Raw genomic sequence first — 50,235 nt, 5'->3', positions numbered from 1 at the left:
GATCTACACAAGGAGTATCGTCGGCAGCGTCAGATGTGTATAAGAGACAGCTACAGCGTGTTCACGCCCTGGCACGCCGCCGTCCTGTCCGGCATGCTCGCGGCCATCCTGCTCCTCTCCATCCCCGCCTGGATGCTGTCACGCGCGATCTCCCGTCCCCTCGGCCAGCTTGCCGCCGCCGCCGACCACGCCCGCGCCGGCGCCGATCTGCCCCCCCTGCCCGACAGCCGCTCGCGCGAGGTCCGCCGCCTGTCCGCCGCAGTGCGCGCGATGCACGCGCGGCTGGCCGGCCATGCCGAACAGCGCACCGTGATGCTGGCCGCGATCGCGCACGACCTCGGCACGCCGCTGTCCCGCCTCGCCTTCTGGATCGAGCAACTGCCGGAGACCGCGCACGCCCGCGCCAGCGCTGATATCGACGAGATGCGCGCGATGATCGGCGCCGCGCTGCGCTTCGCCCGTGACGAGACGGTCGCGCCGGTGCGCACCCGCATCGATCTCGGTGCGCTGCTCGATTCCTTGGTTGAGGACATGGCACAGGCCGGCGAGCCGGTGACGCTGGTCGCCAGCCCCCGCGCCATCGTTCGCGGCGATTCGGTGGCGCTGCGCCGGCTGTTCACCAATCTGGTTGCCAACGCGGTGCGCTACGGCGGATCCGCGATCGTCGGTTGGTCCGTTGACGATGACACGGTGACCGTCACCGTCGATGACGAAGGCCCCGGTGTCGATCCGGCCCAGGTGCCACGCCTGTTCGAACCTTTCGTCCGCGGCGATCCGTCGCGCAACCGCGCCACCGGCGGCACCGGGCTCGGCCTGGCCATCGTCCGCGCGATCACCGAACGCCATGGCGGCGAGGCGACGCTCGCCAACCGCCCTGGCGGCATTGGTGCGCGTGCCAGCGTGACGCTGCCCCTGTCGCGCTGACATTCCTCTTCCGTCACAATATTTCAGTGCGCTGAAACACGCCGGCGACATCCGGCCGCCACCCTGCCGAACGACGAAACGACACGCGGCGGCGAGCCAGGAGGATGCACATGCGACACGATCACGAACCGGAAGACCATGATCTGGGTCTCGCCCATGATCTGAAGGTAATGGGCGCGATGATGGCCCGCCGCCGCGCGCTGAAATGGTTCGCCGGCGTCGGCACCGCCGCCGTCGTCGCCGGTTGCGGCGGCAACGAGGACGACGCGGTCGCCCTAACCAGCGGCACCACCGCCACGCCCACACCCACCGCGACCGCCACCACGACACCCACCACGACGACGTCGGCCGCCTGCGTCGCCGACCCGACGGAGACGAACGGCCCCTATCCCGCCGACGGCACCAACACTTCCAGCGGCGCCACCTCCAACGCGCTCACCACCAGCGGCATCGTCCGCTCCGACATCCGCGCCAGCTTCATCAGCAGTTCCACCGTCGCCACCGGCGTGCAACTCACCCTCACCCTCAAGGTCGTCAACGTCAACGCCACCTGCGCCGCCCTGTCGGGCTACGCCGTCTACATCTGGATGTGCGACCGCAGCGGCAAATACTCGCTCTACACCGCCGCCACCGAAAGCTATCTGCGCGGCGTGCAGGTAACCGACGCGAATGGCGAAGTGACGTTCACGATGATCGTCCCCGGCTGCTACGATGGCCGCTGGCCCCATATCCATTTCGAGGTCTTCTCCAGCCTGACCGCGGCGACCAGCGGCCGTTATGCCGTGCTCGTCTCGCAACTGGCCCTGCCCAGCGCGGTCTGCACCGCCGTCTATGCCGACACCACCACCTATCCCGGCAGCGCGACCAACTTCGCGCGCGTCAGCCTGTCGTCCGACAACGTCTTCGGCGACAACACCGCCGCCCAGATCGCGCAACAGACCCCGACGCTGACCGGCAGCACCACGGCCGGTTACACCGGCTCGGCGGTCATCGGCATCGCGCGCTGAGGATTTCGAGATCGGCAGGAACTTCCGGTCCTGCCGTACCAGGGCACGGCGCCTCCCCTGTCGCCGTGCCACCCCGGCCGATCCCTCCCGGTCGGCCGGGGCCTCTTTCGGGCCGGCGCCCACCCGGCTAAGGCAGCGCCATGACGACGCCGCTCACCCTCTATAACAGCCTGACGCGCAATCCCGAGCCGTTCCAGCCGCTCGATCCCGCCAAGATCCGCGTCTACTCGTGCGGTCCCACCGTCTACAACTATGCGCATATCGGCAATTTGCGCGCCTATGTCTTTACCGACACGCTCTCGCGCACGCTGACCTGGAAGGCGCCGGCGATGGGCTGGGGCACGCTCACCCATATCATCAACATCACCGATGTCGGCCACCTGACCTCGGACGCCGATGCCGGCGACGACAAGATGGAGGCTGCCGCCAGGAAGAGCGGGCAGGACATCTGGGCGATCGCCGCGCACTACACCGCCGCGTTCAAGCAGAACCTCGCCGATCTCGGCATCCGCGAGCCCACCCGCTTCCCGCTCGCCACCGATCACGTCCAGGCGATGATCGATTTCGCCGTCGCGATCGAGGCGAAGCATTGCTACCGCCTGCCCGACGGCCTGTATTTCGATACCGCCACCGTGCCCGATTATGGCCGCCTAGCCCGGCACAAGGATGACGAGGGCGAAAGCCGGATCGATCCGGTCGAGGGCAAGCGCCACCCGGCCGACTTCGCGATCTGGCGCACCTCCACACCGGGCGAGAACCGGCAGATGGAATGGGACAGCCCCTGGGGTCGCGGCGCGCCGGGCTGGCATCTGGAATGCTCGGTGATGAGCCAGATGTATCTGGGCGAACGCTTCGACATTCATACCGGCGGGATCGACCACCGCGAAATTCACCATCCCAACGAGATCGCGCAAAATCAGGCACATAGCTGCTCAGCCGACACCGGCGCGACGATCTGGATGCACAACAACTTCCTGGTCGAACGCTCGGGCAAGATGTCCAAGTCGTCGGGCGAGTTCCTGACGCTGCAGTCGCTGGTCGATCGCGGCTTCCACCCGCTCGCCTACCGGCTGATGTGCCTCCAAGCGCAATACCGCTCGGAGATGGAGTTCAGCTGGGACAATCTGGCCGCCGCCCAGACCCGGTTGAAGCGCCTCGTACAGTCGGTCGAGGCGCTACGCGCGCGGAGCGACGCGCCCGACAAGGGCGATGCCGCGGAGTATCGGCGTCGGCTGGATGCAGCCCTGTCCGACGATCTCGCCACGCCGCGCGCTCTGCCGGTGCTGGACGAGCTTCTTGCCGACAAGCGCATCGCACCCGCCCGCCGCCTTGCGGCGCTGGAGGATTTCGATGCGGTGCTGGGCCTGCAACTCACCACGCTCAGCCGCGCCGCGTTGCGGGTCCGTCCGGCCGTGGCAACACTCACCGACGAGGAGATCGAGAACCGTCTCACCGCCCGCCGCGAAGCCCGCGCGGCCAAGGATTTCCCCCGGTCGGATGCGATTCGCGCCGAACTGACCGCGGCCGGCGTGGAGGTGATGGACGGAGATCCGCTCGGCTGGGACTGGCGCCCGACGCTCTGACGCGCGTCAGCGCTTTCTGCGGAAGCGGTGAAGTGGTGCCCACAGAGGCAAAGATGGGCAGTCAGTTCCTTGGCGAATTTGGCTCTTACGGCGCTGATTGAAGCAAGGAGCGTCCTGTCGGCCTTTACGGCAAGGTTGCACGCCTTTCCCAAAAACAATGCAGGTACAGCCGAAAGCGGAACCCCATCGCGTGAAGCGTCCGGCGAACCACGATCTCTCGTTTGGTGTTCTGGCAGAAATTTTAGCCATCATGAGCCAGGATATAGCTGGCGCATGGATGGCGACGGGAATGTGGTCGCCTGCGAGAACTACTGGTTCGTAGCTCTAATCTGAATGGCCGGTCTGGGTGGCGGCCCAACGGCTTTCGGGTTCAAGCCGGCGATCGCTGTCGTCCCGAAAACGATCGCAGATTGTGCGGAAACGCCGCGGTTGATTCCGCAGGAACGGACCTTGGTGTCCGAGAACATGGCGAATGCCCCCGCGCCGACCGGAGTTGACCGGCATAATGTCGCGGCCATGGAATTCGGTGCGTTGATCGCCGCGCCGGTCCGCCGCGGCCTTGGCCATCCGATCTGGCGTATCGTCGCGGTCATGACGCGCCCACGGCGCTGGACCGCCAGCGAGGTCGCGCTGGAAGAAACTGCCGACGAGCACGTTGTCGCGCCAGCAGCCCTTCCCGTCGATACTGATGGCGATCGTCTCGCGCAGGAGGACGGCGGTGAACGCGGTGCTGGTGAACTGCGAGTCCCGATGGCTGTTGACGATCGCGGGCTGGGCCCTCGGCTTGGGGCGGCTTCGCGGTCAGCCAGTCTGCCACTCTTGCCCGATTGCACATGCCTCACCTGCAAAAGGATAACGGCAGCTATTACCGGTGCGACGGCAGTTAGGCTGCGTGCGGCCGTTCGGCCCGTTTCGGGAATGCAGCGGATGGATGGACGCTTGTCAGAGTAGCGTGGGATTTCTAACTCGACGTGATGGTAAATACTGGTACTGACCTGCGCGGCCTTTTGGAGCATGCCTTGAAGTTGGCTGATGCGACTGACCCTCTGGTGGCCGCATATATTGCACAAGCATTGGCCTGCCTTGACCGAGATACGGATCAATCCAGCTCGCGTTGACGCCGATATAGCTCTGTTATCGCGCGCGTCATAATTCTGTGACCGTTTTCCGTCAGGGCCAGCACGCCTGAGCGTTGTTCAAGCATATTCATGTCGATCAAGGCTGCCACCCAGCGTCGCGTGACGCCTTCGCTCCTGGAGCTTGCGGGCTCCAGATCGGTGATGCTCGGATACAGCGCACCATCTTCAGCAACATAGACAGCCAACAGGATGTCCACTGCGGGCGTTCCCGCCAAGCCTTCGGGTAGATAGTCCGCAATGACCTGAAGGCTTGATAACATCCGCAGGGCGATCTTCGCGGTCGTGGCGGGCTTTAGAATGCGCTGAGCGTCGGCCCCGTCTAGCAACTTCGACATAGGTCAGATTCAGTCCCCCTGACCCCGTTGATATACATAGGTTAATTTGAATCCCTTAATCTTGATCAATGCCCGGTTGCACCATGCCTGCCTGTGCGCCCCTGCGCGTGACAGATGTGCTTTTACGATGAACGATCCGCGGATCGTTGGTATGGCCGGGCGACGCGTTTCCACATGCCTCCGAACTCCACGGATCGCTCGCAACCTCGTTGATGACGCACGTCATTGCGGCTGTCGTAGGTTGCGAAGTTCCTGGCAAGCCATGCCCGCGAACTTATCGAGCAACGGGATCAGAATGGACAGGTCGTCGGCAGATAGCCGGCCTTCTTTATTGATCACCTCACCGACATTCCAGATCGCCCTGAATGCTTTGAGGTGGTGAAGGGCTGTGATGACCCGATCGACTGCTTGCGTCTCATCTATCAGCAGGAGGATAGGGCCTGCCAGCCGGCAGCGCTACAAGCTGGCTCAGTCTTCATCCCTATACGTTAACCGCGGAATACCTCGCCACCGGCGGTATAATGCACCTGCCAAGCCGCCGCGCTTCCGGTAGTCTGACTGCCATGCGCGTTGCTGTCGTTGACGCATCGCGTCGATGACCACGATCCCCACACAGGCCAGCACCCCCACGATCGCTGAAACCGCGATAAGCATCATCATCGTCATCAGCAGCACCCAAGATGCGTCGAAGCAGGCCAAACGGGGTCGCATTCTCGATGGGACAAAGGATCGGCCTCGCTGTTGTCGGGCTCCGCATTTCGGCGCCCTGACAGCAAGTTAACCATAAGATGAGGCATGTGGAAGTCGGGTTGCGCAGCGGTCGGATCGACGGGTTGCCGCCGCGGCAAGGCCCGGCATGTGCCAATTCGCGGTCTTGCGAGCGTTCCGGAACGGCATACGTTCCCATCCATGGCCAACTTCGATGACACCTTCGATCCCGAACTCGGGGCAGCTTGCAACCGCTTGGCGGCGTTTGTCGAACCCCTGCCAGAGGGTGCGGTGATCGATGCTACCTCGCGTCTTACCGAACGCGACCTCGCGCTGATCCTGCGCCGCCTGTACGACACGCGTCATACCGAGCAGGTCGGTGGCGCACCTGATGAGGGGGCAACTCGTCGCGTTGGTCGTGCGTCGATCCCGATCACGGCAGGCCGACCGGCCACGTAACCGGCACCGACGCGGCGGCCTGGTCACTTATCGCTCATAGCCTATCAGGCGAACGGATTGGCTACGGTGTCTGCCTGAGCGTCAGGCAATCGCTCGACCTTATCCGGCAGATCGCCGCCCTCAACTTCATGGCGGAGCGCATCGGCCAATGCTGGTGGGAACTGGCACCGGAACGAGCGCTCGATCATCGCTCCTTCGCGCTACGTGCCAAACTCCTGTAACCGCCATCGTTCGCGCTTGAACGCCAGTGACAAGCACGTGTTGAGGGAACGGAAAGTGGCACAACGCCAACCAGCCCAATCAAAAACGGTAGAACTTCAACGCTTTGACTGGCTTGTGATGGTGCACCCAATCGGACGAAACTGGGCACTCAGATTGCTGGGAAATTAAGGTTCCACGGCACTGATCCGCCATGCGATGTTTGCCTGGGTTGGTGAACGACGCCTTTTGAGCCGTCCCGATTGCGGCATCCGGACGAAAATTTCGCGGCTTCTTGAAACTTGCCACATAGGACCGCGTAGGAAGCGATCAGAGCCATTTGAAGCGACTGGCGTTGGGACTAAGCCGTCGTTCATGAGCACTGCCGTGAAGGTCGGGTATCCGCTGAACCTGACGTTTGCGGCCGCGGGAATATAATTGGGGGCCGACCGCGGCTGGGCCGGAAGCGGACTGTCCGTTCGCGATTTCTAAGTTCGCATAGCGTACGAACCAGTGTCTGCTCTGCCGAGACCAGCTTTTCAGGAACGTTTCGGACGAGGAACGCGCGTTAAGCACATAACACCTGCATATGGCGAGACGACTGCAGCGAGCCTAAAGTCGCCGATGGACATCACCACCCGGTAATCGACGTAAGATAAAAAGCGATAGCTCTCTGAGTCAGGCCCAGACTGCCGCATTGCCCTCCTGATTGACGCGGACAACCGATGACCGAAAACCCCGAACCCGAGCCGACCGACGTCGCCGCACGCTACCGAGCGCTGACCAATGGGACACGGCAATGGTTGAGCTACCACTTCGCCGAGGGACGGATCACCACGTTCGGACGGCAGCTCCAGCGAGCGCTCGCCGCCTGTGACGCGAAACTGCCCGGCACGGGCGAGCGCTTCGTGCGCGAATTCGCTGCTATCCGTTATGTCCCCACGCGCGACGATCCCGATAAGTGGCGGAAGGGCTACGAGCAACTCGTGCAGAAGCTGGCCGAGATCCTCGTGACCCGCGTGCTCCTCGACGCCGACTGGCCGGCCGGGACGACCTTCCAGATCGAGCCGGCCAATCCCGTGACCGGGGGCAGGCCCGACCTCGTAGTCGACACGCCGAACCGGCAGTGGCTGTTCGAGGTCAAGTGTCCGTCGTCCATCGAACATCAGGAGCGACGAGCCGAACGTGGCCACCAGATCCCCGTCCGCGGGCCGATCGGCGCCGTGCCCGGCATCCGCGCCGATGCCACGCTGCCGCGCGACAACACGCTGAAGGACTTTCTTGCGAGCGCCGACACTAAGTTCTGCGACTTCTCGGCACAGACGCGCACCGGCATTCTGGTCGTGCTTTGGGATGGTTACATCTTCGAGGCGACGTCGGCACTCAGCCATGAAGACGCGGGCCTGCTTACGCCCAATTCCTGGCTGCACGACGCTAACGGCCGCGTGGCGTTCGACGCGGTCGACGGCGTCGTCGTTCTTAATCACCTCGAGATCCTGAAGCTGGCCCCACAGGAGCAGCCCATCCGTCGCGACGATCCCTTCACGATCGGTGGCGAGGGGCAGCCCCCGAACGTCTGGTGTCCTAACCTCGGCCGGGGCAACCTCGACCCGCTCGTTGCGGTGATCTTCGACGCGGCTCCCATCGGCGACTTGGTTGCCGCGGACTACACGCCGAAGGATTACGTGATGTGGCTGAATCTGGACCGCGACCGCGACCGCGGGTGAGCGAAGTCAGAGCGGTCCGTTGACGGGTTAGCCCTTGGCTTCGCAAGCGGCCTTCGCCCTGTGGGCCTTCGAATTTTCCAGCTTCTGATCGTCGGGACGCGTCTCGTCCCACTCCTTCATGAGCTCGACGCGGTGCTTCTTCACCGCCTTCAACACGTCGCGGATCCCGACGGCTTTCATGTTGCCCGCGATCACCTTCGGCTTCTCAGAGATCGTCACGTTAACCTTCTCATCGCCGATGATGACGGTGACGTGCGGGTTGCCCGGATGCTTTGATTCGTTAGGGAACACGAACATCGGGTAGCCGGTCTTCACGCCGATGATGCGCTTCTCCACCAGCAACCCGTCAGGCGGAAGACGGGGCCCTCCGACCGCACGGTAGGTCTCGCCTAATGCCACCTGGAGTTCGTCTGAGAGCAGGCGCTCGTCGTGCCGGTAGGGTGCACCCACATTTGAACGCTCGAGCGCGTCCTGCAGCAGCTGTTCAACTACGGCTGCGTGTGCGCCTTCCTCAACCATCGTTGCGGCCGCCATCCGCGCCGCTGCGCGCTCGGCATCGCGAAGATCCATTCCAGTGTTCACCAAGGGCGCGGCGGCCTTGCCGATCCGCGAGGCGAAGTCGAGTTGCTCCGGGGTGTAGGTGGGCAGTTCTTCCATGGCCGCTATCTACATGGCGCCCGAAGCGACGACCAGTCGCGGGGCCGCTGTTGGGCCGTTTGTGTAAGCTGAGCGGCGACGGCCCTAAGCCACACGACCGATGTCCGCTTGCGGGCCGAAAAGAAAAGGCGCCAAACGACCAGGATGGGGGCGCCTTCCTGACGGTCCGGGTCGGGCGTTCTATCGGCAGCTTCTGTCATGAGCAGACGCTCGCATTGGTTGATCTGAACGACTGGCTCTGGACGCCTGCAGCCGGGCGGTCGTGGGACTTTGCTGCCTTTCGCCTGCGGCGTGTCGAACGGCGCCTCTTGTCAGAAGCCGACGTTCGACGCTCGCCCGACCGGCGTCTGGGAACGTCAGAAGCTGGGCCGATTGCGGACTGGCGGTTTGCAGCGTCAGCTCGGCCAAAAGCTGGCATGACCTAGCTGGCGCCTAGCCAGCATGCCCTCAGCGTCGGCAACCGCAGCTACGTGGCCCAACTTCTATCGCGTCGGCCGCGAGATATGGTGAAGCACGGCATAGGACCGGATGCTAGGTACAGATGAGCGGCATAGCGGTGAGGACTATTCCGACGATTGCGAGAGTGATCCCGATCACCGCGATCCAGGCGGGGATGGATACGGCGGGATCGGGCGAGCGCACATACCAGCGAAGCAAGCCCCAGAGCCCGACCTTGCGCAGCAAGAAATCGAGTTCACCGCCCTTGGCGACGCCGAGGCGCTCGCGGATGTCGTAGGGCATGAAAATCGCGTCGTCGCGGTCATGGCCGAGAACAGGACATCCAGCCCCTGTCCATTGGCATTGTTGGTGAGCCGGGCGACGCCATAGCGTTCGACCCCGGCGCGATGGCGGATGTTGGGGCGAACCAGCCAGTGGCTGGCATCGCTCGCCTGCGGTCCCTCGACACGAAGTTTGGGCATTCTCATTCGCCCAATCCATAACTCTCAGCGATGATAGGATTCCAGGAGCTTACACTCGTCGATCATCGTCGTGTCCGTGACCCAGTCGGGCGGAATACCCTCATAGAAGATCAGTCCGGAATCCACATGCTGCGTTCCCGGATCGAGAGCGGGATCGTGCAGCCAATTGGCCCAGAACTGCAGGACGTGACGGACAAGGCCCGGCATTTCGCCGTCGCGGAGCCGTCGCTCGGCGACATCGAGCGCCCGGTGTCCAGGCACTTCGGTGGTGAACAGCACAGGCGAGCGCCCCTTCTGCAACAGCGATCTCGCACCCTTCCCGAGCAGTTCGACCGCGATGACCTGGTCGAATTCCGATCCCTCGACGAGATAGTGATTGAAGGCGGTGAGCAATGCGCCGCGGGAGAGCGTCAAATGGGCCTGCCCTTCCCGCCGCCCGAACCGGCCGTCGCCAAAGTCGCGGATCGCGGCATCGAGCCCGGCGCTGGCTTGCGCCCAATCCGGATGGCGCGAGAGTAGCTCCGCGAGCCTGCCTTTGCGCGTCGCCGGATCGAGCGCCTTCAGACCAGAGGTCCGGACGGAGACGATCTCATCCGGCGAGAGCCGCGAACCATGATAAGCGACGATCGTCTGACCGCGCAGCCATTCGCGCGTTGCGTCGATGAGATCGCTGCGCTCGACTTCGTCAAGAATGATGTCGAACGCATCCTCGAGCCATTCGATCGGTCCTGCTGCGACGCGCTCGCGCAGCCGGACCGGCACCAGCGCATTGAGGGCGGCGGACAGCCGCGGTGCCCATTCGCCGATCGTGTCGAAATCGAACTTCATCCGCTTCATCATCCCGGTGGAGCAGCGCGATATCGGCACACCGCATCGCCATCGATATATCGGAGGAACGATCCAAAGATGAAGACACGGTCCGTTCCTAATTGCAGGCTCGTCGGTATTGGTGCCACATTTACCCATGGACTCAAGGCTCGACACCAGTGGCTATGATCGGGTCATCGCGCTCGACACGCAGATGATCTTCGAAGCGCGTCCACTGACCCAACTCGACTGGTCGACGATCTCCAAGGGGCCGATCCTGCTCCTGGTGCTTCCCCAAGTAAGCGCCGAGGCAGATGGGCGCAAACGCGATGGTCGGCTCGGGCAGCGCGCGCGCGATCTCAATCGACTTCTCGAGCCTTCGATTGAAAGCGGTGACGCGGCAATGCTGGCGGGAGAGCCGGTCCGGATCGACATCGCCTATGTCCCGGCGGGACGCATCGACTGGGATCGTCTCGAGGACCTGGAGCGCGACAATGGCGACGACCGGATCGTGGCGCAGGCGATGCACGCGCTGGTGGACGATCCGGCCCGGGTTGAGGTGATGAGCTTCGACAGCCGGCCGAGAGCAGCGGCGCGCCGGCACGGCATCAAGGCGATCAAGCCCGACGAGAGCTGGCTGCTCGCCCCCGAGCCATCGCCGACCGATCGGCGGGTCGCCGAGCTCGAACAGCGCGTGCGGCTGCTGCAGGCGAGCGAGCCCCAGCTGCGCGTCGCGATCCGCATGCTGCATGAGCCGCCACTTGTCCGCTTTCGCCTCCCGCCGGTTCCCGCCGAGTCCATCGATCTTGTGACGCGGATGATCCTCGCCAATCACCCGCGCGAATATACCGGCGGGTTCATGGCGCATGGGCTGCACACCAACAGCCACTATGACGAGGACTATGACGACTATGCCGCAGCGATCGGCGCGGTCGACGTGCCCAACATCCATCTCGGAGTCGCTCGTCAGTTCTCGCAATATGGGTTCGAGGTCACCATCGAGAATGTCGGCGTGCTGGCCGCCGAGCATGTCACCGTCGAGCTGCGCTCGGGGAATGCCGTGCTGCATGATGGGCCATACGTCGTCGATGTCTTCGGTCCGCCGCCGCCGTCCACGAAGAGCGACTTTCTGACCAATATCCCGCGCCTGTCGCACAATTTGGCGCGGACCGACCGCACGAGCTTCGGCGTCGAAGAATCCGAGGATCCCGATGTTCAGGTGGAATATCGTTGCCAGGATTTCCGGCATGGGCGGGTGCAGACGCTGACCGCGGTGATCGAGCCGGTCGAGCGCACCGGCGAGGCCGCGCACATCGAGGTCCGGGTAACCGCGAGCAATATGCGCGGCGACGTCGTCGAGCGGCTTATCGTTGCGGTGATCGGTCGCGAGCGGCCGCTCGGCGAGCTGATCGATCTCGACAATCTGCAATTCCGCGAAGCGCCGCCAATCCGGGAATTGCTGCTGCCGCTGCTGCAGGGCGACGACAGCGACCAGATCAGGCGGTTCCGCAACGATGGAAGCCGGCGAGAATAGCGCGCGACCGATCTGCATCGGCGCCGGGAAGGAGAAAGACCGCCGGTTGAAGCGACCACGTGGCCGAATCGTTACTGCCCGTAGGTGAGGCGCCGTAGAAAGGCACGCGCGCTGACGAGCACCAGGTGGAGCCGGAAGGTCGAATGATCCTCGTCGGACAGCCCCGGGTGCGAGCCGTCGGTGTGCAGCATCTTGAACAGGCCGTTGATAAAGTTCTTGCCGTCCTGGGTCCATTCATTGCGGTCGGTCGCGAGAAACCTCTTGCCGGCGAGCATCGCGCGCCGACTCTCGGATGTCGCGCAGCCGGACGCCGTGGCATGATCGACCGCGAACGCGATTGCGTCGAATAGGCTTTCAAAGAAGGTCCGCAACTGCGCATTGGCGGCGGCCCAGTCCCCGCGGGTGTGCGCCTCAATCGCCTGGTCGAGATGCCCCGCCGATATCTGGAAACCGAGCTGGCGAAGCAGGCCGCGCACCTCGTCGTCCGTCTCGGGCAGCGCGATCTTCTCGGGAAGTGCTGCCCGCAGCCGGATCGCATGCGTGTCCTCGTCTTCTTCAAGGACGTAGCCGTCGCGGGCGAGGCCGCGCAGCAAGGCGGTCTGCTGCGGCCAGGTGAAGTGCGGGCGGACAAGCGCGACGGCTTCGCGGACGAGCGCCTCGGCGAGCGTCGCGCTGCCGTCGAGCGTATGCACGACATGATCGGGCCGGGCGAGCACGGCGCGGGCAACCATACCGAGCTTCTTGGGGACGCTGAGGCCCGTCCCATCGGGGATTTCGCCCTCGAGCGCCAGACGCAGGATCATCGTGTCGAAGCTCGCCTGCGTGTGGCGCTCGAGCATTTCGGCGGCGGCAATGATGGTCGGTCTCGTAAATGCTGCGGTTCGCATCGTTCCCCCTTGAAGCCTGAGGCTACCGTTTGCGCTTGTCGAGTTCGCGGGTCAGCCACGGCGACAGGCGATCAGCGTCGGTGCTCGAAAAGCCCGCACCGGTGGGCATAAATCCGGTGAACACGGTCCCGGTGTCGATCATGCGCACGGTATGGACATCGACCCAGGCTAGCATCCGGCGCGCCACCATGTCGGCGATCAGGGCGTCCGGATCGATCCCCTCTTTCGCAACGAAGCTGCGAAATTCTTCGTCGCGCACGTCGATCGATCCGAGGCGGGCCAGCTGGAGCTGAATGACCATCTCGCAGGTATTTACGGCCTCGGGATCCCAGAGTGGTGCGGGAGCGGCGGCCATCTCCTTCTTGCTGAGCGGATAATAGTTATAGGCCCAGCCGAGCGTATCGCCGTCGCGAGCCAACCGCGCATCGAGAAAGGGCGCGAGCCGCTCCAGCTCGAGATCGTCGTCGCCGGGGAAGATGTCGCCGAACCGGTCCCCTAGCTTGGCCCAGAGCAGTTCGATCAACAGCCGCAGCGGGTTTTCGGGATTGGAGACCAAGAGGTGCCACCAGCCGTCGTGCAAGGGCGCGGCATAGGGATGGCCGTCCATCTTGAGGATCGAATTAGAGCCCGCGACGATCAGATTGGGCATCGACGACGCCCCGAACCCGGCGGCGAGGCCGCCCTGGTCCTGCAGATAGCCGAGCAGGCCCTTTCGCAGGCCATGCTCGTCGACATAGCCATGATAGCCGAGGATCACCCGGACCGGAGCGAGCTGCTCGGCCAGCATCGTGTGGAAGATGTAATTCAGCTCATCGGGCAGCGCGTCGACGGCCTCGATCGATCGGGGATAGTGGCCGGTCGTCTTGGCGAAGGCGCGAAAGCTCGGGCCGGCGACGACCTTCACGCCGTTCTGGACATTGGCTTCCGACATGCGCTTGACGGTACGGAGCTTCGCGAAAGCGTCGGCCAGATCGTTGGCGTAGAGCGTCTTCTTCACCTCGAACACGGCAATGACGTCGGCGATCGGCCAGACGAAGTTGCCGGTGTAGGGTATCTGGCGCCCCTCGCCGGTGACGAGCATGGCATCGATCTGCGGACCTAGTATACCGTCCACGCCTTCGATGAACCCGTCGACGACGCGGACCTCAAGCTCGGCCGGGATGGCGCGATCGAGAATGTCGCGGGCGAGCCCCTCATACATCGCACCGATGGTCGGGCCGTGCTTGACAGGTTCCTCATCTAGCTTGGCGGCTTCCTTCACCATGAGCTCGCGCAATAGGTCGGCGATGGTCTTGATCATGCAAAATCTGACCTTTTGTTCCATTCAACGGGATCACGTCCGAACTGCGGTTTGGCCACCGCCAAGGCGGTCGCTGTCAAGAGATTGGCTTGCGAAACATCATGTTGGATAGCCGCCGAAACGCCGTCAAGCTGGCCGCGCAGGATGATAGTTCCATCCTCCCACCCCGATAGGCAGAAGGTATCGCGGCCAACTACTAGCTCCCGTTGAGAACATGTGGCGCAGGGCAAGTGCTTGAAAGTAGCCGTTCCACCTTCCGCCGACCGCATCGATCGAGGCCTTCGAACGAACGGCCGCTTTCAAGATCATCTTATAGCCAGACGAATGGCCGACATTAGGGCGCTTCGTTGCCTGGCCGCTTCCGACCCAATAGTCACCAATCCTCGAATTTTTGCGTGCGCATAAATTGGACGCGGAATCGACTCCACGGCTGATCATGACGTAGCATGGATCCCTGGGGGAGCTAGGTGACGTATGGCGAAGGTCGTTCTGTCAGATCGTGAGGTCGGCCTCATTAAGGGACTGATAGAGCATAAGGCTTTAAACGACCAACAGGTGTTGGCGATCTTCAGCTTCCTCGACCGCAACTTCAACCACCGCGAGATTGGGGCAATTCGGAAGGGAACGAAACCACGCTACGTGGCGATCGCGGCCGCCGCTGTCGAGGAGGTTGACGCGCTTCTCTACCAATACGCCAAGCTGGCCGCGTTGGCGGAGCATCTCGGGTTCTATGCGACCACGCGCGTTAGCGCTCAAGTCCGCAAGGCCGTCGAGATTTTCAAGACCGCTGTTCTCGTCTACAACAACAACACGCTGTCCACCCGGTCCGAAACCTTCATCGTTCTGTCGATCATCGCCTGGACGTATCTCCTGCATGCGCGACTGACCGAACAGGGCGTCACGCCGGTGTTCAAAAACGCCGACGGCTCACCAGTCATGATCGACGGTCAGGAGAAGCTCTGGGAGCTGAGCTATTGCATTGAGCGGCCGCAATCGGGCCTGTCGGCGGGCGAGAAGGCCAACCTCAGATACCTGATCGCGATTAGGAACGCGATCGAGCACCGGTCCGCCGAAGATGTTAATGATGCGCTGCAAGCGAAGATTCAGGCGAACGCGTTGAACTTTCTGCGGTTCGCCAAGGACAACTTCGGGAGCAAGTATGACTTCTCTCATGACCTCGCGTTCGCGATCCAGCTCCAAGCGCTGACCCTGCAGTCCGCGAACGCGCTGAAGGGCGCGGTGCCGGTTGCCAAAGCCGTCGCCGCCGTCAACGCGCTCATCGAGGGGCCGATGTCGCAGGCAGAGTTCGACGACCCGGCCTACTCCTTTCGCGTCTACGTGGTGCCGAAGGTGACGAACAACGCCAAGAAGGCGGATCAGGCCGTGATCTATAGTCCGGTCGGTTCCAACGTGGAGGTCGCGATTAAGCACGTCGAGCGTCCAAAGTATCGGATGACGGAAGCCATCAAGAAGCTGCTCGACGATGACGGCGTGGTCGTTACCACCTATCAGTTCACGCAGGCTTGGAAGCAGAACGGTCTGAAAGATCCAGCGAAGGGCCTCGCAGTGCTGCTGGGTGGCCAGTGGTTCTGGTATCAGGAGGGCATCGACAAGATTAAAGTCATCGTGACGACCTGAGGTCGTCGCCGCCGGATCGACGATGTGCTGCATCTGCCAACAGCTATGCGAGGCAGCTTGCCAAGCCCACCCGGCTGATTTTGTTGCCAAGGTCGTCTGACCTAATCCACGCAGGATGAGCGGCGGCTTTCGGGATAGGTCGAGCGGTCTCCAGAAGACCGGGTTTGGGGCGCCAAACCGACCCGCCGGTTTGCGCGACCCGAACGGCGGGTTTCATAAAAAGCCGACGCTCACATCAACGGCGTTGAATGTCTTAAGCTGGTCGGTAGCCGCTCGGCTGCCTTCTCGATAGGGGACTAATTGCAAAAATACGACCGCAAAACCGAACGATGTGCTGCCATATGGCAGATCATTTCTGAAAATCTGTTCCCGATCGCTTATGCCCGAAACTCCCCGAGACGGAAAAGCAGGAATAGATTTGATCGGCCGCCTCATCCGCAGATAAGCCGATGCTCCGGCAGCACATCGAGCAGGTAGAGGGTTCGCCGTTCATCGTGCGGACCGCCATGATCGTCGCCGATCCGACGGTCGCCCGCAAGGCTGAGGAAAGCGGCCGCCGCGTCCATCGGCTGTTTGCCGACATTTTTGGCACGCCCCTCATCGGGGGTGGATCGGGAATGCAGATCCTTGTCACCCTGCACCGCGCCGCGCCAGGCATGCAGCAGATCGCGCGATCGTGCTTTCCAGCCCCATGGCATCATCGCGGCATCGAAGGCGGGAAGTGCAACGCTCGAGCGCGCGGCAGGTCGAAGGCTTGCAATCGGCAGATGCTCGTCGATGAGGGAAGCGATAACGGCTTCGGCCTGGAGGTAGCGCAGGACGGCGACACCGGATGCGGCGAGCGGCGACAGTCCGGAGAACCACGCAGCGGAAAAGCTCTTCGGCCCCTGATAGGCCGCGCGCGGTGCTGCCAGCGTCTGCAGGAACGGATCGTTCGTGCCGTCGAGGCGCCGTGCGATGCTGCCCATCAGAAGATCGACGTGCCTGACTGCCCGGTCCAGATCTATCCCGCCGCGCTTCGCTTCCCGCTCGACCAATGAGCGCAGCCGGCTAACGACGGGGTTACCTGCGGCCGCCATGCTGTCGGGTTCTGCGGCTTCGTTTCCGAGACCAGTTGCGCGATAGGCATCGATGATCGAAACCATGGCCGCATGCCACTCGCGCGCGGCGCCGAGCACGGTAGCCGGCTCGACGACCGTCTTGTCTGACGACATTAGTTCGCCAAGCGGGTTGGATGTGGCCTTTGCGTTACGGGCAACGACCATCTGCACGTCATGCGCACACCATAGCAGCGCCTGGCATTCAAGCACGCGCCGGATATGGTTCAGCAGAACAGGGGCCTGCATCGACCTGGCGGCATGGTTCGTCATGCCCGGGTAGCGCTGATCGCGCAGCGCGTGAATGACGAAGCGATGGCGACCCGTCACTAGCGCACGGTAGAGCGGTGGATGCTGGTCATGCAGCCGCCACAGCTCGAACAGGTGGCGGGTAAGACGGCTTCGACCATCGCCCGCTCCCTGCCAGCCGAATGCCACCGTCTCGATCAGCGCATGATCACGCGAGACGGTGATCATCCGCTCGGCGAGGTCGCGCAAGGCCTCGAAGCTGGAGGGCACCTGATTGGCAGGGAGCAGCTCCTCCTTCTGGTCGAGCACGCCCATCGGCAAGCGCGTGAGATCGGTAAGCGCGGGATTGAAGATGATGCCGGCGTAATCCGCCTCCCCGGCACCGCCATAGTAGAATTCGCGATAGAGGACCTCCAGCGCGGCATCCGGCTCGATACGTTCGCCAACCACGGCCTGGCGGACCAATGACGGCAGGTCACTGAAGGTCGCCGTCTTCCTGGCGGTCGCCGCGCGGTGGCGGCGGCGGGTCTGTTCCTCAAGGGCAGAGCGGGTGCGACGCGCCTCGTCGCGGCTGACACGGACTTGCTTCATCACAGCCTCGCCAGTTCATCACCGATCCGCGCCTGCAAGGCCTGCGCGAACTCCTGCAGTTCCCACTGCAGCATCGCGGCCCTGGCATAGGCGGTGACGCCGCTGCGACCCCGCTTCTGGTCATCCTCGACGGCCGTCACGGCGGCCTCGAGCGCGGCGGATTTCTCCTCGAACAGCGCAAATGCATCGTCGATGTCGTCGGGCATGTCGATCATGGTCGTTCCTTTCAGAGGTTGGTCGGCAGGGGCGGCTCTTGCCAGTAGGTCGGGTTGCCGCCGTGGGCGTGGATCCAGTCGAAGGCGTCGCCGCGGGTCGCCGGCGTCTCGGTGGAATCGGAGAAGGTGACGTCCAGCAGCTCTTCGAGCGTGCGGATGAGGAAAAGCTGGGCGGCGGTGATGTCGCGCTTGCGCCAGGGCTCGTCGGGGCCAGCCCGTCCCGAGGCGATGAACCGCTCGACCTCGTGCCGGTAAAGCGGCGCACGCTGCCGCCACTGCAGCACGCGGCCCCATTGGCGGCACCACGGCCCGATGTCCGGATCGGCCAGCAGCGCCCTCACCTGCCCCGCAAAGCTGGTGACGCCATCATGGCGAGGCAGGCGATCGATGAGCCGCGGGATCTGGTCCGAGTGGCTGAGCAGCCCGAAAAGCGCGGTGTCGTCGACCTCGCCCAGTCCCAGCATGACGAGCACCGAGCCTAGGGCGTACTTGCGCGCGTCGGCGGAGTCTCGCCCGCCGCGGCGCTTGTCCATGGCGTGTGCCTGACGCTGAAGCTCGCGAAGCTGCACCGCCTCGGCGGCGAGCCTCGCTTCAAGCTGCTGGCTGGTGCCATCGATCGCTGCCCGAAGCCGGGCGAAGTCGTGCTTGCGTCCGTCGTCGTAGGTCATGCCGACGGCGTGCCCTAGGCGCCGACCGGCAAGGGTCCACCTACCCAGGCAAACCGCGCCAAGCCGCTCAGCGTGCGCACGCGCGCGGCTTGGGTAGGTGGACCCCACCAGACAGGCAGAAGACTAGGACGGGAGGCTGAAGGAAGTGGGGGGTGGTGCGCGATAAAGTGTTTTCCGGGGCTAAACGCCCCTCGAAAACCGCTCTGCGCCACCCCCCACCATGACGGGACAAGGGTCGACGTGGTGAAGCTCGCAACGCTCAGGAAAGGCTCGACCGCCGTCGCCGCACAGTTGGCGGCGGCGCGTAGCGCGCGCAACCGTGCGACGCGGGCTGCGCAAATCGAGGCCGCGGAAGAGCGTGCCTCGGCCCGGCGCTATAAGCGCGCCCGTGCCCGCGAGGATCGCGAGCGGGCGACGAACAAGGGCATCCGGGTCACGGTCGCCGAGCATGAACGACCGCGCACCAAAGGTCGCATACCGCACAAGCTGTTCTATCGGCTCGGCGGCAAGGCGATCCGTGGTCGACTGCTGACGGGCGGCGCGACCTCGGGCACGCGTTCGGTGCATTTCGCGCAGACCGCGCGCGGCTTTGCCTCGAAGACGGGGCGGCGCTGGCGAACCGGCGAAGGCGAGCGCGCCGCCCAGTATATCACACGCGAAGAGGCGCTCGAGGGCGGCGAGGCTGGCTGGTGGTCGACGATCGCGCAGGATCGCAACGAACTCGTCGCGTTCCACAGGGCCAGTGAGGCGCTGGAGAGGCACGACCGTGCCAATGCCAATGTCTATGTGACCGAGATCGTCGCGCTACCTGCCTCGGCCACCGCGCGCCAGCGTCGCCGCATGATCCGTCGCTACTGCCGGTATTTCGACAAGCGTGGCCTGCCGTACACGGTCGCGATGCACAAACCCGATCCGCAAGGTGACGTGCGCAATTTCCATGTCCACATCGTCTATTCGCTGCGGCCCACCACACGTCTGGGGCCATATGACTGGCGCTTTGCCGTATCGAAGGTCGGCGACGTCAATACGCCGGAGGGCATCGCGATGCGGCGCAAGCTGGTGGTCGACGCGATCAACGCGACGCTGCGGGCCAGTGGCAGCACGCAACGCTACACCCATCTGTCCAATCGTGCGCGGGGCATGGCACCGCCTGCGCCCAAGATCGGTCAGAAGCGGAATTGGGTGATCCGGCGGCTTGCCGATCGGCAAGCGGGGTATGCCCGACTGGTCCGGTTGAAGACGATGATGGACCGGCTCGGCGAGGGCATCCAGACCATCGCGCGCGCCCATGTGGCGCAGGATGTCGCCAAGGATCGCCTGACCGACAACGCCGATGCCATCGGGAAGGCGCTCGGCGGACAGAACAGGCGGCTGGCCTTCTGCCGCACCCACCTGATGATCTGGCTGAATAATCGCTGTCTCCGTCAGCGCCCGCGTCTCCACGAGGACGCCTTGGCCAAAGCGAAGGCGGCGATCGAGGCCGATCTCGCCGCCGCGACTGCCCTGATCGATGCGGCAGATCAGCGTGTCCGAGGCGCTGGTACAGTGATCCGGAAGACCGTGGCGGACCGTCTTCGGGCGGTCCGGGGGCGTGTGGGCATCGTAGAAATCACCGCCATGCGCCTGGAACAACTTCTTGGCGGCGTGAGGGATCGTCTCGAGCGATGCCGGGCGATTCTGCAGGCGCATGACACACGCGTACCGGCATTGCCGACGCCCTCTCTCGGCGCGGGCGATCGGGTCGACGTTGCTCCGAACATCTCGCCCGAACCCACAATCGGGCTCGCCGAAGCACTGCGCGAGCGGGAGGTGCAAGCCCTCGCCCGCATCCATGCACAGACCTTCGTCAAATTGGCCGCGCTGAACGCCAAGCCGAGCCGTGACGCCAACGGTCGATGGACGATCGACACCGCTGGCTTGTCCGCTGCAGAGCGCCGAGCGGTCGAGCATCCCGCATTGGCCGCTGAAACCCAGCGACGGCTCGCAATCATGGCCGCTGATCCTCCGGCACCAATTGCTCCGGAAGTGGCGGTGTCACCGCAGCCCGCGAATCCTGCGCCCGCCATCATGCTAGATCCCGCCGCCCCATCGGTACGGCGGCAACCCCCGATGCTGAGCAAGGGACCGAACGATGTCGGAACGAGCCCACCGTCTCGGCCGCGGGGGCCCGAACGCTGATGGTAAGGGGTGAAGATATCAGGCGAACCATGGCCTGAGGATGAAACGGAAAGGAGCCTGTCGGCTGCACCATGATGGTGAAATTGGACTGAAGGCGACGCGAGCAGCCCCGCGCCGCCGGACTGGAAATGACATGAAGACCAAGACGAACGTGGTGCCCGGCTGGCTGAGCCCGAGCGCCGTGATGGACATGCTTTACGACGTGCGCGAGCCTGGGTGCGAGGAACTGGGCTATGCCCTGCTACGTCCCCGCGCCAAGCAGAAGGCGAACAGCGTGACCGCGCTGATCCGCGCCAAGATGGCGCCCGTCGAGCCGACCAGCGCCTCGCCCGCAACCGGCTGCGGCATCCCGGTGACGGCTCGCCAGCACCGGCTCATGCTTGCTCGGGGTGTGGGCGACATGGGACTGGCGTCGCTGCTCGACGAATATGATCGCGTCGTTCGCCCGCACCAGCGCCTGCTCGCCAGCGTGCTGACGGTGCGCGGCAGTATCAGCACACCTATCCATGACCTGTTCGACATGGCGACCAGCTATGCCGCGATCCATCTCGCCTGTGGCCGCTCGCTGACCAGCATGGTCGTCGCGCACGCCCCTGGCGACGAGCTGAGCCGCGCGCTGCCGCATGTCCATATCTGCATGCTGGCGCGCCAGCACTTGCCGAGCGGCTGGGCCGCCGAGCATCCCGACCTCGCCGACACCGCCCACCGCATGTGGGCGGAAGAATGGAGCGCGTTCCGCAACGGGTGGGAGCAGTTGGCCGCCGCCTGATCATGTGGACGGGGCGGCTATGCCGCCCCGTCTGCAGCCAGATCGGCTGATCGGGTCAGAACGATGATTTCGCGGCCGCACCTCCGCCGACGGCGCGGGCAACCGCATTCTGCCACGCCCGATCCGCCGCCACGCCTTGCGAGAGAGAGATGTTTAGCTTGCCATAGACGTCGATCTTGGCCTCGAGACCCTGATGCGCATTGCCCCAGATCTGACGGCACCGGTCGCCGCCCGTGCACCAGCTTGCCTCGTAGATGGAGGCAGCAACCTGCGAGAAGCCCGGTTTGCCGTAGCGCTTGACCATCTCGGCGGCGATCTGCTCGGGCGTCCGTCCGGCGGCGGGGGCGACGTATTTTACCAACTTGACGGCGTCACCGGTCGGCATCGGCTGGAATTCGACGATCAGGCGCTCGTCGCCCTTCGTCGCGTTCATCACCGCAATGCCGTTCTTAGGCTCCTCGATCGGGAAGACGTCGCGCTGCCGCTTGGCCTCGTGGTCGACGGTCGCGGCCCAATCCTCGCCTGCCGACGTCTCGACCTTCCATCCGGTACGGGCAAGCGCCGCCTGCACCTCGGGCGCGGCCATGCCGATACGGATGCCGGCGATCGTCAGCGGTGCGGCTGCCGTCCTGGTCTGTGCGGCGGCCTCCTGCTCGGCAACCGAGGCCGATCCACAGGCGGTGAGCAGCACAAGCGCGGCGGTGGCGGTGATCTTCGTCATCATATTATGTCCTTGTGGTCCGGACGTGCGGGTTCGTTCACCGGGACGCATCCCGGCGTGGCAGGTCCATTGGGGGTGCATTGCTACGGGTACGCTGCACTTGCCGGTGGCGAGCGGGCCCGGACGGCGGGCCTCATCGCAGCACCAGCGCGACGAAGCCCGCGGTGTCCTGAGCACCGGCGACATGGCCAGCGTCGAAGGCGTGGGCGACGCCGAGCCGCAGCGACGAGGTGGGCGACAGCGCGGCCGACCAGCCGAGCTCGACATCCATCTCGCGTGCGGTCGGGGTAAGGTCGACGCTTACAAGGCGGGTGGCGAGCGCACCGCTCATGAGATCATAGGCGATGGGCGCCTCGACCACCGCCCGTGCTCGTTCCAGCCGGAGCGGTGATGACAGTCCGAATGTGACGGTACCGCCGCCGAGGCGATGCGCCGCGTCGAGCGCGAAGGCGGTGCCGGTCATCGGGCCGGTGAAGCGCAGCAGGTCCGATCCGCCATCGACCCGAGTGGTGGCGGCCGTGGCCCGTGCCGAAAGCAGGACGCCAGCAACGGTTCGGCTGGCGGTCAGGGTAGCCAGCGTCGTCCGGCTGCCTGAGAGAGCAAAGCCGGCAGGGCCGCGCAGACCCAGCACCTGGCCGCGCTCCTGAAGGTTCGTCAGTTCCACGCCAAACCCCGGCGGTGTCGTGAAGGTGACACTGCGCAAAGCCGAGCGGCCGTCGCGCGACACGCCGGAAGCAAAGCCTGCCGACCAGCCATCGCCGCTCCATGAGGATGACGTGCCGATCGGCGCGGCGACGACACCGCGCAGGGCAGAGCCGGCGATGCCGGCGCCTTGCCCGATCGCGACATTGGCGCTGAGGCTGACGGTCTGGCCTGCGGCAGGCGAGAAGGCGAAGGTGGCCGGGCGGCGGGACTGCGCCGCGGCCCATGGTCCGGTGGCGGCGGAGGTGAAACCGAACTTTGCGTCGTTGGCGCTGGTCGCTAGCCAAGGCGGATCGATCGTCCCCAGCATCGCACCTGCCAGCAACCCCGAACCCCGGCTGCGCGGTGAGGCGCTACCCGTCATGGCGAAGTCGCGGCCATAGCGGTCGAACACCGTCATGCGGGTGACGGCATCCGACAGCTGCCCGCCGCTGCCGAACGGACCGGAGAGGCTGAGCGAGGAATAACGCGCCAGCACCATGTCGGCGGCGGCAAAGGCGCTGGCGGGCGCCTGCGCCTTCATCGCCGCCTCGATGTTGAGCAAGCCAACGCCGAAGATCTGGTCGGCACCCTTGTCGCCAAGGTCGGTCGCGGTATCGAGCAGGATGCGGGAGATCGCCTTGCCGCCGAGTTGCGGCCAATATTGCTTCAGCAGCGCCGCGGCCCCGGCGATCGCGGGGGCGGCGAAGCTGTTGCCGGTGACGGTGGTCAGTTGCCCGTCCTTGCCGACGACGCTGACGTCCGTCGCGACCACCGCCAGCGTGCGGTCGGCAAGCTCGCCAGGCAGGCCGTTGCCACTGGGCGGTCGCAGCGCACTGTCGACACGGATGCCGAACAGGAAGTTGTCCTTGTTCTCCAGATTGCTGCCAACAAAATTGCGGGTGATCGTGCCGGGTGCGGCGCTCTTGTCGTCGACGAAGTTGGAGACGGACTGGACGAGCAGCCGGTCGGCTTTGGCGACGCCGTCCATCGCGTTGCGCTGTTCGGTCGCCGCCTGACTGGCTGCCCCGCCGTTCAGGCTCAGCGAGATCACGAACGCGCCTTTCTCCACCGCATAGGCAATCGCCGGGGCGATGTTCATCGGATTGGCGCCATCTGCTTCCTTGATCACGGAGGTCGCGGTGACGCCCTCGAGATCGGGCGCGGCGATCTTGAGGGCGAGCAATGTGGCGTCATAGGCGACCCCGTGCACGCCCGAGCCGTTCCTGGCGGCGAGCGCGACCGAGGCGACCTCGGTGCCATGGCCCTGTACATCGTCGAGCGGGAAGGTCACCGTCTCCGGCGCACAGGTGGCGCAACGCGCGATCCGGCTTTCGAACGTTTTGCTGTCGGGCGAGATGCGGCCGGCGAACTCAGCGCTGCTGGTAGCGATGCCGGTGTCGATGACGGCGATGGTCACGCCCTTGCCGGTGATTCCCTTGTCATAGGCATAGGCCGCTTTCGCACCGACCACCGCGCCGGACGCCTTGTACTCGGCGCTATCCGAAGCGCTTGGCGGCGGGGTCGGTGTGGGGGATGGCGACGGTGTTGGGCTGGGCGTCGGCGCGGGTGCAGGCGTTGGGATCGATCCGGACGAATTAACGCCTCCACCACCTCCGCCACAGGCCGCGAGCAGCATGGCTGCTGAAATCACCGACGTCGTTTGAAATGTTTTCCGCCATTGGCGGCCAAGTCCCGCAACCATACGCACCCCCGTGTCGGGCGATGCATCGGCTTCCCCAGCCGGCGGCATCGCCCCGTGAAACGAGGCGATGCCGGCCCGAAAGCCGGAAGTTGAGAACTCGCGATTAGACGAGCGCGCACGCCTTTGGGCCCGAAGGCCTTGGACATACGCGTGCGCCTCCCGGCCGAAACTGGTTCGGGCCGGGCATTCGGCTACTAATCGCGGGGTTCTCACGCCCCGGTCCGCCTGCTGGCGAACGTGGCTGGTGTAGGCCGGACCGGTTAACGAACCAAGTCCCGCCGTGCAGAATCGACGTTTGGGTTGCCGCAACATGCGGCAAGCTGAGCCGCGTCTGCCTGAACAATCCAACGTATTTTGAGATGTTTACCGTCTCCAGCATCGACAATCTGCTGGAGGAAAGAAAATGAAGCGCCGCCGCTTTCCGTTGGTTTTCCGCGTGAGCGCCATCCTGCTGTTCACCGCCCTGGTTGCCGGGCAATGGTGGCAACGTCAGCCCGCCGGCAGCATCGCCGGCTGGGTGCCGACCATGGCCGAGCTGTATTGCCCGGCTGCCGCGATCCATCGCTCCGGCACCATCGCGGACAGCGCGCGGACGCTCGATAGCTGGGGCTATGCCGTGATCGGCAACGCCATCTTTCGCGATGGCCGCGATCGCTGCAGCGCGAGGAAGGGAAGATCGGCCGGAGCCGAGCGAAGCCCTGGCGAGAAATGAAAATCGAAGGGGCCTGAACCGGACCAGCCGGTCCGGGGATCACGCTTGTCCTGCAAAGGCTCCGTCACCCCATGATCCATGACACGCTGTCGACCGCCTCGCTCGCGCTGATGAACTACGTCCTCGCAGCCCTCGGCTGCGACGAACCCACGCCGATCTTCGGCAACTCCGGCCTGCCCGGCGCGGTCGAATGCCTCGATCATGACGTCATCATCGCGATGACGCCGATCACCACGCCGATGTTCGACCAGGCGCTGCTGCGCTGTGCCGCGACTCGCAGGCGCGACACGGTGCTGATCCGGCACGGTTTTCACCCGGAAACGATCGACCCGGTTCGCGTCGATGTCGCACTGCGCTCGCTCACCGGCCCGCTGCTGCTCACCGATCTCGCCTTCTTTCGCGACCGTGACCGCGACCTGCATCTGGTGCCCGAGCGCGGGGGGCTGTCGGTGAAGATCGGCCACGACGGGATCGAGGTCGCCACCCGGCTGCCCTGGGACAGCATGTGGGACCGTGCCGCGGGACTGGAGAGCGCCGCAGCCCAGATCGTGCTCGCGTGCCGCAGCGAGCACCAGGGTTGAGATGAACGGAATGATGAACGGCCCCGATGCGGGGATGAAACAAGGAGATAGCATGATGAACACCCCGACCTTCGAAGCCGCCGTCACCCGCGCCGTCGTGAAGCTGCTGCTCGGTAGCCGCAAGCTCAAGCCCGGCGTCGTCATCACCGGTGGCGATCCGCTCGAACTCGAGGACCAGATCAAGATGGGCCGGCACGCGGTCGAGACCGATGCCGACGTGTTGCACCTCGAATATCGCAACCACCCGACCCCGGCGCTGACCGGCATCGCCATGTTCCTGCCGCGCGGTGGCCGCTGCCACATCCAGACCGGCTGTCGCCTGTGGGTGTCCAAGTCGGGCAACCGCGGGCTGATCCTGCCGCAGGCCCATGTGCGCGGTCACTTTCGCCTCGCACCGCGTGAGATCGTGCACATCGACAGCAAGCCCGCCGACGATCTGAGCGAGGGCGTGGAACGCGCCAGCGCATGGCTCACCCGGCAGGTCACGCGGCCGGGCGTCCAATATGACGACGCGCAGTGCACGCTTTGGGCGCAAGCCGCCTGATCAATCGGATGAGGGTCTATCACCCTATACGGACGAGCCGGGCAATTCGGACACCTGCCAATTAAATTATTACCTTCGTGTCCGAATATGCCACCTTGTCCGTATAGGTATGAGGAGGCCGCCATCTCGCCGACAGATCCAGCACCCATCACAGATGATGTCGACGACGATCCTTATCTGTCGATCGACGAGGTGCGCGAACGCCTTCGGGCGTTGACCACGGATCAGTATCGGCGTCTTGCCGTGCGATCACAATATCTTGTCCGCGATCAGCGGCTGCTCGCCGCCGATCTTCGCCAAGAGGCGATCTGCCGAGCGCTCGATGGTCGGCGCAAGTGCCGTCAGAGCTGGGACATCGTCGCGTTCCTCAACTGGGTCATGCGCAGCATGATTCGCGACACTTACCGCGACGAAGCGGAAGGACGGACGCTGGTGCTGCGCGACGACCTCGACACCGCCGGACTGGACGATGACCTGCCCTCGCTCGAGCAGATGACGCACGATGCCATCGATTATGGACGCACGATCGCGAGCATCCGGGAGGCGCTTCGCTCCGATCCGCAGTTGCTCGCCCTTGTCGATGCCATCGCCGACGGGAAGCGCGGCGAGGAACTGCAGCGTCAATTCGGGATCGATGAGCATGGGCTCGCGGCCCTCCGTCGGCGACTGAACCGCGCGCGCAATCGTGCCGTCAAAGGAATGAGGCTGCCATGAACGACGAAGACGAACTCGCCCGGCTGCGCCGACTCGATGATTTCCTCGAGGGCGGCGAGCCCGACCTCGATGACTGGCACGCCGAACTCGATGCCGCCGAACTGGCGGTGAAGAAGGCGCGGCTTCGCGACATTCGCACGCTGCTCGACCGTGACGCCGGTGCCTCCGTCGTGTCGATCGATCGCGCCCGCCTCCGTGCCGAATTGCAACGCGCGATGGCTAGCGACGTCGACACACCGTTGACGCTGGCCGCACGCGGCATCCATCCCGACGACTGGGACGCGCTGATCGACGATCTGGCCGAACTCAAACGAATGGACGCCGACCAGCCGAAATGACGAGCTTGTCGCCGGCGGAGCAGCTGCTTCAGGAGCTCGGCATCACCGAACCAAACGAGATCGACGTCGAGGTGATCGCCTGGTCCGTCGGCGCGCGAGTACGCTATCGTCCCCTGCCGCGGGGGGATGCACGGATCGTCGGCATGGGCGACCGGGCCATCATCACGGTCGATGATCGGGCAAGCCGCGTGCGGCAACGCTTCTCCGTCGCGCACGAGCTTGGCCATTGGCACCATCATCGCGGCCAGCGGCTGATCTGCCATGATGCGTCAGGAAATGCACCGGACGACACTTGCGAGCGAGAGGCCGACCGCTACGCCGCCGAACTGCTGATGCCACGCTTCATGCTCGTGCCGTGGATGGCGAAAGCGCCGATATCGATCGCGTTGGCGGACGGAGTGGCTCGGCTATTCCACGTCAGCACATTAGCAGCGGCATTGCGCTTGGCCGACGTCCACGCTGGCCACTTCGCCCTCATTGTTGATGAGCCGGATGGGCGTCGCTGGTTCAAGCGGTCGCCGGCTTTGGCCGGTGGGTGGTATTTGCGGCTGGATGTCTCGACGGGTGAAAAAGGCAGCAAACCCGCATCCCAACCGAAGCAATGGTCGGTGCCTGCGCAACGTCATTTCCGTGGCCGAAACCTTAGCGGCATATGGCTCCGCTGTGAAACGGCTCACGCTGCCTCAGGACAAAGGCTGACTCTCATCACTGCCCCTGTATAACGCCAGATAGCGAACGTTTGAAAAGACCAGCCTACTGCAATCATTGGTGGAAAGCCGCCGGGCCATTTTGGGTGAGACGCATCAGTAAGCTGCCTTTCGTGCAGGCTTACCTCATCGGCAGCTTTGCACCCTACAATCGTCCGTTCAGCCCAACGCGGCTCGATCCCGACATCTGCCGTTCCGTCAGGCAGCTTTGGGTGATAGGCGGAATGACTGACATCGGGATATTCTGCCATTCTTAATAGGCATATAGAAGGGCGGACTTTTCGTGAGGTGACGTTCAGCATTTTCGCAATTAGCATCGCAAACGGTCAAACGACCGCTACCAGTTTTTTTGGCTTAGGCTCGAGCTTTAATGCGGATACGCACAGAACCAATTATCGTTGGCAAGCGATAAGAACATAATCCTGCGCCAGTTATTAACGGGCAGACTCATGTTTTCGCTCTTCTCTCGCAGGTAGTCCGAGTATTCTAGTGGACTAAAGCCGTGCAGCGTGGTTCTTCGGGTGTCGATCGTTTCCGGCAGATCCGCTCCAGCTTCGACACCAAAGCGTTCCGCTAGGCCATACTCTGTAAAATGGGCTGCCACGCGGTTCCTTTCCGCCAAAGACCATTGAGCCGGGGGCGAAACGTAATACTCGATGACAGGCGGGGCGCCTGCAATGACCCGGGCGGCAACCCATTGCTCGTTGAAAAACTTTGCGTCGTCGAAATAGGGGTGGAGCGTCTGTCTATCGAGCGTTGCCGAGAAGGCGTCGAGCTTCTCAGAGTTGCAATCACGGCAGCACGGAATCAAGTTTCCGGGCATCACGGAGTAAAGCGGGAAGTTCGCTTTCGGAACATAATGATCGAGTGTGCGGACATGCCCGATATCGCCGCACAGAGGGCACTTGCCGTTAGCCGTGATCTTGAGCTGGTCATAAAGCCGACGTGCCGGCTTCTCCTTCGGAACGAAGTACTGAGTGTAAAGCTTGGTTAGGTCAGATTTCCGCAAACTTCCATGGACAACAGGATCGCCAGCGCCACTTGCAATGCGCGGGACACTGTAAAGCGTCGCAGCTTGCGCACTTGTCCGAAATGCCGCCTCAATCGCGACCGCGTTTGGGTTTGTGATTTGCGCCCGAAAGTTAGCCTGAGTCACGGCACTTCCGATCCCGTTTGTGGCCTCGGTCAGCGCAGTACAAAAATCGATTGTCGGAGTGGGCAAGCGACGCATTCTATTGTTTGCCTCGCCCACGCATCAGCGCCTTGAGAATGGCGCGCCCCTCAAATCCCACCTGCTGATTGAAAGCGTCAAGCGCCTGCTCATAGGTCAGAGCTTGCTCGGCTTCATTGGCGAGCAAAGCGTTAAAGCCTGACTTGGCGACCTCTAGACCAAAGACGTCGCGCGTCAGAAGACCAACATTCTCACCAAACGTTTCGCTATCCGGGCGAGAGGACGACGATGCCAACCCCACGCGATTGATCTTCCAGACACAAGACTTGGGAATCTCCTGCAAAACTACCGGCGAGTGCGTTGCAATGATCGCCACCGCATTTCGGTCGTATAACAGCTCGCTAAGGCTCCGGACTAAAGCCGACAGTAGCGGCGGGTGCAAATGGCTCTCTGGCTCATCGAATAGAACCAGGGTCTTCTCCTCAAGGCGTGCGACCAGCTTGGTTATCGTCAGCAGTACGATAGCATGCCCCGAACTCATGCGCTTCTGTAGAGAAAGGGCCGTCTGCTTGCGCATGGCGCCCTCTAAGTCGCTCAAGCGGGCGAGGTTCATATCTGCGAAATTATCGTCGCTCTCTAGTGTCCGGATCGCGGAAAGCCATCGTCGTCGTTTCCCGACTTCGCTCAAGCAGATGTCTAAGCTCTCAACGAACTCACCATAAATTTCATTGAGTGATTTAAGTAGAGCACCGTCCTGATCGGCGTAGTCCTTTAAACCTATGTAAAAGTAGCAAGTTCCTAAAGTTGGATCAGGCTGCTCTTCTGGCGGATTAAATGGATCGAAGGCGCTGAATGAAATTGATACAACACTGCTAAAATAGCTTGCACCGATCGGTTTAAAGTCAATTCCCCAATGGTCTTCAGTTTCAAACCGCGCGCTCTCGGCGGCGCCAGTGACGACCGATTGGATCATTTCGTTCAACAGGGTCGTCTTGCCAACACCGTTGCGGCCAATAAGCGCATGGATGTTGGCACTTGGTTTTGAATGCGCGGAAACCTTGAATGGAAGCTGGTATCCAGCTCGATTGGAGCGCGGGTCGAGCGTGAAGCGAAAATTATAGTCGGTAACTGGAGCATAGCCCGCCAAAACGCGACGAAACTGGCCCTCAAGCGAGTTTATGCTCAAGGAACGGAGATGAGACGTCTTGAAGACCCTCTCATCTGCAGCAAGCTTCAGCGCGTCATCATCGAACACCACATCGCGCAGCCCAGTTAAAAATGCCTGCCTGTAGGATTCGGTAAATTCGTCACGGATCTTTATGTAATAATCGACGTCTAGCCCCGCAGAGAAGTACCCCTCAGGAAGCCGCGAGAATGGATCGGATATAGTCGTGTATGTCGAAACAGACTCGTGCTGCCCTCTAAATCCAATTTTGACATTTGTCAGATCATGCCGAAAACCCTGCTCGTCAAACGCGAAAACCTCAAACATCGTAACGAACGAGTAGTCATTCCAATGATCTACGCGGAGGAAAACGGCGTTCTGCGCGCTCGACGGTGGGGAGCTGCCCCGTGGCACGACATGAAAGCTGATTATTGGCATTGTCCGACTATCTGTACCGTCATCGTTAAGGACCAATCCAGACCCGCCGTCAGCCTAGCGGGCGCGTTCGGCCTCGTCACCACCCGAACGCAAGGTGATGCGTCTGACTGCGTATTCGTCATCCGCGGAATACTCTCGGTGAAAGTGTCACGCCGGCGGAGTTCGGTCAATCGATTGCAGGCTGACAGCCTTCGGGCCTCACGAAGCGAGTGGTGGAAATGACCCAGCATGGCTTAGGCAAACAGGTTGTGCTGTTCACCAAGTTCAGAGACTGTGCTCCTTTTGAAGAGTATTCCTCGGACGGCACCAATGTCGGTGACAACCCGCGTGATATGGTGAGTGGTGTTGATGGCTCTCCAATTCTTGGCGTTGCCCGGTCCGGTCAAGCCTCGAGCGTTCAGGAAGATATGGTCGTCGGCCGAGGAAAACTCCCGGCCCGCGAACCTGCCGCTTGCAACGATGCTCATGCAGACGGCCCGCATGTTTTCCTCGTGTGTGCCGCTGTCCAGCCCACGCTGCACATACCATGCGTCGGCGGTTGCATAGCGGTAATGGCGGATTGCCCGTCCGCCCTTCCCGCCGAACTTGATCTCCGCGCAGTCGGCAGCATAGTCGCCGAAGAGCATATGTTCAGCCGTTTGCGGATCAAGCTTTACCGCGCGCCGCCATGCAATCCACTCATTACGCGGTACCTGATAATAGCCACCCGGCTCCGCGGGATTCTTCTTGGGATAGTTCGTTCCCTGAAAGACGATCTGCTTCCACGTGGCGCAGGCCGTCAGCAGGTCGAGCGAACCTGCGATAACATCAGCGACGAATTCCGGTTGCGTGAAGTCAGCCCTACTAAAATCAGCTGTGACAAGGCATTGGGCGGGACTGAGGCCGATCGTCGCGAGCTTATCGATGACGCGGTTCGGCACTTCAGCGTCAACTAGGTCATCATACGGTATCGCGATGCCAAACTTGATGGCGCCGGGATGGTTCGCCGCTGCCCTAAAAGCTCCAACATTATCGTCAAGAAGGTCGCGCGCCAGCGCAAGGGGAATAGCTCGTACGTTGCGGTTCCATGCACTCTCAAACATCTTCGGAAGCCAAAGACCTGATCGTGGCCTTTCAAACTCGTCCATAAGATAAGTGGCATCGATCAGGACATCCCGCTGTGGCCATGCAGCGGCCAATGCTTTCGCGATGTCCGGCTGTGACTCGGTTTCAAAGAGTGCGGCCTGAAGTTCATCATCCCGCTCTTCAGGAGGCGGAACAATCATTCTGGGAAGAGTCCGATCAGAAACATCGGGAGCCAAAGCTTTAAGGCCCTCAAGTTCGCCCGCCTTCATGCGCAGAGCGGGATCATACCAGGCGTTTTTACCAGTCATGCGTCATCCTTCTCTGCGTTGTTCAGCAGCTGGCGCTGGACCAGCCCGCGCCCCAGTTTATTTGAGAAGATCGAGTAGTCTTTCCGTTCCATCCTGATTCTGCCGAAAATAATGGCAGGGTGAATCTTAAGCCTTTCCGCGAGCTTCTCAATTGGTTCGCTGGACTTTGCAATCCGTGCCGGTGAGCGGGTCCAGATATGCTCCGGAATAAGCAAATTCGCAGCGAACTCGTTGGCTTCCGCCTCAAAACCATCGATTTCATCGGAGTACATCGACGCATCCTCATCGAAAAACCCGGCGGAGAGACCGGTTCTGTAATGGAGAATTACGTGTGCAACCTCATGCAGAAGTGTGAACCAGAAATTGTCCAGCGTGTTCGTGCGCAGGGTCAGGCCGATAACCGGAATATCGTCGGCGAGGAACGCCGCACCATCGACCTTCATGCCTGCGATCTGCGATTCTGCGATCAGGATGATGCCATGTTCAAGCAGCAACGCCTGCGCCAGTTTAGGGCCGTCCTCACGATGGCTCAACCGCACGAGGTCCACCAGCCATGACACATCTATTGGGCGATACCGCGGTTTCATCTTCTCGATGATCTTCTCGGCACGGCGCGTCACTTCCGCCTTCCACGACAGGACGCACCAGTCATCCTTGTGGCTGATGACATCGAGACCGGTACGCAACAGCGATGGCGTGCCGTAGCGCGTTACATGGTCGTTGATATAGCGGAACAGCGTCGCCGATCCGTTGTCATCGGATGTGATGTTCCCGTCGAACCAGTCGTTGGCCCGCGCGTGCCGGATCACCTTGTTCAGGTCTGCCGGCGTAACATCGTAGGACAGACCCCATCTTTCTGTGAGGGGGGGGGCCTCCTGCAATCGCCAGGTTACACCAAGCGCCTGCGCGACCTTCTGATAATTTTGCAACGTAATAGTACGGTACTTTTCGGTCTCCCAGCGCTGAATAGCTTGCTCTTTCAGCCCAAGTTTCCGAGCAAGTTCCTTTTGCGTCAGATTGCGGGCAATGCGGGCGGCAATCAGAAACGCGCCTGGGTCGTTCCCCGCCTGCTGCTTCAGCAGGGTGAAGTCGCCTTTCTTGGTGTTCTGATAAGCAAGCAGCAGGGAGGCAAGCTCACGACGCTCCGTTGCCAGAGTCCGTCGCACACCCTCGATCACTTCCTGCGGAAGCCCCTGGACCAGCGAGCGCAGAACCTGCTCGGAAGACAGCGCCTTGTCGATGTCTCCCAAAGTCTGTTCGTAGTCGCGTGCCTGTCGATCGTTTGCGACCAAATTCCCGTTTCGCATAATCGTACAGCAACACATCTTATATGTTGTGTCAACGTGTAAGGTCGCTGCAGAGCAAACTCGCTGAGCATCGGCCGGGCACACCAGCCTAACACCGCACCTTTCAATGTGAGGGCTTCCAAGCTCTTAAACGGGGCGACAGCTTATCGGATGGACCCTAAGTTGCCAGTCAGCCAGCGGCTCAGTTCCTGCCGCCAATCGACACCCGAACCAATGCGCGGTTTCGCATAGTGCTCCAGGGGCTGTGAACGTCGCCTTATGGGTCAGCGCTGGCGCTTTGCTGGCGGCGGCACCCGACCAACATACGCCGTTCGCCGAGAGGTGCGGGAACGTCGGCTTGTGCCGAGACCCGCCGTCCGGCGGACATCAACCTGCCGGGCAGCAATGCGCCCCAGAATCAGTCGTCCAGGCCATTGGTCGTGATCCCGATATTGGACGTTTAAGCGCTCGTTTCCCGGTCGGTCTGGCTGCCCCGCTTGATTCCGGAAACAGCAAAATCTCTGACAAGTCGACATCCGTGGTCAGGCGTCGGCAGACGCTGCCCGGCATACAGGATCGTCCGCGACGTTCCCGCCGTCCGCGGGAGCAGACTCGCATTCGGCGCCCGGTCGCGAATAATCTGCCAAACCGAACAGTCCGGCAAGGGATGGCAGTTGCCCTTCCGCAATCTTCCCGGATGAAAACTCGTCAGCCTCGTCCGGACCGGATTGACAGTCCAACAATGTGCCGAGTTGCGGACCGTCGCCAGTGAAGCTGATCCGGTCCCGGAGATATTCTAGTAGCTTACGACCGAGATCAACGGGAACGGCGTTGCCGATTTGGCTGCCTGCAGCCATTAGCCCGCCGGTAAAGCTGAAGGAGTCAGGAAAAGTCTGGATCCTCGCGGCCTGCCGCAGTGTGATGCCGTGATTTTCCACCGGATGAACAAAGCGACCTTTAGACGGGTTAATGCAAGCCGTGGTCATCGTCGGCGCGGGCCTTGCCGGATCGATTCGCCCATAGACATCGTTGTGCCCGTCATGGTCCCGATGGCAGTCGAGCAAGCGCCCTGACTGATGCCGGCTACCGCCGTTCGCCGGTGTGCGTGCGAAAGCCGCGACTAAGTCGGCGCTGTGGTTCATGTGCAAATCGTTCTGGTCACCTGCGGAGGCCGGCAGGAAGGCTGCGCCGCAGTCCCGCCAGGGAAGAAGATCGTTCGACCCGTCCGGACCGTGGGTCGGCGGGGGCGGCCAGGCAAAGTCATCACCTGCCGCGTCCGGAAGGACACCAAGGATGAACACGCGGCGTCGGCGCTGGGGAACGCCATAGTTGCGGGCGTCGAGCACGACCGGCGGCAGCATACGGTATCCAGCGACCTTGCCCTCGTCATAGAAGCGGGCGAGGGCCGCGCTGTGCCGTGGCCACAGCATTCCCGGCACATTTTCCATGAGGAATGCGCGCGGCGCGAAGGCCCTGACGAAGTCGAAATAGGTGTGGATCAGATCGTTGCGCTGATCGCTCACGCCAGCACCGTTCAGGCGATGGCTCGAGAAGCCCTGACAAGGCGGACCGCCCAGCATAATATGGACGGGACCACGCCTCTTCAGGGTCTGCCGGGCGAGGAGGCCAGGGTCCAGCGTACGGATATCAGCCTCGATCAGCCGCGTCGGGCGCCGGCCACTCACCAAGTTCCGGCGATAGGTAGCGGCGGCATGGCAATCATATTCGACCGCGAGCGACACCTCGAAACCTGCCTGCCGCGCGGCCAGTGAAAAACCACCGGCACCGGCAAACAGATCGACGCACCTCAGTGCAGGATGTTCCCGCTTTCCAATCGTACTACCCCCCGTCCGACCACACACGACCCGGATCAGACCTCCGACAATAGGTGGACGTTGCGCCCCTTGTCGAGCGCTAAGAAGCACTGACCGGGTTTCGGCCATGTTCCACTGTATAATAGCGGGTGACAGCAACGCCCTTCGTGAAACGCGGCTGGTCGAAAGCCTCCGGCTTTACGTACCACACCTGGCTGACGGGCAACGCCGCTGCGACAATTGCCGCTGCTGTCGCCTGCATCTTGTTGCCGGTCAGCCCGATCTCATAGTCGAGGCCGCCATGGACGAACCAGCCCTCATGCTGGCGCGCAAGTATCTCCACGAGTTCGGTGAGATTGCCGGCATCGGCGGACTCGACAATGCCGCCTGGCGTATCCTCCAGCGCCACGCGCGCGGCAATGCCGCCTACCCGCGCACGGGCGGTTGCCGCCGCATCGGTAATGATCTGGACCGCGTCATATTCCCTTGCTGCGGCAAGATGGAGAAGCCGTTCGTGGCGTGGCGACGCGAACGCCGACAACGCACGCAGTCTCGTGCCGTCGGTTTCCGCCGCCAGGAGAGGAACCGCCTGATATGGACCGTTCTCACCCGTCAGCACGCTCCGCAGTTCAGTCAGCAGCAGATGATGGTCCGATGCCCCGTATGCGTCCAAGACAACGCGCAGTTCCTCCTCGAGAGGATAGTATTCCGCGGCACCGGTGTAGGCGACGACCAGCCCGTCTGGTGCACACAGTCCCGCGCGCACCGCGCCAAACAGCGCCGGCTTGGCCAAGCCCGTGACATCCACCAGAGTGCGCCCTGCCGGAGCCGGGCCTGATCCGGCAACAAAGGCGGCATAGGCGACCTCTTCAAGGACAATCCCGTGATCGGACGCCATCCTTCGCATGGCCTCGCCATGTCCTGGATTGTCATAGGCTACGGCGATGATCCGTGAAGGTCGTATCGTCTCGAGGGTGCGACGCAGCGATTCCGGAGTCCGGTCCTCGAATCCAAGCCCGGTAACGAGGTCGTCCACTGCCAGTCCGGAAAGCTCGTCCGCGCCAATCTCCCTGACGGCTGGCGCAGGCGGGAGAATCATGGGAACCTTGTCACTGGCCGAAGCCGCCGGATTGTCCTGGAGACCTTCCAGCAAGTCCATCTGCTGGCCTGCAGAAGCCACCGCCCTGGGGGCGGGTTTGAACGGTCGCGGATCGTCTTCCCCATCCGCCTGGTCGCCGACGATTTCCGGTCCTGCCGTGGACAGGTTGCGCAGCAGCACCTCCTTTCCCGAGCTTGGTTCCTGCAGCCAGCGCTCGAGATCCTCGCCGGACAGCTCGAACCGGTCCCGGTCGGACAGACCGATGAAGTTCGCCAAGCCGTAGATCTTACGGAATGTCAGCTTGAACTGCTGGACCGGGTCGGAATCATGAGTTTTCGTCCGCGCGGTGCCCCCGGTGAACACAAAGACGCCAGCGTCGACAAGCTCGCGCAGCCTGCTCATCTGCTCCTGCATCTTCCCGGCGGTCACGCGGACATAAAGCGATGTATACTGGCGGATCCGGCCGGTCGGTTTGCCTCGGCCGGACTCCATCAGGAGTTGATGGGAGGCCTCGGCAAATTGCAGTGCGACTAGCTTCAGATCGCTGCCGCGGCGATCGAGGCTGTAGAGGTGACGGGCGCAGAAATCCTGAAAAACCTCGTGCTGCCGTTCCGGCTGGACCGGAAGTGTCGACCTGCTGCCGGTCAGGATCTCTTGGTAGATCTGAATCACGGCACCGATGTCGCCGACGCAAACTCCCGCCAGTGCCCTGATACCGTGATACAGGCGCTTGCGCTCCCGGGAACGCGTCTGCGTCTCGGCAATGGTGCGGGCGATAGACTCAAGATCCGTATCCCCGAGGACGTCGGCAGAACTCTGCCCGGGATGCCCAGGAAAGAGACGTGCGCGGGCATCAAGGATCCGGGTCACGAACATCTTTCCGCTGCGATCCTTTAGCCGCGTCTGTACCTCGGCACCGAGATCGAATGTCGTGAAATCGCGACCCGCGGCGGCGGGATGGACCTGCCCCGGCGACTTCAGGCTCAGAAAGATGGTCTGCGCTTCTGAAGTCAGCTTGAAAGCGCAGTTCGCATGCTGGAAAAGCAGTGCAGACAGCAGATCCTCGATGCGATCGGGCTCCAGATAGCGCGTGGACACATCATCCAACAGGAAAAGGATCTGGGAGTTGTTCCAGATCGGAGCCGCCCGCCGGACTGCGTCTGCGAGCAACGGGAATGCCGTGTTGGGGTTCGTTGCGAGCCGCAACCCCGAATCACTCCGGCTTACCCGGATCAGCAAGTCGCTCAGGCAGCGTTCGAGCTGCTCCACCGTCGCTGGCTGGGGAAGCGCGGGCCGTGGCGCGAGCGATTCGGACACCGCGTGAAGCAGCCCCGCCCCCGCATCGAGGGCGAGAGCGTCAGCGGACAGGTCCTGCAGGTGTGCCATGGCGCGCGCAGCCTGCGCCGCATAGGCGACCAGCAGCCGCGCGAAGAGTTCCTCTGTCGACGGCCGGTCGGCCTTGGGATCAACCGGAATCAGGCGCTGTGCCGACACAAAGAGGCCGACATATCCGTCTTCCGCCACCCGCTTCAGTGCGTCGGCATCCTCCTCCTTCGGAAGGACGGCAGCGCGCGCATGGAACTGCAGCGAATGCAGCAGCATCGTCTTTCCGCATCCCCTCATCCCCGTCATGACGAGGGGACCAGGCGAGCTTACCTTCCCGAGCCAGGCCCCGTCGGGATCGACGATGAGCTGCGGCACGTACCAGGCGTTGAGCGTCTGCGCGTTGTAGGATTCCGCAAAGGTCCGCAGCACCGTCTGGTTTCGCCACGGGCGCCAGGCTTCTGCCGTGCGATGATACTGCTCCCTGATTTCCGCAATCACATCCGCAGCCGAAGGTGTCCGTTGGTTGACCGTCGCCGTGGCAAGGCCTTGGGCAATGCCATGCAGCTTCAGACCGATACGCTTGTCGAGATCCGGCGCTTCGTCACCGCCGGCCAGCAACCGATCAGCCATTGCGTGTATATGTCGTCCGATCCAATGCAGGTCACCGGTGTAGCCATCGCCTGACCGGCGGTCGCCGGCCGCCGATCCCAGATCGATCGCCACGGCGCGGATGGCCGGCTCGATCGCGTCCGCGCGCCGTCGTCCGGGTGGCAGGTTCTCGATGATGATATTCGACGCATGCAGATCATTGTGATTGACCAACTTCTGCTCGAATTCCTCCTTCATGCGAAACAGGTCGCAGGCGATCTGAGCCGCTTCCGCTGCACTCAGCGGACGGGCGCCCGAAAGATACCGGCTCAGGGTGTCGCCATCGGCAAACTGCAGGACTGCCACGTGACAGGGCAGCGTGAGGCCCGCGAAATTGATGTCGACGTCAAAAACATCGTCCACGGCGACGACATGGTCTGCCCCGTCAGCTACCGTTGCGTGGCGTTCAGCCTCGGCACGGAAATCCTTCCTGAACTTTGTATACATCGCGACCGGCGACACCTTGAGAACCCGGAGCGCCCTGTTCAGGCCGGTCCTAGGTTTCGCGATGAACGTCGCGGCATAGAAGCCCCGGCCGAGCGACTGCTGGACATCGAAGTTTCCGATTTCCGCCGGTGCGGAAACCAGCGGAAAGTCATATTGCCGGCCGCAGTCCGAACATGCGGCGTCAATACGCCTTATCTCCTGATCATAGTCAGGACAGGTGAAACAACAGAATTTCCCGATCTCAGACACCGATTACCTCCACCCCGGCAGCGTCTTTCGCATCGCTGGCTGGCTCTATCTGGTTGATCATTATCGCGGCTACAACGTCCCGGAGCAGTTGTGTGCTGACGGCGTCCTCGCAGCGGACCGAAACGAGCGGCTGGCCGTGGCTTACCCTCGAACCGGGGCGGGCAAGTAGGATCAGGCCGGCAGAGTCGTCAAAGGTGCCTGCACTATCGGGTCGGCGTGCGGCAATGATCGCCTGCCGGAGCGCCCCGGGATTGAAATGCACGGTCCCTGCAATGGTGGATGTCACGGTCCGGCGGTGGTCGGACGCCACGATGGCGGCCCTCTGATGAAGTGAATTGGCGTCGCCACCCTGTGCGGCGATGTTGTCCAGGATAGCTTGCGCGACAGCCCGCCGGGATGGTCGCTCCCCGTTTACAAGAGTCCCGCACCATTGTTCGCATTCGCGCACATGCTGGCCAAGCCAGTCGTCCTCCCTGCCTTCAAGCAGCAGCGAAAGGGCGAGAAGCGCCTCACCTCGACCAAGATAGGGTTGCTGGAACAGCGTACCATCTGTGATGAAGCACACGCCGCGCAGTCCTAGAAGGTCGGCCACCTGACAGTACTGCCTCGCGTTCGTCACCGCCGCGATGCGATCGGCGCCAAAATTGCCGTGCGGGCCGGCACGTACCTCAAGTCCGGCATTTAATGTGCCCGTCGCGATCTTCTTGGAGACAAGGCTCGCAATGGCGAGAGCAGGAATGTGCTGGGCGCCGGCCTGTTGCCGATACGCGAACATCGCTGCGTCCATCGGGGCAAATCCCGTTCCGGCCAGGAGATGGACATACCCGCACTGATCGAGCACTTCCTCCGCTGCCCGCCTGTCCAGATCACTCCGGTAGCCATCGATCTGCATGAGGACATCGATTCCTCCGGCGGGTCGGCCCGGCACGCCGAGTTTTGCCACGGGCGAGCCCATCGCGACCAGTACTGCCGGACCCCAGATTGTCGAGATCGAGCCGGGTCCGCCGGTCGAGGCGAGATCGGCACTCCGGTCACGCGATTTCAGGCGTGCGCCCGAGGCGGCAAGCGTCTGCGCCAACCGGGCGATCCCGTCATTCCCAAGCGTTCCTGTTCGGGCCTGGAGGATCCAGCGGTCGAACGAAGATGAACCGGATCTGTCGTCGCTCAAAACCATACCCATGCTAAGCTGGACCATGCCCGTACCGCGGGGTAGCGTTCGCCTACAACCTGTGAAGCGGAATCAATGCGGCTCGACGATCTCTACAAAATGACGGCGTTCATCTATCAGGACGCGAACCTGACGCGAAGCAAGGAAGCGACCTTCCTTCATTTCGTCGAGGTATGTGGAATGCTGACGCAGCTCGACCGCAAGAAGAAGCGGGTCAAGGTCGACGTCGCCTCGGCGATCTGCAAGGCGCTTGGCTGGTACTTTCCCCTGCTCGCCAAGATGGGCGTCGGAAGCGTCGAGGAACTTCTGTTTCTGAAATACCCCGACGCCTGTCCCTATTGCCGCCAGAAGCCGCACAATGATGGCCAGTGCAAGCTCGTGAAGGGCGCCGAGAAGACCGTCTCCCACGCAGAGGTGCTCGAGCTTGTCGAACATAACCGAAGCCGGATGCCGGTATCCCTCGACGAATGGCGAATGATGTTTGCCTCCATCTATCCCCGTTCGCTCAATGCGCAGCCCGGGTTCAGTTCGGTGGCGTTGTTCGAGGAGCTGGGGGAGCTCGCGGAAGCGATCCGGGTGTTCGATCGCTATCCGCACTACTTTTACGGCGAGGCGGCAGACGTATTTTCCTACATTATGGGTGTGGCCAACGAATATGTGCTGACCCTTGACGACGAGGAGTCATTCGATCTCGATGCAGAGTTCCTGTCCCGGTATCCCGGACTGTGCATCAACTGCGGTTCGCGAACCTGCATGTGCCCGTCGGTGCCGGCGGCCACTGTGGGACGTATGGCAAAGGAAATGCGGATCGATATGGGCGGTCGCCGTATCATCGACTATGACAGCTTCTCATCGGATGGCGAGGCCGTTGCCAAGCGTGTGTTCGAGGGTGCCGGGTTTGACCCGAGGATCGCACGCCGTTTGCCGTTCGATCGCGGCGATCTGAACATCGCGCTGACGCAGCTGTCCTTTCGCCTTGCAAATGCTCTTGATACAAAAAACGGCACGCTTGCCGGTCAGCTTCGCGGGCAGGCCATAGGGATCGGACGGGCCGAGCGCGGCACCGCGTCCCGCGAGGATGGTGCAACGCAGGTCATGGCCCTTCTGCAGCAGGCTTGGGGTGAACTCGACACCGGTGTAAAACAGGAAATCCGTGACGAGGGAGGCACCTCGGGCGATATCTCGCACCTGCTGGAGAAGCGGATTCTCGTCGTTACCGCAAATCCGGAACGGGAATCAAAACCGGCTCTCAGGATCGACCGCGAGATCAGAGCTATCCGCGAGGCGTTCAAACAGTCTCCCGGAAGCGTACATGTCGAGCCACTGATGGCTGCGACGATTGATGATTTCCGCCGGGCATTGTCCGGCCAGCGTTTCGATATTGTTCACTTCGCAGGCCATGCCGATCTTGAGGGGATATCACTGCTCGACGAAGTCGGGAACGAGGTTGTTATGACCTACGGCTCGCTTTCCGAGCTTATCGGGAGGCAGAAGACGATCCAGTGCGTCCTGCTGAATGCCTGCCACACTATGGAAGGCATTTCGGACCCGTTCGCACCGGTCATTGTCGGCATGATGGACGAGACCGACGACGACGAGGCAATCGCCTTTGCCACTGGCTTTTACGACGCGGTGGCGGCAGGCAGTTCGGCTGATGAAGCTTATGATGAAGGAATCCTCAGTGTTCAGACGAAGGGTCTGAATCCCAATCTCATTTCCCGCCTGCGCCGGAAGTAGCAGGACGCATTACGGGGAGGTTCTGCCGCCGGAAGCTCGCAAGACGCCTTGGGCCGCGGGCCACATGACGGGCCGCTCATGATCTTTCACTGCGCACCCGGCCTGAAGGCCCCGGCTATCGCTCGTGACGACATGTACAGCAGACTCAGAAAGAATGGCTGGCCGCAATCGGCATCGCCTTTTTGCGCGTAAAGGCGAAACCGTCCGGCATCGCAATCCGGCCATGTCAGCTTTGGCCACCTAGGCTCTGCAAGCCGCCATTCCGCAATCGGCCCGCCCTGCGCATTCCGGAAACAATCGTCAGTGCTTCAGGAATGGCAGGTGTTGGATGGGGACCTGCCATTCCCCGCGCGGCTTGCGAACGTCGGCTTTGTCCCAGCATAAGCTATTCCCGGGTGACAAGTGCGGCTCGCTCAAGCGGCCAATCCCTTCGCACGAACAATTTTCGGGGTAGGTGGACCGCAAACATCTGAGAAGGATGGCACCGCTCGGTCACCATGCCGCCGGCGCCAACTCCTCCTGCGAAAGTCGCGATTGATCGACAGGCTGGAGCCGCGTGTTCGCGTGAGGTCATCGTCGAACTACCGCCTATGATCGGGCTTCTGCCCGGTGAGGTCGATCTCATCGCCAGCATGCTTGGCGAGGCTCTGATCGAGCTGTTCAGGGAAGAAGATATGAATGCTGCCGGGCGGCATGAGCATCAATTTCAGGATGAAAATAGATGAGCGAGCCGCTGCGCGCCTATGGGTATGTCCGCGTCAGCAACGATGACGAGGACGGCAACAATGCCAGTATCGCAGCCCAGATTGCCGCAATCAAAGACAGGGCGAAACGCGATGGCGTCGAATTGGTGGAGATATTCGAGGAACTGAACGTCTCCGGCCGCAAGCTCCGTCGCCCTCAATTCGACACAATGATGGCCAAAGCGACCGCGCCCGAGCGACCGGTGGACATCATCTATGTCCACGCCTTGTCACGCTTTGCCAGGCGGCTGCGGACACAGGTCAACAGCGAGTACAGGCTCGAGCAGGCCTGCGTTCGCCTGATCTCGTTGACCGAAGAATTTGGCGACGACGCCAACGGCCGGCTCATGCGCGGCATGTTCGGCGCCATCAATGAGAAGTACGCCCTCGACGCATCAATCTTCACGCGGCGCGATAGACGCGGAAATGCGCAGTCGGGTTATTTCAACGGTGGGCCGGTGCCGTTCGGCTACCAGGCTCGCACCGTGGTTGTCGAGGGACGCAAGGAACGGCGCAAACTCTTCATCCTGGAGGAAGAAGCCGCCGTCGTTCGGCTGATCTATGATCTGGCGCGAAGCGGCCTCCACGGCACGCCGATGGGCACACGCGCCATCGCTCAGCATCTGAACGCCTTGGGATACCGGATCCGTGGCCGTGAATTCTTTCACAGCAGCGTCGATGGCATCCTGACCCGCCAACATTACGGCGGCCATTATCTCGATCGAACGGCTGATAGCAAAGGTCGAAAGCCCTCGATCGACGAGAGCATCATCGTGCCATGTCCAGAAATCATCTCGCCTAAGATCATAGCGGAGGTCGCGGCTCGTCGTGCGAGGGCAGCTCCAAAAGTGACGCCGCCGCGCATCACCAACGGCCCCACGCTGCTGACCGGTATCCTGAGGTGCAACGCACCCGATTGCGGAGCCGGCATGACGATCCGCACCGGCAAGTCCGGACAGTATATCTACTATGCCTGCAACGCGAAGCTGACCGGCGGTGCCGGGCGCTGTGAGACGCGTGCGATCCGCCAGGACGAGCTCGACAGCATCGTCCTGTCAGTCCTGACGGATCGTATCCTCCACCGCGATCGGCTCCTCGAATTGTTGCAGGCCGTACTCGAGAAATCCGATACGGCGGTTGCGCGGCGGCACCAGGATCTTGATCGTGTCAGGCGGGAGAAGATCGAAGCGGAAAAGCGCATTCGGAGATTGCTGGAACTGCTCGAGGAGGGTCTGATGTCGCCCAAGGACCCGCAATTCGCCGAGCGGCTCACCCAGCACCGCCAGAACCTCGCACAACTGGACGCCAGCGCGCACAGCCTGACGCTTCAGCTCGAACGAGGACCACGGTGCATCAGCGAGGAAACGATCGCCAAGTTCGGCAAGCTGATCAGCGAGCAGCTGAGGGACGGAAACCCGGCGCTGCGCAAAGCCTATGTCCGGCTGCTGATCGACACCGTCCGCGTGGACAACCAAACCATCCACATCCAGGGCAGCAAAGCGGCGTTGGAAAGTGCCGTCGTGCGGGGCGGCGATGCCGCCATATCCATGGTGCCCGGTTTTGACCGGAAGTGGTGCCCCTGGCCGGACTCGAACCAGCATGCCTTGCGGCGTTCGATTTTGAGTCGAATGCGTCTACCAATTTCGCCACAGGGGCAGCGAAGCCGCGTCGCTAGACGAGCGGACGCAGCTTCGCAAGCGGGGATTTTGGAGAAGTGCCGGTCTTCCGGAGGGGATCACCCTCGGCCCTTCACCCTCATTCCAGATCAAGCCGCGCAGGTCGATCGACGGTCGATCACGCTTTAGCAACGCACGTACGGCTGGCGTGAACGTGCGGCTGTCCCGCCATCGACCAACATCTTTCCGCCAAAATCCATCGAACGCGTTGTTCTATATTCGTGTACAAGGCGAGCATCATCTTCCGAGCAAAGTAACGACATGATCATCTTTGTCGCCGCTGCACTTGTTGCTTCCGTGTCGGCCAAAGCCGACACCGCCACCATTTGCGAAGTGGGCCGTATCGCTCTGCGCGATCTACCGAAGATCAATAACAATCCCAGCTTTGACACCTATTATGCCGGTGTCAGCCGCTATCACCGCGACCTGCTGGAAGCGTGCCCCACACTGGTGGCCGATCTTCCTGTCGGCTATCCGTTGGCAGACGACGACGCTCGGTCACGGGCGAACCTTCCCGCCCCTATACCCGGCAGGCCAATCAGAGAGGCCTTTGTGTACTTCATCAAGCCACCAAAGATCAGCAGGGACCGAAAAACAGCAATCGTTGAAATGGGTTACTTTTGTACCGGATTATGTGGCGCGAGCTTCGAGGTCCGCTACGTCAAGTCAACCAGTGGATGGCGGCGTGAAGGCGAAATTAGGAACCTGTTTGTCTCATAGGAAGGTCAAACAGCCTTTACGAGCGCATGTTTCCAAATCCTCGACCTTTGCTGTACTATGGCATTTACGAGCTTATAATCGATCGACATCCACCATCAACTCACCGGCGGCCGCCGACGATAACTAAGCGCCTCGGCGACGTGGATGCGAGATACCTGCTCCGCCCCCGCCAGATCGGCGATCGTCCGGCTGGTCCGCAGAATGCGGGTAAAGCCCCGCGCGGTCAGCCGCATCGCCTCCGCCGCCTGGGCGAGCAGCGCCCGCCCGGCTGCGTCCGGCGTCGCCACCCGATCAAGCAACGCGCCGTCCGCCTCGGCGTTGGTGCGCACCCCCTGCCCGGCATAGCGCGCCGCCTGTACGCTGCGTGCCGCCGCCACGCGCGCGGCGACTTCCGCGGAGCCCTCGGTCGGGGGTGGCAGCATCAGGTCGACCGCGCTCACCGGCTGCACGTCGATATGGATGTCGATCCGGTCCAGCAGGGGGCCAGAAACCTTGGCCTGATAGTCCGCGGCGCAGCGTGGCGCGCGGGCGCAGGCGAGCGCGGCGTCACCCAAATGGCCACAGCGGCACGGGTTCATCGCCGCAATCAACTGCACGCGCGCCGGAAAGGTAACATGCGCATTGGCCCGCGCCACGCTGACGCTGCCCGTCTCCAGCGGCTGGCGCAGCGAATCGAGCACCGCGCGCTGAAACTCCGGCAGCTCGTCCAGGAACAGCACGCCCAGATGCGCCAAGCTCACCTCGCCCGGCTTCACCTTCAGCCCGCCGCCGGTCAGCGCCGCCATCGATGCGGAGTGGTGTGGATGGCGAAACGGCCGCACCCGCGTCAGCCGCCCGCCCGTCAGCGTGCCCGCCACCGACTGCACCATCGACACCTCCAGCGCCTCGGCGGCATCCAGCGGCGGCAGGATGCCCGGCAGGCACGCCGCCATCAGCGACTTGCCCGAACCCGGCGGTCCGCACATCAGCAGGTTATGCCCGCCCGCCGCCGCGATCTCCAGCGCCCGCTTGGCCGTCTCCTGCCCCTTCACCTGGGCCAGATCCGGCCCCGACGCGGTATCGTCCACCGCACCGGGCGCCGGTGCCGACAACAGTTGATGCCCTTTGAGGTGGTTTATCAACGACAGGAGATCCGGTGCTGCCACCACCGCCACCGATCCCGCCCATGCCGCCTCCGGCCCCTGCGCCGCCGGACAGATCAGCACCTTCTCCTCGGCGGACGCATGCAGCGCGGCGAGCAGCACGCCCGGCGACGGCGCGATCCGCCCGTCCAGCCCTAGCTCGCCGACCACGACATGCTCGGCCAGCGTTTCCGCATCGACCACCCCCATCGCGCCCAGCAGCGCCAGCGCGATCGGCAGATCGAAATGCGATCCCTCCTTGGGCAGATCGGCGGGCGACAGGTTCACCGCGATCCGCTTGGGCGGCAGCGCCAGCCCCATTGCCGCGATCGCGCCGCGCACCCGCTCGCGGCTCTCCCCCACCGCCTTGTCGGCCAGCCCGACCAGATTGAACGCGGGCAGGCCCGGTATCAACTGCACCTGCACCTCGACGGCGCGCGCCTCCAACCCCAGATAGGCCACCGTGGACACGATCGTTGCCATGCATTCCCCCCGCCCCGTCTGTAGCGGTTTTTCACCAGCGAAACAGATGGCATCGTGCATGCAACGCGCGGGATGCGGCGCGTTGACTTGGGGCCCCGCTTTGCCTATGCGCACCCCCAGCAAGGCCGTCCCCGTGGCGGCCCTTTTCTATTCAGACGTACTCAAGGAATGAACCATGAAGCGGACCTTTCAGCCGAGCAACCTGGTGCGTGCACGCCGTCACGGCTTCCGCTCGCGCATGGCGACTCCGGGCGGTCGTGCCGTGATCCGCGCGCGTCGTGCACGCGGCCGCAAGAAGCTGTCGGCGTAATCACGCTTACCCGCCGCCGCGATTTCCTCGCGGCCAATGGCGGGCGGCGCGTGGCGATGCCGGGCTTCGTGCTCCAGGTGCGCCCGCGCGACGATGGCGAGGCCGGCATGCGCGTCGGCTTCACCGTCACCAAGAAGATCGGCAACGCCGTCGTGCGCAACCGGATGAAACGCCGGCTGCGTGCGCTTGCGCGCGACCTGTTGCCCGCGCACGGCATGCCTGGCGCGGATCATGTGCTGATCGGTCGCAGCGGCGGGATCGAGCGTGACTATCAGGCGCTGACCGCGGAGCTGGTCAAGGCGCTCGGGCGGGCGTGCCGGAACGCGTGATAGCCCGCCTTCTCATCCTCGTCGCCCGCGGGTGGCAGCTCGGCCCGTCGGTCGTGCTGCCGCCCACTTGCCGTTTCCAGCCAAGCTGTTCGGCCTATGCAATCGAGGCGCTCTCCCGCTATGGCGCGGCCAGGGGGAGCTGGCTTGCGCTCAGGCGCATCGCGCGCTGCCATCCCTGGGGCGGGTGCGGGCCCGATCCGGTACCCTGATGATATGGGGCATCTATCGTGAATGATGATCGCAAGAATTTCGTCCTGTTCGCGGTGATCGCGGCGCTGATCCTGTTCGGCTGGCCGCTGATCCAGGGCAAGTTCTTCCCCACCGCCAACCCCCCGGTCACCAGAATCGAGGATGGCAAGTCCAAGCCCCTGCCCCAGCCGGGTGCCGACCCGACGGCGGATGCGCCGGCCGCGATCCGCGATCGCCAGATCGTGCTGCGTGAAACGCCGCGCATCGCAATCGAGACGCCGCAGATGCGCGGATCGATAAACCTGCGCGGCCCCCGCATCGATGACCTCGTGCTGATCGACTACAAGGAAACGGTCGCCAAGGACTCCGCGCCGATCCGCCTGTTGTCGCCCGCCGGGGCACCCGACGCCTATTTCGCCGGCTTCGGCTGGCGGAGCGAAGGGTTGAACCCGCCCGCCGCCGATGCGGTGTGGACGCCATCCGCCACCACGCTGCGCCCGGGCCAGCCGGTCACGCTGACCGCCGCCAACGCCACCGGCCAGCGTTTCCAGATCCAGATCGCGGTCGATGACGGGTACATGTTCACCGTCCGCCAGACCGTGGCGAACGCCGGCAACGCCGCCGTGCCCGTCGCCGCCTATGGCCTCGTCAACCGTTCGGGCGTGTCGAAGGACCCCGATAGCTGGACGATCCATACCGGCCCGATGTCGGTCAACAACGGCGCCGCGCACTACAAGCCCGACTTCTCGGATGTGGACGAAAGCCCGCAGCGTTTCTCCACGCGCGGCGGCTGGCTAGGCTTTACCGACAAATACTGGCTGACCGCGCTGATCCCCGATCAGGCCGCGCAGTTCGAGGGCCAGTTCCGCGCCGGAGCGGGCAAGACCTACCAGGCCGACTACGCCGTCACGCCGCGCAACGTCGCACCCGGTCAGGCGGTGACGCAGACCTCGCGCTTCTTCGCCGGTGCCAAGGAAGTCCGCCTGCTCGACCGCTATACCGACAAGCAAGGCGTGACGAAGCTCGATTACGCGATCGACTGGGGCTGGCTGCGCGTCCTGGAAAAGCCGATCTTCTATTATCTCGACTGGCTGTTCCGCATGGTCGGCAACTTCGGTGTCGCGATCATCCTGCTGACCGTCACCATCCGCCTGCTGATGTTCCCGATCGCGCAGCGCCAGTTCGCCTCTATGGCCTCGATGCGCGCGGTGCAGCCCAAGATGAAGGCGCTGCAGGAACGCTACAAGGACGACAAGGTCCGTCTCCAGCAGGAGGTGATGGCGCTCTACAAGCAGGAAAAGGTCAACCCGCTCGCGGGCTGCCTGCCGACCCTGATCCAGATCCCGATCTTCTACGCGCTCTACAAGGTGCTGATGCTGACCATAGAAATGCGTCACCAGCCCTTCGTCGCCTGGATCAAGGATCTGTCCGCGCCCGATCCGCTGACCCCGGTCAACCTGTTCGGCCTGATCCCCTTCACGCCCCCGCACTTCATCGCGATCGGGGTCGTGCCCATCCTGCTCGGCATTTCGATGTTCTTCCAGTTCCGCCTCAACCCGGCGCCGATGGACGACACGCAGAAGCAGGTGTTCGCGATCATGCCCTGGGTGCTGATGTTCGTGATGGCACCGTTCGCGGTCGGTCTGCAGGTCTACTGGATCACCACCAACTGCATCTCGATCCTGCAACAGCGCCTGCTCTACGCCCGCCATCCGGGGCTCAACCAGGCCGCGGCCAAGTGACCGAGTTCGCCCCCCAGGGCAGCTTCGACGAAGAGACGGTGGAGGCGGCGCGCAAGCTGTTCGCCGGCCCCGTCTCCTTCCTGAAATCGGCACCCGCGCTCCAGCATCTGCCGGACCCGGTGGTGCCGGAGGTCGCGTTCGCCGGCCGGTCGAACGTCGGCAAGTCGTCGCTGCTGAACGCGCTCACCAACCGCAACGGCCTGGCCCGCACCTCGAACACGCCCGGCCGCACGCAGGAGCTGAACTTCTTCGACATCGGCCAGCCGCCGGTCTTCCGCCTCGTCGACATGCCCGGCTACGGCTTCGCCAAGGCACCCAAGGACATGCTCAAGCAGTGGCGTTTCCTGGTGAACGACTTCCTGCGCGGGCGTCAGGCGCTGAAGCGCGCGCTGGTACTGATCGACGCCCGCCACGGCATCAAGGATGTCGACCGCGAGATCCTGGAGATGCTCGACAAGGCCGCGGTCAGCTACCGCATCGTGCTGACCAAGGCGGACAAGGTAAAGGCGACCGACCTCGCCACCGTCCGCGAAGCGACCGAGGCGGAGGCCCGCAAGCGCCCCGCCGCCCACCCGGACATCCTCGCCACCTCCAGCGAGGGCGGCATGGGCATTCCCGAACTCCGCGCCGCCGTTCTGGAAGCGATCGGCTAATCCTGCCCTCTCCCCCACGGGGAGAGGGAGGGGCCCGCCGCGTCAGCGGTGGGAG

General features: G+C 63.0%; 45 protein-coding genes, 1 tRNA gene and 2 pseudogenes. 23 read left to right on the top strand and 25 right to left on the bottom strand.

Annotated elements, in window-relative coordinates; all coding sequences use genetic code 11:
- Window positions 1-1,034: 1,034 nt before the first annotated feature.
- The 3 genes from Q0U08_RS01015 (at window position 1,035) to Q0U08_RS19830 (ending at window position 3,847) form a co-directional block, all read left to right on the top strand.
- Window positions 1,035-1,931, top strand: a complete 897-nt coding sequence (locus Q0U08_RS01015; RefSeq protein WP_298089184.1) for an intradiol ring-cleavage dioxygenase — start codon at window positions 1,035-1,037, stop codon at window positions 1,929-1,931.
- Between the two features lie 140 nt (window positions 1,932-2,071).
- The gene (gene cysS, locus Q0U08_RS01010; protein ID WP_298089183.1) at window positions 2,072-3,514 is read left to right on the top strand and encodes a cysteine--tRNA ligase; all 1,443 of its coding nucleotides are present in this window, start codon (window positions 2,072-2,074) and stop codon (window positions 3,512-3,514) included.
- A gap of 27 nt (window positions 3,515-3,541) precedes the next feature.
- Window positions 3,542-3,847 carry an excalibur calcium-binding domain-containing protein gene (locus Q0U08_RS19830; protein ID WP_367271088.1) on the top strand — a complete coding sequence of 102 codons (306 nt, stop codon included), beginning with the start codon at window positions 3,542-3,544 and terminating at the stop codon, window positions 3,845-3,847.
- A gap of 312 nt (window positions 3,848-4,159) precedes the next feature.
- Here the strand turns inward: Q0U08_RS19830 and Q0U08_RS01005 are convergent.
- The 3 genes and pseudogenes from Q0U08_RS01005 to Q0U08_RS00995 all read right to left on the bottom strand — a co-directional run.
- Window positions 4,160-4,288: pseudogene (locus Q0U08_RS01005) on the bottom strand (IS3 family transposase); the annotation flags it as partial.
- Between the two features lie 325 nt (window positions 4,289-4,613).
- The gene (locus Q0U08_RS01000; RefSeq protein ID WP_298089182.1) at window positions 4,614-4,988 is read right to left on the bottom strand and encodes a hypothetical protein; all 375 of its coding nucleotides are present in this window, start codon (window positions 4,986-4,988) and stop codon (window positions 4,614-4,616) included.
- A 468-nt stretch (window positions 4,989-5,456) separates the two neighbouring features.
- Window positions 5,457-5,654 (bottom strand): hypothetical protein, encoded by a 198-nt coding sequence (locus Q0U08_RS00995; RefSeq protein ID WP_298089181.1) that lies wholly within the window; start codon window positions 5,652-5,654, stop codon window positions 5,457-5,459.
- 129 nt (window positions 5,655-5,783) lie between these two features.
- Between Q0U08_RS00995 and Q0U08_RS00990 the strand changes: the two genes are divergently transcribed.
- Window positions 5,784-6,155: a hypothetical protein gene (locus tag Q0U08_RS00990; RefSeq protein WP_298089179.1), complete on the top strand. Its 372-nt coding sequence runs from the start codon at window positions 5,784-5,786 to the stop codon at window positions 6,153-6,155.
- 44 nt (window positions 6,156-6,199) lie between these two features.
- Here Q0U08_RS00990 and Q0U08_RS00985 read toward each other — a convergent pair whose 3' ends face one another.
- Window positions 6,200-6,343, bottom strand: coding sequence for a hypothetical protein (locus Q0U08_RS00985; protein ID WP_298089178.1), 144 nt, complete (start codon window positions 6,341-6,343; stop codon window positions 6,200-6,202).
- Window positions 6,344-7,078: 735 nt separating this feature from the next.
- On the opposite strand from Q0U08_RS00985, the gene Q0U08_RS00980 reads away from it, so the two are divergent.
- Window positions 7,079-8,080 (top strand): hypothetical protein, encoded by a 1,002-nt coding sequence (locus Q0U08_RS00980; RefSeq protein WP_298089177.1) that lies wholly within the window; start codon window positions 7,079-7,081, stop codon window positions 8,078-8,080.
- A gap of 27 nt (window positions 8,081-8,107) precedes the next feature.
- Here the strand turns inward: Q0U08_RS00980 and Q0U08_RS00975 are convergent, their stop codons facing one another.
- From Q0U08_RS00975 to Q0U08_RS00965, 3 genes are all read right to left on the bottom strand, one after another.
- A complete protein-coding gene (locus Q0U08_RS00975) occupies window positions 8,108-8,737 on the bottom strand; it encodes a DUF4160 domain-containing protein (RefSeq protein ID WP_298089175.1) in 630 nt (209 codons plus the stop codon).
- A gap of 531 nt (window positions 8,738-9,268) precedes the next feature.
- Window positions 9,269-9,478, bottom strand: a complete 210-nt coding sequence (locus Q0U08_RS00970) for a hypothetical protein (RefSeq protein ID WP_298089174.1) — start codon at window positions 9,476-9,478, stop codon at window positions 9,269-9,271.
- A gap of 203 nt (window positions 9,479-9,681) precedes the next feature.
- Entirely contained in the window at window positions 9,682-10,485 is an 804-nt protein-coding gene (locus Q0U08_RS00965) for a hypothetical protein (RefSeq protein ID WP_298089173.1), read from the bottom strand.
- 136 nt (window positions 10,486-10,621) lie between these two features.
- Here Q0U08_RS00965 and Q0U08_RS00960 point away from each other — a divergent pair, with 136 nt between their 5' ends.
- Window positions 10,622-11,998: a hypothetical protein gene (locus tag Q0U08_RS00960; protein ID WP_298089172.1), complete on the top strand. Its 1,377-nt coding sequence runs from the start codon at window positions 10,622-10,624 to the stop codon at window positions 11,996-11,998.
- A 71-nt stretch (window positions 11,999-12,069) separates the two neighbouring features.
- On the opposite strand, the gene Q0U08_RS00955 is transcribed toward Q0U08_RS00960, so the two are convergent.
- Window positions 12,070-12,837 (bottom strand): hypothetical protein, encoded by a 768-nt coding sequence (locus Q0U08_RS00955; protein WP_298089171.1) that lies wholly within the window; start codon window positions 12,835-12,837, stop codon window positions 12,070-12,072.
- A gap of 70 nt (window positions 12,838-12,907) precedes the next feature.
- A complete protein-coding gene (locus Q0U08_RS00950) occupies window positions 12,908-14,185 on the bottom strand; it encodes a DUF6602 domain-containing protein (RefSeq protein WP_298089170.1) in 1,278 nt (425 codons plus the stop codon).
- Between the two features lie 474 nt (window positions 14,186-14,659).
- Here Q0U08_RS00950 and Q0U08_RS00945 point away from each other — a divergent pair, with 474 nt between their 5' ends.
- On the top strand, window positions 14,660-15,823 hold the full coding sequence (locus tag Q0U08_RS00945; RefSeq protein WP_298089168.1) for a DUF3644 domain-containing protein: 1,164 nt from the start codon (window positions 14,660-14,662) through the stop codon (window positions 15,821-15,823).
- A gap of 431 nt (window positions 15,824-16,254) precedes the next feature.
- Here Q0U08_RS00945 and Q0U08_RS00940 read toward each other — a convergent pair whose 3' ends face one another.
- The 3 genes from Q0U08_RS00940 to Q0U08_RS00930 form a co-directional block, all read right to left on the bottom strand.
- Window positions 16,255-17,634, bottom strand: a complete 1,380-nt coding sequence (locus Q0U08_RS00940) for a hypothetical protein (protein WP_298089167.1) — start codon at window positions 17,632-17,634, stop codon at window positions 16,255-16,257.
- A gap of 125 nt (window positions 17,635-17,759) precedes the next feature.
- Window positions 17,760-17,975, bottom strand: coding sequence for a hypothetical protein (locus Q0U08_RS00935; protein WP_298089165.1), 216 nt, complete (start codon window positions 17,973-17,975; stop codon window positions 17,760-17,762).
- An 11-nt stretch (window positions 17,976-17,986) separates the two neighbouring features.
- On the bottom strand, window positions 17,987-18,643 hold the full coding sequence (locus tag Q0U08_RS00930; protein WP_298089163.1) for a hypothetical protein: 657 nt from the start codon (window positions 18,641-18,643) through the stop codon (window positions 17,987-17,989).
- A 243-nt stretch (window positions 18,644-18,886) separates the two neighbouring features.
- On the opposite strand from Q0U08_RS00930, the gene Q0U08_RS00925 reads away from it, so the two are divergent.
- Both Q0U08_RS00925 and Q0U08_RS00920 read left to right on the top strand, forming a co-directional pair.
- Window positions 18,887-20,821 (top strand): MobA/MobL family protein, encoded by a 1,935-nt coding sequence (locus Q0U08_RS00925; RefSeq protein ID WP_298089162.1) that lies wholly within the window; start codon window positions 18,887-18,889, stop codon window positions 20,819-20,821.
- A gap of 133 nt (window positions 20,822-20,954) precedes the next feature.
- A complete protein-coding gene (locus Q0U08_RS00920) occupies window positions 20,955-21,590 on the top strand; it encodes a hypothetical protein (protein WP_298089161.1) in 636 nt (211 codons plus the stop codon).
- Between the two features lie 55 nt (window positions 21,591-21,645).
- Here the strand turns inward: Q0U08_RS00920 and Q0U08_RS00915 are convergent, their stop codons facing one another.
- Together Q0U08_RS00915 and Q0U08_RS00910 are read right to left on the bottom strand one after the other, a co-directional pair.
- Window positions 21,646-22,314 carry a hypothetical protein gene (locus Q0U08_RS00915; protein WP_298089160.1) on the bottom strand — a complete coding sequence of 223 codons (669 nt, stop codon included), beginning with the start codon at window positions 22,312-22,314 and terminating at the stop codon, window positions 21,646-21,648.
- 130 nt (window positions 22,315-22,444) lie between these two features.
- Entirely contained in the window at window positions 22,445-24,466 is a 2,022-nt protein-coding gene (locus tag Q0U08_RS00910; protein WP_298089158.1) for a S8 family serine peptidase, read from the bottom strand.
- 634 nt (window positions 24,467-25,100) lie between these two features.
- Between Q0U08_RS00910 and Q0U08_RS00905 the strand changes: the two genes are divergently transcribed.
- The 3 genes from Q0U08_RS00905 (at window position 25,101) to Q0U08_RS00895 (ending at window position 26,534) form a co-directional block, all read left to right on the top strand.
- Window positions 25,101-25,409 (top strand): hypothetical protein, encoded by a 309-nt coding sequence (locus Q0U08_RS00905; RefSeq protein WP_298089157.1) that lies wholly within the window; start codon window positions 25,101-25,103, stop codon window positions 25,407-25,409.
- A 71-nt stretch (window positions 25,410-25,480) separates the two neighbouring features.
- A complete protein-coding gene (locus Q0U08_RS00900) occupies window positions 25,481-25,990 on the top strand; it encodes a hypothetical protein (RefSeq protein WP_298089156.1) in 510 nt (169 codons plus the stop codon).
- Window positions 25,991-26,042: 52 nt separating this feature from the next.
- Window positions 26,043-26,534: a hypothetical protein gene (locus Q0U08_RS00895; protein WP_298089154.1), complete on the top strand. Its 492-nt coding sequence runs from the start codon at window positions 26,043-26,045 to the stop codon at window positions 26,532-26,534.
- A 249-nt stretch (window positions 26,535-26,783) separates the two neighbouring features.
- On the opposite strand, the gene Q0U08_RS00890 is transcribed toward Q0U08_RS00895, so the two are convergent.
- On the bottom strand, window positions 26,784-27,176 hold the full coding sequence (locus tag Q0U08_RS00890) for a hypothetical protein (protein WP_298089153.1): 393 nt from the start codon (window positions 27,174-27,176) through the stop codon (window positions 26,784-26,786).
- A 68-nt stretch (window positions 27,177-27,244) separates the two neighbouring features.
- On the opposite strand from Q0U08_RS00890, the gene Q0U08_RS00885 reads away from it, so the two are divergent.
- Together Q0U08_RS00885 and Q0U08_RS00880 are read left to right on the top strand one after the other, a co-directional pair.
- Entirely contained in the window at window positions 27,245-27,586 is a 342-nt protein-coding gene (locus Q0U08_RS00885) for a hypothetical protein (RefSeq protein ID WP_298089151.1), read from the top strand.
- On the top strand, window positions 27,583-28,308 hold the full coding sequence (locus tag Q0U08_RS00880) for an ImmA/IrrE family metallo-endopeptidase (RefSeq protein ID WP_298089150.1): 726 nt from the start codon (window positions 27,583-27,585) through the stop codon (window positions 28,306-28,308). Before Q0U08_RS00885 ends, Q0U08_RS00880 begins: the two co-directional genes overlap by 4 nt.
- Window positions 28,309-28,660: 352 nt before the next feature.
- Here Q0U08_RS00880 and Q0U08_RS00875 read toward each other — a convergent pair whose 3' ends face one another.
- The 7 genes from Q0U08_RS00875 to Q0U08_RS00845 form a co-directional block, all read right to left on the bottom strand.
- The gene (locus tag Q0U08_RS00875) at window positions 28,661-29,545 is read right to left on the bottom strand and encodes an HNH endonuclease signature motif containing protein (protein WP_298089148.1); all 885 of its coding nucleotides are present in this window, start codon (window positions 29,543-29,545) and stop codon (window positions 28,661-28,663) included.
- On the bottom strand, window positions 29,526-30,956 hold the full coding sequence (locus Q0U08_RS00870; protein WP_298089146.1) for an AAA family ATPase: 1,431 nt from the start codon (window positions 30,954-30,956) through the stop codon (window positions 29,526-29,528). Before Q0U08_RS00870 ends, Q0U08_RS00875 begins: the two co-directional genes overlap by 20 nt.
- A gap of 344 nt (window positions 30,957-31,300) precedes the next feature.
- A complete protein-coding gene (locus tag Q0U08_RS00865; RefSeq protein WP_298089144.1) occupies window positions 31,301-32,440 on the bottom strand; it encodes a hypothetical protein in 1,140 nt (379 codons plus the stop codon).
- Window positions 32,437-33,732 (bottom strand): XRE family transcriptional regulator, encoded by a 1,296-nt coding sequence (locus Q0U08_RS00860; protein WP_298089143.1) that lies wholly within the window; start codon window positions 33,730-33,732, stop codon window positions 32,437-32,439. Before Q0U08_RS00860 ends, Q0U08_RS00865 begins: the two co-directional genes overlap by 4 nt.
- A 536-nt stretch (window positions 33,733-34,268) precedes the next feature.
- Window positions 34,269-35,669, bottom strand: a complete 1,401-nt coding sequence (locus tag Q0U08_RS00855) for a DNA cytosine methyltransferase (protein WP_298089142.1) — start codon at window positions 35,667-35,669, stop codon at window positions 34,269-34,271.
- Entirely contained in the window at window positions 35,641-39,309 is a 3,669-nt protein-coding gene (locus tag Q0U08_RS00850; protein WP_298089141.1) for a hypothetical protein, read from the bottom strand. Before Q0U08_RS00850 ends, Q0U08_RS00855 begins: the two co-directional genes overlap by 29 nt.
- Window positions 39,302-40,504: a hypothetical protein gene (locus Q0U08_RS00845; protein WP_298089139.1), complete on the bottom strand. Its 1,203-nt coding sequence runs from the start codon at window positions 40,502-40,504 to the stop codon at window positions 39,302-39,304. The genes Q0U08_RS00850 and Q0U08_RS00845 overlap by 8 nt, the downstream gene beginning before the upstream one ends.
- Before the next feature lie 48 nt (window positions 40,505-40,552).
- Between Q0U08_RS00845 and Q0U08_RS00840 the strand changes: the two genes are divergently transcribed.
- The 3 genes and pseudogenes from Q0U08_RS00840 to Q0U08_RS19825 all read left to right on the top strand — a co-directional run.
- On the top strand, window positions 40,553-42,214 hold the full coding sequence (locus Q0U08_RS00840; protein WP_298089137.1) for a CHAT domain-containing protein: 1,662 nt from the start codon (window positions 40,553-40,555) through the stop codon (window positions 42,212-42,214).
- Between the two features lie 590 nt (window positions 42,215-42,804).
- Complete coding sequence (locus tag Q0U08_RS00835) at window positions 42,805-42,939, top strand: hypothetical protein (RefSeq protein ID WP_298089136.1); 135 nt, start codon at window positions 42,805-42,807, stop codon at window positions 42,937-42,939.
- Window positions 42,936-43,961 (top strand): annotated as a pseudogene (locus Q0U08_RS19825) (recombinase family protein); the annotation flags it as partial. The gene Q0U08_RS00835 and the pseudogene Q0U08_RS19825, both read left to right, overlap by 4 nt.
- A 51-nt stretch (window positions 43,962-44,012) precedes the next feature.
- On the opposite strand, the gene Q0U08_RS00820 reads toward Q0U08_RS19825, so the two are convergent.
- Together Q0U08_RS00820 and Q0U08_RS00815 are read right to left on the bottom strand one after the other, a co-directional pair.
- Window positions 44,013-44,558: a hypothetical protein gene (locus tag Q0U08_RS00820; RefSeq protein WP_298089132.1), complete on the bottom strand. Its 546-nt coding sequence runs from the start codon at window positions 44,556-44,558 to the stop codon at window positions 44,013-44,015.
- Window positions 44,529-44,613 (bottom strand) — tRNA-Leu (locus Q0U08_RS00815). The genes Q0U08_RS00820 and Q0U08_RS00815 overlap by 30 nt, the downstream gene beginning before the upstream one ends.
- Before the next feature lie 281 nt (window positions 44,614-44,894).
- Here Q0U08_RS00815 and Q0U08_RS00810 point away from each other — a divergent pair.
- Complete coding sequence (locus tag Q0U08_RS00810; protein WP_298089130.1) at window positions 44,895-45,353, top strand: hypothetical protein; 459 nt, start codon at window positions 44,895-44,897, stop codon at window positions 45,351-45,353.
- A 95-nt stretch (window positions 45,354-45,448) separates the two neighbouring features.
- Here Q0U08_RS00810 and Q0U08_RS00805 read toward each other — a convergent pair whose 3' ends face one another.
- Window positions 45,449-46,957, bottom strand: coding sequence for a YifB family Mg chelatase-like AAA ATPase (locus tag Q0U08_RS00805; protein WP_298089128.1), 1,509 nt, complete (start codon window positions 46,955-46,957; stop codon window positions 45,449-45,451).
- Between the two features lie 175 nt (window positions 46,958-47,132).
- On the opposite strand from Q0U08_RS00805, the gene rpmH reads away from it, so the two are divergent.
- From rpmH to yihA, 5 genes are read left to right on the top strand one after another with little or no spacing between them, the layout of a single operon-like run.
- A complete protein-coding gene (rpmH, locus tag Q0U08_RS00800; protein WP_042490346.1) occupies window positions 47,133-47,267 on the top strand; it encodes a 50S ribosomal protein L34 in 135 nt (44 codons plus the stop codon).
- Between the two features lie 56 nt (window positions 47,268-47,323).
- Window positions 47,324-47,596 (top strand): ribonuclease P protein component, encoded by a 273-nt coding sequence (rnpA, locus tag Q0U08_RS00795; RefSeq protein WP_298089188.1) that lies wholly within the window; start codon window positions 47,324-47,326, stop codon window positions 47,594-47,596.
- Entirely contained in the window at window positions 47,593-47,805 is a 213-nt protein-coding gene (gene yidD, locus Q0U08_RS00790; RefSeq protein WP_298089186.1) for a membrane protein insertion efficiency factor YidD, read from the top strand. The genes rnpA and yidD overlap by 4 nt, the downstream gene beginning before the upstream one ends.
- 18 nt (window positions 47,806-47,823) lie before the next feature.
- A complete protein-coding gene (yidC, locus tag Q0U08_RS00785; RefSeq protein WP_298089127.1) occupies window positions 47,824-49,527 on the top strand; it encodes a membrane protein insertase YidC in 1,704 nt (567 codons plus the stop codon).
- Window positions 49,524-50,180 (top strand): ribosome biogenesis GTP-binding protein YihA/YsxC, encoded by a 657-nt coding sequence (gene yihA / locus Q0U08_RS00780; RefSeq protein WP_298089126.1) that lies wholly within the window; start codon window positions 49,524-49,526, stop codon window positions 50,178-50,180. The genes yidC and yihA overlap by 4 nt, the downstream gene beginning before the upstream one ends.
- The last annotated feature ends 55 nt before the right edge of the window (window positions 50,181-50,235 follow it).

Source organism: uncultured Sphingomonas sp. (assembly GCF_946477935.1).
GTDB lineage: Bacteria > Pseudomonadota > Alphaproteobacteria > Sphingomonadales > Sphingomonadaceae > Sphingomonas.
The sequence above is the reverse complement of the archived record's forward strand: the minus strand, read 5'-3'. Positions and strand labels throughout refer to the sequence as shown.

Coding starts and splice junctions, on each gene's coding strand:
- Q0U08_RS01015 (WP_298089184.1), top strand. CDS start 1,035: ATGCGACACGATCACGAACCGGAAGACCATGATCTGGGTCTCGCCCAT.
- cysS (WP_298089183.1), top strand. CDS start 2,072: ATGACGACGCCGCTCACCCTCTATAACAGCCTGACGCGCAATCCCGAG.
- Q0U08_RS01000 (WP_298089182.1), bottom strand. CDS start 4,988: ATGTCGAAGTTGCTAGACGGGGCCGACGCTCAGCGCATTCTAAAGCCC.
- Q0U08_RS00995 (WP_298089181.1), bottom strand. CDS start 5,654: ATGACGATGATGATGCTTATCGCGGTTTCAGCGATCGTGGGGGTGCTG.
- Q0U08_RS00990 (WP_298089179.1), top strand. CDS start 5,784: ATGTGGAAGTCGGGTTGCGCAGCGGTCGGATCGACGGGTTGCCGCCGC.
- Q0U08_RS00985 (WP_298089178.1), bottom strand. CDS start 6,343: ATGATCGAGCGCTCGTTCCGGTGCCAGTTCCCACCAGCATTGGCCGAT.
- Q0U08_RS00980 (WP_298089177.1), top strand. CDS start 7,079: ATGACCGAAAACCCCGAACCCGAGCCGACCGACGTCGCCGCACGCTAC.
- Q0U08_RS00975 (WP_298089175.1), bottom strand. CDS start 8,737: ATGGAAGAACTGCCCACCTACACCCCGGAGCAACTCGACTTCGCCTCG.
- Q0U08_RS00970 (WP_298089174.1), bottom strand. CDS start 9,478: ATGCCCTACGACATCCGCGAGCGCCTCGGCGTCGCCAAGGGCGGTGAA.
- Q0U08_RS00965 (WP_298089173.1), bottom strand. CDS start 10,485: ATGAAGTTCGATTTCGACACGATCGGCGAATGGGCACCGCGGCTGTCC.
- Q0U08_RS00960 (WP_298089172.1), top strand. CDS start 10,622: ATGGACTCAAGGCTCGACACCAGTGGCTATGATCGGGTCATCGCGCTC.
- Q0U08_RS00955 (WP_298089171.1), bottom strand. CDS start 12,837: ATGCTCGAGCGCCACACGCAGGCGAGCTTCGACACGATGATCCTGCGT.
- Q0U08_RS00950 (WP_298089170.1), bottom strand. CDS start 14,185: ATGATCAAGACCATCGCCGACCTATTGCGCGAGCTCATGGTGAAGGAA.
- Q0U08_RS00945 (WP_298089168.1), top strand. CDS start 14,660: ATGGCGAAGGTCGTTCTGTCAGATCGTGAGGTCGGCCTCATTAAGGGA.
- Q0U08_RS00935 (WP_298089165.1), bottom strand. CDS start 17,975: ATGATCGACATGCCCGACGACATCGACGATGCATTTGCGCTGTTCGAG.
- Q0U08_RS00930 (WP_298089163.1), bottom strand. CDS start 18,643: ATGACCTACGACGACGGACGCAAGCACGACTTCGCCCGGCTTCGGGCA.
- Q0U08_RS00920 (WP_298089161.1), top strand. CDS start 20,955: ATGAAGACCAAGACGAACGTGGTGCCCGGCTGGCTGAGCCCGAGCGCC.
- Q0U08_RS00915 (WP_298089160.1), bottom strand. CDS start 22,314: ATGATGACGAAGATCACCGCCACCGCCGCGCTTGTGCTGCTCACCGCC.
- Q0U08_RS00905 (WP_298089157.1), top strand. CDS start 25,101: ATGAAGCGCCGCCGCTTTCCGTTGGTTTTCCGCGTGAGCGCCATCCTG.
- Q0U08_RS00900 (WP_298089156.1), top strand. CDS start 25,481: ATGATCCATGACACGCTGTCGACCGCCTCGCTCGCGCTGATGAACTAC.
- Q0U08_RS00895 (WP_298089154.1), top strand. CDS start 26,043: ATGATGAACACCCCGACCTTCGAAGCCGCCGTCACCCGCGCCGTCGTG.
- Q0U08_RS00890 (WP_298089153.1), bottom strand. CDS start 27,176: ATGCTCATCGATCCCGAATTGACGCTGCAGTTCCTCGCCGCGCTTCCC.
- Q0U08_RS00885 (WP_298089151.1), top strand. CDS start 27,245: ATGAACGACGAAGACGAACTCGCCCGGCTGCGCCGACTCGATGATTTC.
- Q0U08_RS00880 (WP_298089150.1), top strand. CDS start 27,583: ATGACGAGCTTGTCGCCGGCGGAGCAGCTGCTTCAGGAGCTCGGCATC.
- Q0U08_RS00870 (WP_298089146.1), bottom strand. CDS start 30,956: ATGTTTGAGGTTTTCGCGTTTGACGAGCAGGGTTTTCGGCATGATCTG.
- Q0U08_RS00865 (WP_298089144.1), bottom strand. CDS start 32,440: ATGACTGGTAAAAACGCCTGGTATGATCCCGCTCTGCGCATGAAGGCG.
- Q0U08_RS00855 (WP_298089142.1), bottom strand. CDS start 35,669: ATGGCCGAAACCCGGTCAGTGCTTCTTAGCGCTCGACAAGGGGCGCAA.
- Q0U08_RS00845 (WP_298089139.1), bottom strand. CDS start 40,504: ATGGTCCAGCTTAGCATGGGTATGGTTTTGAGCGACGACAGATCCGGT.
- Q0U08_RS00840 (WP_298089137.1), top strand. CDS start 40,553: ATGCGGCTCGACGATCTCTACAAAATGACGGCGTTCATCTATCAGGAC.
- Q0U08_RS00835 (WP_298089136.1), top strand. CDS start 42,805: ATGATCGGGCTTCTGCCCGGTGAGGTCGATCTCATCGCCAGCATGCTT.
- Q0U08_RS00820 (WP_298089132.1), bottom strand. CDS start 44,558: ATGCTGGTTCGAGTCCGGCCAGGGGCACCACTTCCGGTCAAAACCGGG.
- Q0U08_RS00810 (WP_298089130.1), top strand. CDS start 44,895: ATGATCATCTTTGTCGCCGCTGCACTTGTTGCTTCCGTGTCGGCCAAA.
- Q0U08_RS00805 (WP_298089128.1), bottom strand. CDS start 46,957: ATGGCAACGATCGTGTCCACGGTGGCCTATCTGGGGTTGGAGGCGCGC.
- rpmH (WP_042490346.1), top strand. CDS start 47,133: ATGAAGCGGACCTTTCAGCCGAGCAACCTGGTGCGTGCACGCCGTCAC.
- rnpA (WP_298089188.1), top strand. CDS start 47,324: ATGCCGGGCTTCGTGCTCCAGGTGCGCCCGCGCGACGATGGCGAGGCC.